Origin of the sequence: Micromonospora sp. NPDC049274 (assembly GCF_040678875.1) — a bacterium.
GTDB lineage: Bacteria > Actinomycetota > Actinomycetes > Mycobacteriales > Micromonosporaceae > Micromonospora.
In genome coordinates, this window is sequence record NZ_JBFAQS010000011.1 from 168,332 (window position 1) to 224,012 (window position 55,681).

The window sequence follows — 55,681 nt, forward strand, 5'->3', positions numbered from 1 at the left end:
CGGGTCACCGCAGGTGGCCTGGCCCGTCCCGTGCTGGTGGCGGCGAAGATGCGCCGGACCGACTCGTCCTCGGGATGCAGGCGCAGCAGGACGATATCGGCCGGCGTGCCACGCACGGCCAGGGCGGGCACGAGCGCGACGCCGAGCCCGGCCGCGACGCAGCCGAGCTTGCCGATCCACTCCGCGGCGACGATGTCGATCCGCGGTTGGAAGCCGCTCGGCAGGCTGGCGCGCAGCAGGGTGTCTTCGGCGTTCGCGGAGCCGACGATGAACGCGTCGTCGGCCAGGTCAGCTAGTCGCACCACGCGTCGGCGGGCCAGTCGGTGCTCGTGCGGCACCGCCACGAGCAGCTGTTCGTCGAGAAGGTGATGCAAATCGACATGGACGGTGTCGGTCGGTCCCGTCGGTGACGAGCTGACCACCACCACGTCGGCGTCTCCGGCGGCGAGGCGTTCCAGCAGTTCGGGTGTCAGTCCCTCGATCAGTGACAGCGCCACGTCGGGATGCGCGGCGCGAAACGCTGCCATCGCCCGGGGCACGAGTGCCGCGACGGCGGTCGGGAACGCGCCGACACGTAGCCGGCCGCTGTCGAGGCGGTGGAGATCGTCGAGATCTCGCCGGGCGGCGGCGAGCCGATCCAGGATTGCCTCCGCGTGCGGCAACAGGACGCGTCCTTGTTCGGTCAGTGCCACGCCGCGCGGCAGCCGGTCGAACACCTGGACCCCGAACTGCGCCTCCAACGCCGCGATCTGCCGCGAGACCGACGACTGGGTGAACTGCAGATGGTGGGCGGCGGCCGTGATCGAGCCGTGACGCGCGACCGTCCGGAACACCTCCAACAGCACGGTCTCCACCCTGACATCTTAATTTTGCATGGCACCCATGCCGGACATTCGTTGGTCGCATGTTTCGGCGATCTCTACCGTGGTGGCCGTGACGAGCATCGCGATCCTGGGAACAGGGCACATGGGTACGGCAATCACACGGCGACTGGTGGCGACCGGTCACCGAGTCACGGTCTGGAATCGCAGTCCGGCGCACGCCGCACCGCTGACCGCGCTCGGCGTCGAGATCGCGGCGACGCCTGCCGAGGCCGTGGCCGGGGCCGACCTGGTGATGACGATGCTGACCGACGCCGCCGCGGTCGAAGCCACGCTGTTCGGCACCGGACCCGGCGACTCCGACTCCGCGGTGACGGCCATGGCACCGGGGGTCGTGGTCGTACAGATGTCGACGATCGGGCCTGACGAGGTACGCGGCATCGCCGCCCGCCTGCCGCGGACGCTGTCGTTGCTCGACGCTCCCGTCGGCGGCAGCGTGGGCGCGGCCGAGGCGGGCACCCTCACCATCTTCGCCGCCGGTTCACCCGCCTCCCTGGATCTCGCCGAACCCGTGCTGCGCCACCTCGGCAGGGTCCGCCGCTGCGGCCCCGTCGGCGCCGGTGCGGCCCTGAAGCTCGTGGTCAACACGGCGCTGGTCACCGCGCTCGGCGCGCTGCACGACGCCCTCGCCGTCGCCGACGCGATAGGCGTCGATGCGGCGACCGCGCTCGACGCCCTCGCGGCGGGGCCGCTGAGCGGTGCGATCCAGCGGGCGACCGCGACTGGTGCGTCGTTCGCGATCTCCCTGGCCGCCAAGGACACGCGGCTCGCCCTGCGCGAGGTGCAGACCGCCCCCGTCGCGGCCGCCGCACTGCACCTGCTCGACTCCGCCGCCGACCCCACGGCGGACATCGCGTCGCTGCTCAACCTGGAGAACGGATGAACCTGAACCTGGACAACCCGGAGACAGTCGCCGCACCGTTCGGTGACCGGTTCGCCCACGTCGCTCGCCTGGACCTCGACGGCGGCGCCCTGCTCATGCTCGCCGGGCAGGTCGCCGTGGACGACGCCGGCGAGGTCGTCGCACCAGGCGACGCCGCCGCCCAGGCAGAACGTATCTTCGAGATCATCCACGGGCTCCTGGCGGCGCACGGGGCCACCTTCGCCGACGTGCTGCACATCCGCACCTTCATGACCAGCTTGCAGGACCTGCCCGCCTACGCCGCGGTACGCCGAGGCCTGTTCCCCGCACACCCCGCCACCAACCCGCCGGCCAGCACCACCGTAGAGGTCAGCCGCCTGTTCCTACCCGGAGCGGTACTGGAGGTGGAAGTCACCGCGGCGGTCCGATCCCGATGAGGCCCCACGCTCGGGAGTGTCTCGCTGACGGCACCTCTCCGCGTCAAGCCATCGGCCCCCCTCTTCGGTCTCGCAGACGCTGAACTTCGGCGCGGCAACCTTCAGGCCCTTCATCGGGTGACAGACCTGGGTGGAGTTGTCGGATCAAGCGGCGTGGTGCTGGCCGTTGACCGGCGGGATCACGGTGCACTGGCTGACGGTGGTCAAGCGGCCCGATTGCGGGCCTGTGCAGAGCCGCAGACCGCGTTCTTCACCTTCTTCATGCAGATCGTCTCGGACGTAGCGGGGAGGAAGGCTCTGACCGACGCTTTGCGAGGTGCGGGAGTGGACATCAAGGCGGAGCAGACAGACCAACGAGCACAGATGCGCGATTCGCTGGCTGACCTCCTGCACGGCTCCCAGCGCGCAGGTGCCGTCCGTCCCGACGTCGGCATGCCCGAGATGCTCGCCCTGCTACGAGGGGCCAGCATGGCGCCGGAGACCGGCAAGTACTCCGGGCCGTTGCTCGAGCGTGCGGTGGCCGTCCTGTTCGACGGCTTGCGGCCGTCGGTCGCTTCGCCGACGCCTTTGCCACCTGTCTGAGCCCGCCTTCCACCTGTCGATGCACGGGTGGTGACTTCCGTCGGCACGTGTCGAGCGACGAGTTCGATGCAAGACCTGCAACGTCGGGTTGCCGGGTGTGGGCGAGAGCCCGGGGGTGTTCGGCGACGGAGTATTGGGCAACACGGGTTCGCGGCGATCGACCGGGAGTGCGCCTAGGTGGATTGGCGTTACGCGGTCTGGGACCGTCTGGACACCATGCCTGACCTGTCAGTCTTCTGTGCCGTGGTGCGCAGATGCCACCATGTGGCCATGCCCACCCCGGTCGAGGGAATCATGAGTGACTATGGCGATGTCGTTGCCGCCTGGCTGGCGGGCAAGCCGACCAGCGGCCTTCGCCTGTGGGTACTCACGATGTTCTGGTGGGGGCGGGTGGGCAAGATCCTGCAGTTTGTGGCGGCGCTGGTCGCCATTGTCGATCTGTTGAGCCCCACCTGGTTGCGGGCCCGCCAGGACTCCGCGGAGATGCGGGCACGCCTTGCTCTTACCCGCGGCGGTCGGCGCCAACAACTCCGTCGAATCATGATCCGACGCGCCGCGATCCGCGACGACTTCTTCATCCATTGGGTTCACGCCCACGGACGGACGCACGCACACATGACGTTCAGCTTGGTACGGGAACCGCCGGCTCGGGTACCGCAAGGCCTCAATCTGTCGCTGGACGCGTACCAAGACCACCATCGGCGAATCATCGACCGGGTCGCGGACGAACACTCGTGTTCCGATCCACACAAGTCGCCCTGCTCGGAGCAGCAGAGGTACCTGAAGCATGCCATCGATGAGCTGTTGGCCGGACAGCTTCCACCATCCCAACGCCACCTGGTCGCGCACGCCGAGGTGACCGCAGCCGGCGGCAGCTTCGGCTGGATTGGCATCGGGTTTGCTCTCGCGGTGGTCGGCGGCCTGACACATTCTCTGCTGTTGGCTGTGGTCGGGATCGGCATCGTCCCGATCGGGTGGCTCCCCTTCCAGGTACGGCTGTGGGGAATCACCCAGTGGCACCGCCTGCGTGGCCGGCTGGAGCGAATCCTTGGGCAGGAGATGACCGCGTCCCCCGAATCTCAGCCGTTCCGGCGGCTAAGGCTGCTGGCGTTACTCCTGTTCATCGTCGGCGTTCACTTTGACCTGCTCGCATCGTGACAACCGCGCGGGCGACGCACCTGCGCCTGGGCTGCATGAACCGCAGACTCCGCAACAGGATCGGCGACGGCTGCACAAGCGCGGGACCCACTGCGGGTGGGGCGACCCATCCGGCCTGCTGGAAGCGTCCGACGACCCGTCATGGATCGCGCACCGATTGAGCCGGGTCAGGTTGCACCAGGCCGCAGCCAGCGATCGAACCAGGCGCGGGTCCGGCGCAGGACGTCGAGTTGGTGGTGACGTTCCCGGATCGTGTGACCCTCTCTCGGGTAGATCACGAACTCGTGCTCGACGTCGAAGTGACGCAGCGCCCGGTGCAGGTACACGGCCTGCCCGAGGGGGACGTTGGTGTCCTCGGCGCCGTGCAGGATGAGCACCGGAGTGCGGATGTGGCTGGCGAAGGAGATCGGGCTGACCGCGTCATGCGGGTGTGGGCCGATGCCGGACCAGCCGGTGCTGCCGCCGAGCGCGGCTTCGAACTGGCCGTTCTCCCCGGTCGCGGCGAGCATGCCCCAGTCGATGACGCCGGCGCCGACCAGCGCGGCACGGAAGCGATCGGTCTGCCCGACGGCCCAGGCGGACATGAAACCGCCGTGGCTCCAGCCAGCGATACCCAGCCGGTCGGGGTCGGCGATGCCGTCGGCCACGAGCAGGTCGATACCGGTCAGGATGTCGGTCCACTCCTCCTGTCCGACCCGGCCGGCGACACTGGCGGCGAACTGGTGGCCATGGCCCTGGCCGCCGCGCGGGTTGGGCAGCAACACCGCGTATCCGGCGGCGGCCAGCCACTGCGCGCTGGGGAACCAGAACAACTGGCAACGATCGGCGTAGCGCTCATACGGGCCGCCGTGCACGATCGTGACCAGCGGGAACGGGCCTTCCGACGCGGTTCGTCCGACCGGCAGCACGAGCAGGCCGTCCAGGTCGAGGCCGTCGGTGGCCCGGTAGGCCAGCGGTCGTTGCGTGCCGAAGGCGACGTCGTCCAGTTCCGGGCGGGTGTTGGTGATTCTGCGTAGCGGCCCGGCCGGCGGCCCGACGTGGACATTCGGGGGTTCATGGCGGGTGCCGGTGAGGACGGCCACCTGGCCGCCGGCAGGGGTGGTGGTGAGATTGTCGAGGCGTCCGGGGCGCTGCGCCAGGGCGGTGAGGTCGGTGGGACCGAGCCGGGCCAGCGTCGTGTTCAATCCGTCGGCGAACACCACCAGCGGGGCGGCATCGGTCTGGCAGAGTTCGGTGGGGCACATCGGTAGGCCAGCGGTGCGGTTGCGCAGGACGCGGCTCTCCACGGCCAGGTCGAACACCGCGGTGCCGGCGTGCAGGACCGGCGGGGTGAGCGCGAGGTAACCGAGGTGCCAGCCGTCCTCGCCCCGCCACCAGGCCAGGGATCGCGCGTCGGCCTCGACCGGCCCGAGATTCTCCACAGTCTCGGTCCCGAGGTCGAACAGGTGCAGTTGGCCGGTACGCGGACCGTGGTCGTTGTCGGCGCTGGCCCAGGTGAGCACGGCAACCGGGCCGCCGTCAGGACGTTGCCGCAGTTCCACGACGTGCCGGTCACCGAACACCGTCGGGGTGGTTACCCGGCCGGTGCGCAGGTCGAGCAGGCGCAGCCGGGCCCGCGGTTCGCGCTCGCCGACGACAATGGCGTCGTCGCGGTCCCGGGCACGGCGCGCATCCCGCTCGGTGGGTTCGTCCTCGGCGAGCAGGGCGACCCGGGTGGGGTCGGTGAGCGGCAGGTGATCGAGGACGCCGACGCCCCAGCGGGTCAACGCGGTGATCGTGCCGTCGGCGAGGGTGAGCCCGTGCAGCTGTGGGACACCGCGATCGGCGCGGTCGGACAGGAAGAACAGCGTCCGCGAGTCGGCCGACCAGCGTGGACGGGACTCGGTCGCGGTGTCACCTGTCGCCCGGCGCGACGCGAGGGCGCCATCGGGGTCGACGAGCCACAGTTCGGTGTCGAGGTGGTCACCGGTCCGGCTGAGGGGCGTCAGGACGTGGCAGAGCAGGCGGCCGTTCGGGGCGAGCACCGGGGACCGCGGATCACGACCATCGACCACGTGCTCGGCGCTGAGACCTGTCACGCGGGCAGTCTGCCAGCATCAGCCGGACCGGGGAGCGGACCGGGGCTCGTACGCCTGCCCGGTCCGCTCCCCCCGCCGTCAGTGGGTGGGCTCGCCGAACCAGCGGGAGAGGTGGCCGTCCAGGTCCCGCTGGTCGTCGCCGATCCAGGCGACGTGCCCGTCCGGGCGCAGCAGGACACAGGGGACGTCCAGCTCCGCGGTGGGATCCGCGAGGTGGTCGACCCGGTCCGACCAGCCGCCGACGGTCAGGCGTCCGGTGCGGTCCAGCAGCAGGCCGCGTCCGCGATGCAGCAGGCCGTAGAGGTGGCCCTGTCGCACCTCGATGTCGCTCAGGCGGCGGCCGAGCAGGTCGGGGCCCCCGCCCAGGTCGTAGCGGATGCCGGTCCCGGCGATCTTCTCGATCAGATGGCGGTTCACCTCGTCGAAGTCCATCAGTTCGGCGAACAGCCGGCGCAGCGCCCGCGCGCCCGGCTCGTCGGACAGCAGTACGGTCTGGGCGCGGGTGTTGTCCAGCACGTCCGCGGCGACCGGATGACGTTCGGCCTGGTAGGTGTCCAGCAGTGTCTCCGGCGCCCAACCGCGGACCTGCGCGGCCAGTTTCCAGCCGAGGTTGAACGCGTCCTGCACACCCAGGTTGAGGCCCTGCCCGCCGATGGGTGGATGGATGTGCGCCGCGTCGCCGGCCAGCAGCACCCGCCCGACCCGGTAGCGTTCCGCCAGCCGGGTGGCGTCGCCGAAGCGGGACATCCAGCGCGGGGAGTGCACGCCGAAGTCGGTCCCGGCGACGGCCCGCAACTGCTGCCGGAAATCATCGAGGGTGGGCGGTTCCGCGCGGTCGCTGACTCCGGCCGCCGGGACCACGACGCTGTAGACGCCACTGCCGAACGGCCGCATCCAGAACGGGTGCGGGGTTTCGCGGATCTCGGCCACCCGGACGGCGACCTCCTCGGGCGGCACACCCACTTCCATCTCGCCCATCAGCGTCTGCCTGCGCGTGGGCTCGCCGGGGAAGCCGACGCCCAGGAGCTTGCGTACCGTGCTGCGCCCGCCGTCACAGCCGACGAGGTAACGCGCCCGCAGCCGTTCCCCGTCGGCCAGCTCGACGGTCACCCCGTCCGCGTCCTGCTCTACGCCGACGACCGCGCAACCGCGGCGGACCTGCGCGCCCCGCTCGATCGCGTGGTCTTCGAGCAGGCGGACGATGACCGGCTGCGGGATGCCCAGCAGATAGGCGTACGCGGAGTCCAGGCCGTTGGGCGCGGGTTTGGCGATGGCGGCGAAGAATCCGGCGGCCGGACGTCGCCGACCGTGCGGGAGGATGCGATCCAGCAGCCCGCGCATCGCCAGGAGCTCGAGGCTGCGGATGTGCAGGCCGACGATCCGGACGAACGAGACGGGCTCGGTCTCCCTCTCCAGCACGAGGACGCGTACGTCGTGTAACCGCAGTTCGGCGGCCAGGATCGCGCCGGTCGGCCCGCAGCCGGCGATGATCACGTCGAACACGGGCGGCATGCCGTCGGCGATGCCGGTGGCCGGCGATGGGAGTTCCGCGACGTCGTTGGACGGCTGCGCGGTGGTGTGTCGTGGAGTGTGCACAGGTGTTGCCCTTCGGGAGTGCCACGGTGGCGAGGCGCTCCCGACGACACCTACGTCAGTCGCCCGGCCGTGACGGCAAGGGGGAGCACCCACTTCGATACGACGGTCATGGGTCTCACCTCCTCGGGCGGTGTCACGGTCAGCAGGACGCTACAAGCCCGCTCAGCGACCCGTCCACTGCTTATTCGCCCCGGTGCGGGGAGTGGGTCAACGAGCGGCGCAGCCATTCGCCCATCAGCGTGCGTTCGGCGTCGGTGAGCCCGGGAAGTTCGGGAAGGACCGTCGTGAAGGTCACCGTCACCGCGTTCGTGGCCGTGTCGGGTGTCGCCGGAGCATCCACGACGATGCCGCCGAGGACGGCGTCGAACATGGCGTCGGCCAGACCGGTGTCGCGCTCGTCGTCGGGTGTCCCCAGCAGGGCGAGAATGGTTCCGTTGCCCGCGGCGTGAATCATCATGAGCGCCCGCTGCTCGTCGACACGCAGCAGGCCGGCCGTGGCGAGCCGCCGCACCCGGGCACGCAGCACCTCGATCCCCGCGAGCGTCGCCGGTGAGGGCCTGCCGCGCCCACGCGTGGCCATGAGCGCGTACAGCTCGGGGTTCGCCAGGCCGAACCCGATGTGCGTCCGCCATCCGGAGCGCAGGTCCGCGATGGGGTCATCCGTCGCCTCGTGCGCGCTTGCCGACTTGTCGCTGACGTAGGTGGCCATGACGTGTTCGGCGACGGCGTCGATGAGGCCGTCCTTGTCACCGAACAGGCGGTAGATGGTGGGCGCCTGCACGCTGGCCGCCTGGGCGACGGCGCGCGTGGTCACCGCGTCCGCCCCGCTCTCGCGCAGCACCCGTGCGGCTGCCGCGATGATGCCGGCCCGGACGTCGTCCCGGGATGCCGCTTCCTGCGCTCCCACCATGAACCGATGCTAACAGCATCTTGTTATCTTCGTATTATCACTGCTAACGTCTCACCGATATCGTTGCTAACGAGGGAGTTTTCATGATCGTCGTAACCGGGGCCACCGGCCAGCTCGGCTCCCTGATCGTCGACCGGCTGCTCGAGCGGGTCCCCGCCAGCGGAGTGGCCGTGAGTGTGCGCGACGTCGACAAGGCCACCAGCCTTGCCCACCGTGGCGTCCGCGTCCGCGCCGGCGACTTCACCGACGCCGCGACGTTGGCGCACGCCTTCGAGGGCGCCGACACGATCCTCATCGTCTCCGCCGCCATCCGCGGCCCCGGGGCGGTCGTCGCCAACCGCGCCGCCATCGACGCCGCCCACGCCGCCGGGGCCACGCGCATCCTCTACACCAGCCACCAGGCCGCCTCCCGGCACTCGCTGTTCCCCGCCCAGCTCACGCACGCCGAGACCGAGGAGCACCTGGCCGGGCTGGGCGTGCCCTTCACCGCCCTGCGCAACGGCTTCTACGCGAGCACACTCAGCTACTCCATCGGAGCGGCGCTCGAGACCGGCCAGCTCGTCGCGCCCGCGGACGGCCCCGTGTCGTGGACCGCACACGTCGACCTGGCCGAGGCGGCGGCGATCGCCCTGACCGACGAGGGTGTCCTCGACGGCATCACGCCTGCCCTGACCGCATCCGAGGCCCTCGACCTCGAGGCGGTGGCCGCCCTGCTGACCGACATCACGGGCCGCGTGATCAAACGCGTCGTCGCCACCGACGAAGAGTGGCGGGCGGGCGCCATCGAAGGAGGCATGCCGGCCGCGGCCGCCGACTTCACCCTCGGCCTGTACCGCGCGGCGCGACGGGGAGAGTTCGCCGTCACCGACCCGACCCTGGAGGGCCTCCTCGGTCACCCCCCGACGTCCGCCCGCTCGGTGCTCGAGGCCATTGTCGCCCGCCGGTGACGAGCTAGAAGGCGAGATCCTCGTGCCGGACCAGTGTCGGGGCAGCGCGTCCTCGTCCCGGCGCCGGACCCGGACCCGGACCCGGACGAGTGTCGACTGTGGCGCGCGGGCGCGCGGGCGCGCGGACGGCGAGCACCCCCGGCAGGTTGACCCTCGACCGGGTCGAGGCCCGAGCATCTGCGCCATGAAAGACCAGCCGACACCCGACCCAACCATGATCCGCATCGGTGCGGCCGTGCAGCTCGGCCGATCGGGGCAGAAGGTCCACGCCCGCACCGCTCTCACCGCCCTGTGGGACGAGATCGGCGCGGGCGGCGACGCCTTCCACCGTTGCACTCTCGCCCACTACCTCGCCGATCTGCAGGACACTCTCGACGCGGAGCTGCGGTGGGACGAGCGCGCCCTGGCCGCCGTGTCCGATTTGACCGACGAGCGCGCCCAGCGGTACCTGGCCTCGCTCCAGGTCCAGGCGTTCCTGCCGTCGCTGCATCTCAATCTGGCCGACTGTCACCGGCGCCTGGGCAACGCCGCCCAGGCCCACAAGCACCTCGCCGAAGCCCGCCAGCACCTGACGCACCTGCCGGACGACGCGTACGGCGAGGCCATCCGCGCCGCCGTACGCGACGTCGCCGTGGACGACCCGACCGACTCACGGCCGTAGTGGGTCGCGGAAAGTGGCGGCGGCCGGACGGCGATCTCGGTTGCGCCGGCCGATCGGCACTGCGAGGGTCGAGCGATGTCAACGGTGACCGGCACCGACCTGCTCGATGCGGCCGACGAGACGACACGGGTGCTCCATCCGCACCGCGAGCGTGACTGGTCGGTGCCCGCCGGCACGCTCACCTGGAGCTGCTGGACGACCGCCGCGCACATCGCGCACGACCTTCTCGCGTACGCCGGGCAGGTCAGTGGCCTTCCGGGGGACGGCTACCTGCCGTACGACCTGCGGGTCTCCCCCACCGCGAGTCCGGCGCAGGCCCTCACCGTGGTGCGGGCCTGCGCCGGGCTGCTCGCCGTCGCGGTCGACGCGGCCGCGCCGGACGCGCGGGCATGGCACTTCGGGCCCTGCGACCCGGCCGGCTTCGCCGCCATGGGGGTGGCCGAGACGCTGCTGCACACCGACGACATCACCCGGGGGCTCGGCGTGCCGTGGCAGCCGCCGGTCCGGCTGAGCGCGTTGGTGCTGCGGCGTCTCTTCCCGGACGCCCCCTCCGGCCCCCCACCCGACGTGCTGCGGTGGATGACCGGTCGCGGCGACCTGCCCGGCCGGGAGCGGCGCACGTCCTGGCATTGGCGCGCCGCGGTCGACTGACCGCTAGGCGGCGGCGCGAGAGTGCCGGTGACCGTCGCGGGGAAAGGGCGGCCGGGCCGGCAGCACCTCCTGGAAGACGTAACCGCTCTTCTGCGCCACCCGGCAGGACGCCACATTGTCCACCTGGTGCAGCAGGTCGAGCCGGGTCAGTCCGGGAAACCGGTCGAAGGCCCACTCGCTGAGCGCGGTGACAGCCCGTGGGGCGACCCCTCGACCGCGCGCCCACGCCGCCGTCCAGTAGCCCACCTCGGCTGCCGGCTGCCCGGGCGCGACACCCTTGAGCGCCACGTTCGCCACCAGCCGCGGGCCGTCCACGTCGTCCTCGACGACGGCGAGGCTGTATCGGCGGCCGTCGTTCCAGTCCTGTCGCGCCCGGTCCAGCCACCGCCGGCCCTCGGCGGCGTCGGTCACCGGGACGCGGGTCCAGCGGCGCAGCACCGGATCCCGGTACGCGGCCAGCAGCGCGTCGAGGTCGTCCCCGCACCAGGGGCGCAGGACGAGTCCGGGGGCGATCTCCGACGTCGGTGCCACGATCAACATCCGTACAGTGTGCCGTCGCGGTAGCCGACCGTGGTGCCCCCGGCGGGCGGGGATCAGCGCCGGCGGAGCCACCGCGGCCACCAGCTACGTCGGGGCGGTGGGGCCGGGGCGACGACGGTCGCCGGCTCGGCCGCGGGTGTCGCGGCCTCGGCGGGGGCCCGCTCGGCACGCCAGCGACGGACCACCTCGTCCGCGTTCACCGGCCGGACGGCCACCCGGGGCCCCTCGGGGTTACGCAGCCAGGCGACGATCTGCGTGTTGAGCTGCCCCACGAAGTCCCGCACGGACTGCTCGGTGGGCAGGTCGCGGACCTCGTCGGGGACCTGCTCGATGCGCCGGCGCAGTTGCAGCGGGGTGGGCAGCATCAGGTCGCTGGGCAGCTTCTCGCGCTCCAGAAAACTCTTGATCCACCACGACTCGTCGTACGGCATTCCGCGCCCGGGGATCGGCTTGCCCATGCCGGGCAGGTTGTCGAACTCGCCGCGTTGCACGGCTCCCCGGATCTGCGCCTCCACGGCCGCGTCCCACGCCTCGGTCACCCTGCCGCACCTCCCCTGGCCACCGTAACGCGCCGCCTCCGCCGGGCGACACGCGCTCGCCACCGGTCAGCGCCTGCACGCCGCTGACCATTCCCGCGAGGCGGTTTCCGCCCGCCTGACCGAATTCCAGGCCACCATCGATCGGGTGGTCCTGGGTCGGGGCGGTCGGCCCGCCTAGGTTCGATCCAGGCGACGGCGAACGGGGGAAACGTCATGATCGACACGGGTGCGCTGCTGGGTGTCGCCCTGGTGGCGTTGGGGCTGGTGCTCACGCCCGGCCCGAACATGGTCTACCTGGTCTCCCGGTCGGTGGCGCAGGGCCGCCGCGCCGGGCTGATCTCACTGCTCGGGGTGGCCGCCGGGTTCGGCGTCTACCTGGCCACGGCGGTCGCCGGCCTGGCCGCGGTGTTCGTCCTGGTCCCGACGCTGTACGCGGTGGTGAAGCTGGCCGGCGCCGGTTACCTGCTGTGGTTGGCGTGGCGCACGTTGCGCCCGGGCGGCGGGTCACCGTTCACGCCCGCGCCGCTGCCACCTGACCCGCCACGGCGGCTGTTCACGATGGGCCTGGTCACCAACCTGCTCAACCCGAAGATCGCCGTCCTGTACGTGTCGCTGCTGCCGCAGTTCGTCGACCCGACGCGGGGGCACGTCGCCACGCAGAGCCTGCTGCTCGGCCTGACCCAGATCGCCGTCGCGCTGAGCGTCAACACGCTGATCGTGCTCAGCGCGGGGGCGCTGGCCGGGTTCTTCGCCCGCCGGCCGGTATGGCTGCGGGTACAGCGCTGGGTGACCGGGACGGCCCTGGCGGCGCTTGCCGTCCGCATCGCCACCGACCGGTCCCGCGCGGCGGTCGCCGCGCCCTGACCCGGCCGGTCACCGTCCCCGGTGGCGGCGGAGCATCGCCGCTGCCAGCGGCGCGGCGTCCAGGTCACCGGCGGCGAGTCGGGCGGCGAGGGTACGGCGTACCAGCCGGTCGGCCAGCGCGGGCGCGTGCCGGCCGACGGCCATCTCCAGCCGGCCGCGTCGGGTGGTTGCCACATCCCGGGGCGCCCGCCGGGCGGTGGCGGCGCGCAGGATCGCGGCGACGACACCCTCGACGGGCTCCGGGCGGGACACTCCGCGCAGGGACAGGCCGGCCTCGGCGGTGCTGTCGTGGATCGGCGAGGCCACCATGCTCGGGTAGACGACGCTCACCCCGACGTGGGTGCCCACCTCGTGGCGCAGCGCGTCGGCGTACGCGACGAGGGCACGCTTGCTGACCCCGTACGCGGCGGCGAGCGGCAGCGGCAGCACCGCCATCCGGCTGGCCACGAAGATCACCCGGCCGCGCGCGGTGAGCAGTGGGGGCAGCGCGGCGGCCGTGGTCCGCCACGCGGCGAGCAGGTTGACCTCCAACTGCTGGCGGACCACCTCGTCGGGCGGCAGCTCGGCCGGGGCGGGGCCACCGACACCGGCGTTGTTGATCAGCAGGTCGAGGCCGCCGAGGTGGTCGACGGCGGCGCGTACCGCCGTGGGTACGGCCGCGGGATCGGTCAGGTCGCAGGCGAGCACCGGCCTGTCGACGTCTCCTCGCGCGTGCAGGTCCAGCCCCACCACCCGGGCGCCCGCGGCGTGCAGCGCGGCGCCGAGATGCCGACCGAACGTGCCGCTGGCGCCCGTGACGAGGACCCGCCTGCCGATCAGGTGCGTCATCGGCCCGCTCCGGCCGTCGCGGCGCGGCGGGCGCCCGAGGTCAGTTCCCGGGTCAGCTCGGCCAGGTAGGCGTCGAAGTCCACACGCATCGCCGGGCGGCGTTGACCCCAGCGGGCCGTCGCCGCCCGCAGTTCGGCGCGGCAGGCGGCCCGCTGCCGGTCCGGGTCGGGCAGCGTGTACCGGCCGACGAGCTGCGCGGCGATCAGCTTGGCCTGCGCCTCGACCAGGGGGAACGCGGAGCCGGTGGACTGCATCAGCCCGACGAACGTCAGGCCGGGGGCCTCGGGGTGGAACACGTGCCGGTACAGCGGGAGGGTGTCGGCGCCGCCGCCGAGCAGTTCGGGGTCGAGGAAGCCGATCTCCACCCGGTACCCGGTGCACCAGACGATCAGGTCGACATGCTCGGCGCGACCGTCGGTGAACTCGACGCGGTCGCCGTCGAGGGCGGCGACGCCGGGGCGCGCCTCGATGTCGCCGTGGGTCAGTCGGGACAGCAGCCCGTCGGAGAGCGTCGGATGGTCCTGGAGAAAGCCGTGCGTCGGCGCGGGGAGCCCGTAGCGGGCGGGGCTGCCGACGGTGGCGGTGAGCATCGTCTGGCTGATGCGCTGGCGCAGCCGCCACGGCAGCCGGCGGGCCAGCGCGCCGTTGAGCGTGTCCGACGGGCGGCCCAGCAGATACTTGGGCACCACCCACACGCCCCGGCGCAGCGACAGCAGGGTGCGCTCTGCGGTGTACGAGGCGTCCACGGCGATGTCCATCGCGGAGTTGCCGCCCCCGACGACCAGGACGCGTTTGCCGGCCAACTGCTCGGGACCCCGGTAGTCGTGGCTGTGCAGTTGCTCGGCGGTGCTGGTGCCCGGGTACGGGGGGCTGGGCAGCCGGGGCACCCGGTTGTGGCCGTTGGCGACGACCACGGCCTCGACGGTGACCTCGACCAGCCCGTCCGGCCCGGTGGCGGCCACCGTCCAGGTGCCGTCGGGTTTGCGGGTGACCCGCTCGACCGTGTGCCGCAGGCGGATGTCGTCGCGCAGCCCGAACCGGTCGGCGTAGTCGGCCAGGTAGCCGGCGACGCGCGTGTGGTCCGGGTAGTCGGGCCAGTCGGCGGGCATCGGGTGGTCGGCGAACTCGGTGCGGCCCCGGCTGGTGTTCAGGTGCAGCGTGCGGTACGCGGGCGAGTCGGGCGCCCCGTACACCCAGAGGCCGCCGACCTGGTCGGCTGCCTCGAAGCAGACCACCGCGACGGCGGCGTCGCGCAGTGCCTTGACGGCGGCGAGTCCGGCCGCGCCGGCGCCGATCACCGCCACCCTGGGTCGTGCCCGCATCGCCGCCCCCCACCTAATCCAACGTCCGATGGATAATCGTCGGGCGAGGGCGGCTCGTCAAGGGGCCGCTGGTCCGTACAGCCCGTCGAGGAGGCGGTGCACGAACGCCCGGAACTCGCGCCGCTCCCGGGCGCCCGGCGCGCCCGCTGCCAACGCCACGACGTGCCCGTGTGTCGCCCAGACCAGGCTGCGCACGGTGATGTGCGGGGACGGCTCGGCGAGGGCGCCGGCCGCCGCTGCGGTGGTCAGCAGATCCGCCACCAGCCGGTAGAGCGGCTCGGCGTAGCGCTGGTCCAGCTCGGCGTGCCGCTGCGGCTCCAACCAGCGGCGCAGCCACAGCGCGGTGGTCTCGGGGTGGTCCTGCAGGAAGTCGACGAACACGTCGACCAGGTCGTGCAGGGCCCGCCGCGCCGCGTCCGGGCCGGCGTCGAGGGCGGCACGGGCCCGCTCGGCGGCGGCGGTGAGGACCTCCCGCTCGACGGCGAACACCCGCGCGAAGCACGCCTCGTAGAGCGCCGCCTTCGTACCCGTGTGGTGGGCGACCGTGGCGACGTCCACCCCGGCGGCGGCGGCGACCTCCCGCAGCCCGACGGCGTCGAAACCGCGCTCGGCGAACAGCGCGGTGGCGGCGGTGAGCACCACCTCGCGTGTCGGTCGGGTCTCGTCGCGCCGGGGCCGACCCGGGCGGCGTCGGGGCATGGTCATGGCCGCCATTGTGCCCCTAGAATCCAGCAACTGTTGGATTGCGGAGAGGATGCGGCGATGACCGGGCTCGACCGGCGGCCCGCGGCCGCCACCGACGCGACACTGCCCCGCGGTCCCCTGGCCGGTTTTGCGGCCGGCTCGCTCGGCATGGGTGTCTGGGTGACAGTGCCCGGCCTGCTGCTGCTCTACTTCCTCACCGACGTGCTGGCCGTCGGGCCGTGGCTGGCCGGTCTCGCCCTGCTGCTGCCGAAGGTCGCCGACGTGCTGCTGCACCCGTGGGTGGGGCACCGCGCAGACGTCGAGCAGGCCCGCCGCGGCGACAGGCGTCGGCTGCTGCTGCTGGGCTGCGCCCTGCCGGTGGCGTTCGCCGCGCTCTTCGCGGTGCCCGGTTCTCTGACCGGCGCGCCTGCCGCCGCGTGGGTGGCGGTGTTCTTCGTCGCCGGCAACCTGCTGTTCGCCGCCTACCAGGTCCCCTACCTGGCCACCCCGGCCGACCTGCGCATCGGCTACGACGAACGCACCCGGCTGATGGCGTTCCGGATGGTCGTGCTGACCCTCGGCATCCTGGCCTCCGGGCTGGTAGCCCCGCTGCTGACCGGCGGCGACGCGGCGAGCCGCGGCGGCTACCAGCGGATGGGCGCGGTCCTGGCCGTCGGGATGCTGGCCGCCATGCTCGTCGGCGTCGCCGGCACCGCAAGGCTGCGCGGCGCCGCGCCGGGCGCCACGACGGCGGGGCACGGCGGGTGGCGGACGCTGCGCACCGCCCTGCGTGACAGGCAGTTCCGCTGGCTGGTCGCCGCGTACCTGGCCATGTCCACGACCACCCACCTCGTCCTCGCCGGGGTGCCCTACTACGCCGAGTACGAACTGCGCGCCGCCGGCCTGACCACGGTGCTGGTGGCCGCGTTCGTCGCTCCGGCGCTGCTGGTCACGCCCGGGTGGTTGCTGCTGGCCCGCCGCGTCGGCAAGCAACGGGCGCTGCTCGGCGCGCAGGGCGCGTTCGCGCTCGGGTCGCTGGTGCTGGCGGTGGGCCGCCCGGCCGGTCTGCCGGTGCTGGTGGCCGCGGTGGCGGTGCTCGGGGTGGCGTTCGCCGGCATGCAGCTGTTGCCGTTCTCGATGCTGCCCGACGTCATCCGCGCGTCCGCCGCGACCGGCGCCGGCACCTACACCGGTGTGTGGACGGCCACCGAGGCCCTCGGTGCGGCCCTGGGCCCGTACGTGTACGCCCTGTGCCTGGCCGTGGGCGGTTTCGTGGCGTCGACGGCGGGTGAGTCGCCGACGCAGCCCGACGCGGCGCTCGCGGCGGTCCGCTACGGCTTCGGGCTGCTGCCGGCGGCGGCGATGCTCGCGGCGCTGCTGCTGCAGCGCCGCTACACCCTGGACACGACCGCCCGGGCCGCGAGCTGAGCGGCCGGCACTAGACTTCGCCCTCGATGGACGCCCCGCTCACCCCCACCGAAACCCGCCCGTGCGCCCACTGTGGATCACCGGTGCCGCAGCGTGTCGGCGCGGGCCGCCCGTTTCGTTACTGCCGCGACAACGACGGCGCCTGCCAGCGCGCCTCGCGCAACAGTCGGATGCGCCACCGCAACGCTCCCGGCCTGCCCGGTCAGGTGGCCCGGACCTGGGAGGCGGTGGACCGTCTCGACCAGATCGTCGAGACGTTGACCGAGGCGTTGCACGCCGAACTGTCGCCGGTGGGTGTGCAGCGGCAGGTCGCCCAGGTTCGCGCGGAGACCGCCGCCGAGATCGCGGCGGCGCAGACCGAACGCGACGAGGCCCGCGACGACGCCGAGACCGCGGTCGCCGAGGCGACGCGCGCCCGTGAGCAGGCGCGCGGCGCGCGCGTCGAGGCCGACGACGCCCGCCAGCGCGCCGAGCAGGCGGCACGTCAGGCCGCGGCGGCCGACGAGCGGGCGCAGCGCGCCGAGACCGCCCGCGATCAGGCGCGCCACGACGTCAGCGCCGCCGAGGCGCTGCGCGCCCAGGCCGAACGCGACCGGGACCAGGCCCGCGCCGAGGTGCGTGACCTGCGCTCGGAGCGCGACACCGAGCGGCAGCGCGCGGTCGACCTGAGCGTCGAGCGGGACGCGGCGCGCGCCGACGCCGAGCGGGCCAGCCGGGCCGCCGCCGAGGCGACCGAGCGGGCCGGCCGGTGGCAGGCCGAGGTGCAGGACGTGCGCCGCCAGATCGACCAGGCCCGCGCCGACGCCGCGCGGGCCCGCGCCGAGGCCGCCGACGCCGCCCGGGCCCGGGAACAGGCCGACCGGGCCCGCGACCGCGCCCAGGTCGCCGCCGTCGAAGCCGACGACGCGCGGCAGGAGGCCGCCGAGCTGGCCGTCCGGCTGCGCGCCGAGCTGACCGCCGCGGCCGCGCAGCGCGACGCCCTCGCCGCCGACCTGACCACCGCCCGGCAGGCCGCGGCCACCGCCGAGGGCCGGCTCACCGCCCTGACGGTACGTCTCGACGCCGCCGAGACCGACCGTGACCTGGCGCAGCGGCGGGTGGCGCAGCTCGGCGACCAGGTCAGCGACCTGGCGTTGGCGCTGGCTCGGCTGGGCGCCGCTGCCCCTGCCGCGGCGGGCGCCTCCGAACCGGGTGCGACGCCGGCGCAACCTTGACCGCGCCGGGGCGGTTAACATCCCCGGTGGCAGTCGCAACACGCCACCGACGTGGCGTCACCGTTTCGGCCGGCTACCCTTGGGTCCGGCTCACCCGTGGACGCCTCACGCCCTCGGGCGGGAATGGGGCGACGGGAACCCACCGTTACACCCAGAAGACCAGCACCACGAACGAGGGGAAGTCGATCATGGGCGAGCGTATGCTGCGCGGAAGCCGACTCGGCGCGGTCAGCTACGAATCCGACCGCAACACGGAGCTCGCGCCGCGTCAGACCCGCGAGTACCTCTGCGCCAAGGGCCACCAGTTCGAGGTGCCGTTCGCCGTCGACGCCGAGGTCCCGACGACCTGGGAATGCAAGTTCGACGGCAGCGTCGCCCGACTCGTCGACGGCAGCGAGCCGGAGCAGAAGAAGGCCAAGCCGCCGCGTACCCACTGGGACATGCTGCTGGAGCGGCGCTCGATCGCCGAGCTCGAGGACATCCTCGCCGAACGCCTCCAGGAGGTTCGGACCCGCCGCGGCCGCGCCTGAGCCGCACCCGCACGACACGGCGCCCCTGGGGAGACCCGGGGGCGCCGTCGTGTGTGCGTGGCGTCAGTTGCGGCCGGGCTCCACGATCTCACCCTCGATGGCCCGGCCACCGTCGACGACCACCGGCTGCTCCGGCTCCGGACGCGGCGGCGGCTGCGGCGCGCCCTGGCGCACCCGCACCGTACGTGGGCCGAACAGGTCACCGGCGACCATCGACGACACCCGCCGCTCGGCGGCGCGTTGCACCCCGGAGCGGGCCAGTCGACGCACCGGCGGCACCATCAGCGACAACCCGACCAGGCCGCTGACCAGACCGGGCGCCGCCAGCAACAGGGCACCGGCCAACCCGACGAGCCCGTCGGTCACCTGCGGCCCCGGTGGCTGCCCGGCCCGCGCGGCGGTGCGGAACCCCCGCCAGGCCCGCATTCCCTCGCGGCGCAGCAGCACCAGCCCCAGCAGGGACGCGGCGAACACCAGCAGCACCGCCGCGCCGAACCCCACGGCCCGACCCACAGCGACGAACACCGCCAACTCCAGCAGCACCGCCAGCAGCAGGGCGACCGGCACGAACCTCAGTCCTCGGCGCATCTCACCTCATCGCCAATCCCGCGGCACGCCGACACGTACCGCACATCCAGCATGACACGGCCGCGCTCACGGCCACCGCACCTGACCGGTGGGGGTGCCGTGCAGACCCCGGCGTACGGCTTGGCGCCGGTCCTGCACACCCCAGCGGGTGATCCGCCACAGCGCCTCGGCGACGATGCGAGGGCTCATCTTGCTGTCGCCGTGTTCCCGCTCGGCGAACGTGATCGGCACCTCCACGATCCGCACCCCCGCCCGGTGGGCGAGACGCGACAGCTCCACCTGGAACGAGTACCCCTGCGAGCACACCGAGCCCAGGTCGATGGCGTCCAGGGCGCTGATCCGGTACACCCGGTACCCGCCGGTGGCGTCCGACACGGGCATCCCCAGCGCCAGACGGGCGTACAGGTTGCCGCAGCGCGACAGCAGCAGCCGCCGCAGCGGCCAGTTCACGACCCGCGCGCCGCTGGTCCACCGCGACCCGATCACCACGTCGGCGTCGCGGGCGGCGCTCAGCAGCGCCGGCAGGTCCTCCGGGGCGTGTGAGCCGTCGGCGTCCATCTCCACCACCGCGTGGTAGCCACGCTCACGTGCCCACCCGAACCCGGCCAGGTACGCCGCGCCGAGGCCCTGTTTGCCCTCGCGGTGCAGCACCCGCACGTGCGCGTCGCCGTCGGCGAGGGCGTCGGCGATCGCGCCGGTGCCGTCGGGGCTGTTGTCGTCGGCGACGAGGATCCGCACGGCGGGGGCGGCCCGGCGGACCCGGCCGACGATCGCCGCGATGTTGTCGGCCTCGTTGTAGGTGGGGATCACCACCAGCACCCGGCCCACGCCGGGCACCTCGTCCGGACGCCGGATCGTATCGGTCGCCTGGATCACGGTTCCTCCGCTCCCGCCGGCGTACCGGCTGCTGCTATCCGGGCACCACCCGCTGGCGGCGGCGCAGCACGCCGGCGCCGGCCAGGGCGGCCACGGCCAGCCCGGCGAGGGCGACCTCCGGCCACCAGCCGAGGCGGGTGGCGAGGGTGCGCCCGCTGTCGAGCCGGAGCTGCCGCACCACGACCTCCCGGGTGTTGAACCCGGTGGCGTCGCTTACCCGCCCGTCGGGGGCGACGAACCCGGACACCCCGACCGTGGAGGCCATCAACGCCGGCCGGCCGTGCTCCACGGCCCGCAGCCGCACCATGGCCAACTGCTGGCGGGCCTCGGCCGCGTTGAAGGTGGCGTTGTTGGTCTGCACCACGAGCAGTTGCGCGCCGCCGGTGACGGTGTCGCGGACCACCTCGTCGTAGGCGACCTCGAAGCAGATGACGTCGCCGAGCACGGCCGGGCCGGCGCGTACCACGCCCGGGGTGCTGCCGGGCACGAAGTCGTTGCGGATCAGGTCGACCTGGTCGCTGACCATGCGGGCGATGTCGCGCAGCGGCACGTACTCGGCGAACGGCACCGGGTGGCGTTTGATGTAGAGCTGCGCCATGTCCGCGCCGGTGTCGGGTCGCCACAGGATGCCCGCGTTGCGGACCTGCCCCGGGCCGGGGCCGAGCAGCACCGCGCCGACCAGGATCGGCGCGCGGATCGCGTCGGCGGCCTGTGAGATGCGGGCGCCGGCGGTGGGGTTGCGCAGCGGGTCGATGTCGCTGGAGTTCTCCGGCCACACCACCAGGTCGGGTTGGCGTTGCGCGCCGGAGGCGACCCGCGTGGCCAGCTCCAGGGTGGCGTCGACGTGGTTGTTGAGCACCGCCTGTCGTTGGGCGTTGAAGTCCAGCCCGAGGCGCGGCACGTTGCCCTGCACGATCGCGACGGTGACGGCGTTGCCGCCGCCGGCGCTGGCCACGGGCGTCAGGACGCTCAGCGCGCCCACCGCCACGACCGCGGCGGCCGGTGCGGCCGCCGCCAGCCACCAGTCGGGCCGGGCGGCGCGGCGGGCCGTCCAGCCCCGCCAGACGGCGGTGACGAGCAGGCCACCGGCGAGGGCCACGGCGAAGGTGACGAGCGGGGCGCCGCCGAGCGCGGCCAGGCGCAGCAGCGGCGAGTCGTCCTGGGTGAACGCGAGCCGGCCCCACGGGAACCCGCCGAAGGGGGTGCGGTCGCGCAGCGCCTCCTGCCCGACCCACAGCAGGCCGGTCAGCGCCGGCCACTGCCAGCGGCCACGGTCGGCCAGCGGGGACGCCCAGGCGGTGGCGGCGCCGAGCAGCGCCAGGTAGCCGGCCTGTAGCAGCGACAGCAGCACCCACGGCAGGTAGCCGGTGTGCAGGTTCGTCCAGGCCAGCAGCGGCGCGAACAGGGCCACCCCGGTGAGGAAGCCCACGCCGGCGCCGGCGCGTAACCGTCGCCGGTGCGCGGCGGCGGCCAGCAGCGCCACGCCGACGGGCGCGAGCGGCCACACCCCGTACGGCGGGAACGCCAGCAGCAGGGCCAGCCCGGCGGCGACGGCCATCGGCGCGGCGACCTTCAGCGGCAGCGGACGACCCACGGGCACCGGGTTCGGTGGGGCCGCCGGAGCGTGGGTCTCGTCCCGGTCCAGCGTCGTCACCGCAGTGTTTCCTCGATCACCTGGCGAAGGCTACCTGGCCGGCGGGCACGTCGACCGTGTCGGGCTGCCGGGGACGCACCACCCGGCGGGCATGAAATCGGGGCGCGGCTCGCGCCGCGCCCCGATGCTCCCAGGCCCTCCCCGGCCGGTGCGGCGAGGATGCGGCACGCCGACCTTCGGACCGACCAGGCGGTGGACTGGCTGCCCCCGCCGGGCCGTTGTCTACTGGCCGTGCACCTCACCCTGCCCGTACACCGGTAACCGCGACCGGTTCGCGCCGCCCCGCCGACCCCCGCCCGCTGGACCTGGCCGCCGCGACGATGACGCTCAAAAATGTCGCTCGGCCAGCGGACGAAGGGACGAAGCGAACAACAGCCGCTTCCCGTGGTAGGACTCAAAGACGGTACGTGCTGCACCCCGTCTCCTGTCAACCCACCCCCGGCCTGTCGTGTGTTGCGCCACGGCGTGTCGGGTCGGCGTGTCTCACTGCGTGCCCAGGTGGTGGCGCAGCAGCGCCCCCGCGGCCGTCCGGTGCTCGTCGGCGAGCAACCCACCGGCGGCCAGCACGTAGTCGACGTCGACGACCGCGCGGGCGGCACGCGGCAGCGCCCACCCGCCCGCGTGATCGGCCAGGACCGCCGCCAGAACCTGCCCGGACGCGGGGCGTGGAGCGTGCCGCAGCACCCCACCGGAGCCCACCAGCAGCCGTACGTCGCGCAGGTCCCGTCCGGCCCGCTCGCCGGTGGCGGCGCCCCGGGCGTGCCGGCGCAGCGCGACCGTCGCGGCGAGGGTGGCGATGCGTCGGTCCACGGCCCGCTCGGCGTCGTCGCCGGCCAAAAACGCCGGGTCGGCGGCGCGCCGGTCGGCGGCGGCGGTCAGGTCGTCGGCCTCGCCGGCGGTGAGCAGCCGCTCCTCGACGGCGGCGCGCACCACGCCGGGGGCGCTCCACCGCATGCCCAGGTCACCCTCGACGGTACGGGCCCGCCACAGGCTGCCGGCGACCTCCCGACCCGGCCCGGTGGCCCGCTCGTCGGGTGTGAGCACGGAGTACACGTCGGTGGTGGCCCCGCCCACGTCGACGACGGCGAGGTCCCCGCCGAGGGTGTCGGCGAGCACCTCGACGCCGGTGAGGACCGCGTCGGGCGTGGCGGCTCGCACCAGCCGCGCGAAACGGGTGCCCTTCGACAGTCGTTTGCCGCCGATGACATGGCGCAGGAACACCGCGCGGATGGCCGCGCGCGCCGATGCCGGGGCGAGCACCCCGATGCGCGGCAGCACGTTGTCCGCCCCGGTGACCGGCACCCCGGCGGCGTCCAGCAACCCGGTCAGGGCCGCGCGCACGTCGGCGTTGCCCGCGTACACCACCGGCACCCGCCAGCGGGCGCGGGCCAGGCGGGTCGCGTTGTGGGTGATCGTGTCGGCGTCGCCGCCGTCGGTGCCGCCGACGAGCAGCACCACGTCCGGCCGGGCCGCCCGCAACGCCGTCAGGTCGGCCGCGCCGAGCCGCCCGGCGGCGACGTGCACCACGTGCGCGCCGGCGGACAACCCGACCCGCCGGCCCGCCTGCGCGGTGACGAGGGCCTCGTAGCCGAGCACGGCCAGTCGCAGCCCACCACCGGCCGACGAGCAGACGTACCACGGCACGTCGCGGACCCCGAGCCCGGCGGTGGCCGCCGCGACGGCGGCGTCCAGGCCGTGCAGCACGTCGCTGCCCACCGTGGTGGGCGCGGCCGCCGCGCCGACCAGCACACCGGCGGCCAAATCCACCACGGCTGCCTTGGTGTACGTGGACCCGACGTCCGCGCAGACCGCCAGGGTCACGACGTCGCGGGGACGACCACGGTGCCGGTCGCGGTGACCGCCACGATCGGCGGGTCGAGGACCTCGGCGGCGGACGCGGAGCGGTCGGGGCGGCCCCGGCACACCACCGCGCAGCTCAACTCCAGGGTGCGGCTGCGACTGCCGACCCGCGACACCTGGGCGGTCACCTCCACCACGTCGCCGGCGTGGATCGGCGCGGTGAACCGCACGTCGGAGTAGCCGGCGAACAGGCCCTCGTCGCCGTCGGTGCGGATGCACACCTCGGTGGCGACGTCGCCGAACAGTCCCAGGGCGTACGCCCCGTCGACGAGGTTGCCGGCGTAGTGGGCGTGCGAGTACGGCACGTACCGCCGGTGCGTCACCGTCAACCCGAGCCTGGTGTCGGTCATGCGTTCGCCTTCCGCTGCGTGATCAGGGCGTGCACGAGGTAGCTGGCCACCTCGCCGGGCGTGGTCCCGCGACCGAAGATCCGGTCCACGCCCAACTCGTCGGTCATCGACTCGTCGAAGCGGGGACCGCCGACGATCAACAGGGGTCGGCGTCCCGCCGGCATCGCCTCCCGGAACGCCGCGGACATCTCCCGCGTGTTGTGCAGGTGCGCGTCACGTTGGGTGACGACCTGCGACACGAGCACCGCGTCGGCCTTCTCCACCCTCGCCGCCTCCACCAGCTCGGGCACGCTCACCTGCGCACCCAGGTTGGTGACCTTCAACTCCCGGTAGTACTCCAGGCCCTTCTCCCCCGCGATGCCCTTGACGTTGAGGATCGCGTCGATGCCCACGGTGTGCGCGTCGGTGCCGATGCACGCCCCGACCACCGACAGCTTGCGCCGCAGCCGCTGCTTGACCACCGTGTTGACCTCCTTGGCGCTCAGCAGCGCGAAGTCACGTTCCACCACCTGCACCGCGCCCACGTCGACCAGGTGGTTGACCCGCCCGTAGACGACGAAGAACGTGAACCCGTCGCCCATGCCTTTGGCGTGCACAACCATCGCCGGGTCGATGCCCATCTTGTTGGCCAACTGCACCGCCGCGCCCTCGGCACGCTTGTCGTGCGCCACCGGCAGGGTGAACGACACCTGCACCATCCCGTCGCCGGTGGTGTCCCCGTACGGCCGCACGATCTTCTCCTCGGCGCCGGTGGCGCCGGTCTCGACGGCGCTCATGCGGCCGGCCCTTCCAGGATGTCGGTGGCCGGGTTGCAGTAGTCGGCCTCGTGCGCGGCGACCCCGGACAGGCCCTTGCCGCGGTCCGCGGGCCGCTTCATGATCCCGAACGTGCCCTGCGCGATGGCCGTGAGCAGCGTCTGCTCGCCGATGCGCTCCAACAGGTCCAGGGCCTCACCGAGGACCTGGTTGGCGCGGCGGCGGATGAGCCCGCCCGGCGCGGGCACGAAGTCCTCGTGCAGCCCACCGGCCGCGCCCAGGACGTAGCGCACGTTCTGCAGCGCGATGTCGCGGTCCGACAGCCACGGCGTCACCACCGCCTCGGTCATCATCCCCACCAGCAGGATGCCCTGACCGGTCAGCGCGCCCGCCAGGTTGAAGAACCCGTCGAGCAGGTTGCCCCGGAACACGTCACCGGTCATGTGTTTCGTCGGCGGCATCCACTTCAGTGGCGCGTCGGGGAACAGCTCCCGGGCCAGCAGCGCGTGGGCCAACTCCAGCCGGAACGACTCCGGCACCTCCGGGTTGATCTCGAACGCGTGCCCCAGGCCCAGCTGCCAGTCCGCGAGGCCCGCCTCGTGCGCGAAGAACTCGTTGAGCAGCTGCGACACCGTCACCGTGTGCGCCTCGTCGACCGCGTCGGCGGTGGTCAGGTAGTTGTCCTCACCGGTGTTGATGATGATCCCCGCGCGGGCGTGGACCTGCCGCGAGAACCGCTGGTCGACGAACGTACGGATCGGGTTGATGTCGCGGAACAGGATCCCGTACATCGAGTCGTTGAGCATCATGTCGAGCCGTTCCAGCCCGGCCAGGGTCGCCATCTCCGGCATGCACAGGCCCGACGCGTAGTTCGTCAGCCGCACGTAGCGGCCCAACTCCTTCGACGAGTCGTCGAGGGCCGCCCGCATCAGCCGGAAGTTCTCCTGCGTGGCGTACGTGCCGGCGAACCCCTCGCGGGTCGCGCCCTCGGGCACGTAGTCCAGCAGCGACTGCCCGGTGGAGCGGATCACCGCGATGACGTCCGCGCCGGCCCGGGCGGCGGCCTGCGCCTGCGGGATGTCCTCGTAGATGTCACCCGTCGCCACGATCAGGTAGATCCACGGCCGCTGCAACGGGTCACCGTGCCGTTTGATGAGCCGGTCGCGCTCCGCGCGCCGCCTGTCGATGCGCCGGATCCCCGCGCCGACGGCCTTGCGCGCCGCCGACCGGGCGGCCGTCGCGGCCCGGCCGGTGGGCAGCGCGAACCGCACCGACCCGGCGGCGGCCTTCTGCGCCAGCAACGTCACATCGGTGATCCCCTCGCGGGCCAGGGCGTCGAACACCGGCACCGCCACCCCGTGCCCCAACCCGACGTCCGCGACGACCGCGTCGACGAGCCGGTTCACCCACGGAATGCCGTCCGGGTCGGCGCCGCTCACCCCGGCCAGCCGCAGCACCGCCCGCTCCACCGACACCGTCGTGTGGCTGCGCGCCAGGTCGACCACCGGCTGCCCGGCCCGGCGCGCCAGCTCCCGCGCCCGCGCCACCAACACCGGATCAAGATCAAGCTTGCCGGTCACGCCGTCGCCCCCGCCACATCGTTCACACGCTCGCTCACGGCGACCCTTCCTCGTAGATGACCTCACCGCGCAGCACCAACCGCCGGCACACCGGCAGCGGCGTCGGGTCCTGCGGACCGCGCAGCTCCGGGTCCTCGGCCAGCAGCACCGGCAGGCCCCGCTCCACCCCGGCCGGCGTGGACCACACCGCGAACGTCGCCGGCGCACCCAGCGCCAGGACGCCCTCGACGTCCAGGTGCACCGCCCGCCACCCACCCCGGGTGTGCGCCGCGAATGCCGAACGCACACCCATCCGCTGCGTCGGGTTGTGGTGCGACGCCGCCGCCCGTACCGACCCCCACGGGTCCAGCGCCGTCACCGGCGAATCCGACCCGAACGCCAACGCCACACCCACCGAGTGCATCGCGCCCATCGGATTCGACTCCAACGACCGCTGCAACCCCAGCCGCGCCTCATACATCCGGCCCGCGCCGCCCCACAACCTGTCGAACGCCGGCTGCATGCTCGCCACGATCCCGTACTCCACGAACCGCGCGATCATCGACTTGTTCATGATCTCCGCGTGCTCGATGCGGTGCCGTGCCGCGCGTAGCCGCTCCACGCCCAGCGTCGCCGCCGCCGCCGCGAACCCGTCCAGCACGGTGCCGATCGCCGCGTCCCCGATCGCGTGGAACCCGCCCTGCAGGCCGTGCGCCGCGCAGTCCAGCAGGTGATCGCGCACCTGCTCCGCCGACAGGTACCCGTGCCCGCAGCCGTCACCGTCGCCGTCGCCGTACGGCTGCGACACGTGGGCCGTACGCGACCCCAACGCCCCGTCGGCGAACAGGTCCCCGCCGGCGCCCACCGCGCCCAACTCCCGGGCACGCGCCGCACCACCGAGCTCACCCCAGTACCCGTACACCTCCGGCAACCCCGCCCCGGAGATGCGCAGCAGCCCGGTGAAGTCCTCCTCGTCGGAGATCTCCGGGCCGCCGCACTCGTGCACCGCCGCGATACCCAACGACGCCGCGTGCGCGAGAGCGACCCGCTGCGCGGCGACCCGCTGCGCCCGCGTCACCGACCCCTGCGCCGCCGCTCGCACCACGTGGTGCGCGTCGCGCCGCAACCAGCCCGACGCGTCATACCCGGCGGCCCGCGCCACCTGCGGGGACGCCGCCAGCAACGCCGACGACACCAACGCCGAGTGGATCGACGCCTGCGACAGGTACGCCCGCCGGCCACCCGCGGCCCGGTCCAACGCCGTCGCGTCCGGCAACGTCGCATCCGACCAACCCGACTCGTCCCAGCCGTGCCCCAGCACCACCGCGTCCGCCGGCAGCCCCGCCGCGAACCCGGCCACCGCGTCGAGCAACTGCCCCGCCGAGCGCACCCCGGACAGGTCCAGCCCGGACAACGCCAACCCGGTGTCGGTGGCGTGCACGTGCGCGTCGACGAACGCCGGCGTCACCAGCGCCCCACCCAGGTCCACCACCCGGTCGGCCGGCGGCGCGTCACCGTCGACGCCCAACCAGGTGATCCGCCCACCGGACACCAGCAGCGCGGTGGCGCTCGGGTCGGCGGGGCAGTGCAGCACGCCGCCGCGGTACAACGTCGAGGGGTTCGTCATGACTCTCAGTCTGCCGCGACCCGCGCCGCGAACAGCTGACGCACTCCCGGTTCGGCCCGCAGCAGCCCCAACGCCAACTCCGCGTGCCCCGGCACGTACCCGTTGCCCACCAGCATCGTCACGTCCGCCGCCAACCCCTCCGCGCCCAACGCCGCCGCGGAGAAGCTCGTCGCCATCGAGAAGAAGATGACCGTGCCGCCGTCCGCGGTGGCCAGCACCGCGCCGTGCTCACACCCCGGCACGTCCACGCACACCACAGTCACGTCCGCCGGGGCGCCCAGCGCGGTGGTCACCGCCGTGGACAACCCGACCGGGTCACGCGCGTCGGCCAACGCCACCACCGACGCCAGCCCGGCGGCCGTCAGCGCGTCGCGCTCCGCCGCCACCGGCACCACCCCGACGGTACGCGCGGCGCCCGCCCGCCGCGCCGCGGCGAGGGACAGCGACCCGCTCTTGCCGGCCCCGCCGATCACCGCGACCCGCACCGGCGTCGGATCACCGGTACGCCGGCGCTCCTCGACGTAGCGCGACACCACCCGCGTCGTCAGCGCCGGCGCCCCGCACACGTCCAGCACGGCGAGGGACAACTGCGGATCCTCGTCGTCGGGCAGCACCGCGGCGATGGACCGCGCGAACAGGATCGCCCACCCGTCGCACGGCACCTGCTCGCTGCGCCCGTCCCACCGGGCCAACCCATCGGTGATCACCAGCGGCGTCAACGTCAACGACACAAGAGTGGCGACCCGCTCCCCCGCCCTGAGCCCGAGCGGGGACCGCCGACCGGCCTCCTCGACAGTGCCGATCAGCATCCCGCCGGAGCCGGTCACCGGGTTCTGCATCTTCCCCCGCGTGGAGATGATCTCCAGCACCTCGGCGCGTACGACGTCCCCGTCGCCACGGTGCTTCTCCGACAACTGCCGGAAACTCGCCGCGTCCAGGTTCAGCCGCTGCACCCGGATGCGCACCTCGTTCGTCGCGATCGCGGCGGACGCGTCCAGCCGCCACGCCGCCTGCGGCAGCACCCCCGCCGGTTGCACGACGCGATGCAGTCCCACCGGTGACGTCACGCCGACCTCCCCTGTCCAGCCGCTCGAAGCCCCGGCCAGGGCTCGCGTAACGGGAAAACTTACGGCAGACTAGTTTCTGTACCGAATATTTTCCAGTAGCCTTCGGGCTTCGATGATCAGCAGCAGCACCGAGGAGGGGCCGTGACCCAGACCCAACCGGTGGAGACCATCCCTCCACCCCGTCACGCCCCGACCGCCGGGCAGCCCTACGAATACCACCGCCGCCCCCTGGTCGAACCCGACTGGACCCGCTTCCCCGGCTGGCGCCACGTCACCCGCGACCAGTGGGAATCCGCCCAGTGGCAGCGCGTCAACTGCGTCAAGAACACCAAGCAGCTCCGCGCCGTCTTCGGCGACCTCATCGACGACACCTTCTACGCCGACCTCGAGGCCGACCAGGCGGCCCTGGCCACCATGTCCATGCTGGTGCCACCACAAATGATCAACACGATGGTGCCGTTCGCGACCCTCACCACCGAGGCGCTGCTCGCCGACCCCATCCGCCGCTACATGATCCCGGTCGCCTCCGACCGACGCACCGACTGGCCCTCACACCCCTACGCCAGCCGCGACAGCCTCCACGAGCACGACATGTGGGTCGCCGAAGGCCTCACCCACCGCTACCCCACAAAGGTCCTCGCCGAACTGCTCTCCACCTGCCCCCAGTACTGCGGCCACTGCACCCGCATGGACCTGGTCGGCAACTCCACCCCCGCCGTCGACAAGCTCAAGCTCACCCTCAAGCCCGTCGACCGCTACGACGCCCACATCGCCTACCTCAAGGCCCACCCCGGCGTCCGCGACGTCGTCGTCTCCGGCGGCGACGTGGCAAACGTCCCGTGGCGCAACCTCGAGTCGTACCTCATGCGCCTGCTGGAACTGGAGACGGTCCGCGACATCCGCCTCGCCACCAAGGCCCTCATGGGCCTCCCCCAGCACTGGCTGCAACCCGACGTCGTCGAGGGCCTGGAACGCGTCGCCCGCACCGCCGGACGCCGAGGCGTCAACCTCGCCATCCACACCCACGTCAACCACGCCCAGTCGCTCACCCCACTGGTCGCCAAGGCCGCCCAGACCGCCCTCGACGTCGGCGTCCGCGACGTCCGCAACCAGGGCGTCCTCATGCGCGGCGTCAACGCCACCACCCCGGAACTGCTCGACCTCTGCTTCGCGCTGCAGGGCGAAGCCGGAATCCTGCCGTACTACTTCTACATGTGCGACATGATCCCCAACGCCGAACACTGGCGCGTCCCGGTCTGGCACGCCCAGCAGCTCCAGCACGACATCATGGGCTACCTGCCCGGCTACGCCACCCCACGGATCGTCTGCGACGTGCCCTTCGTCGGCAAGCGCTGGGTGCACATGCTCACCGACTACGACCGTGACCGCGGCATCTCCTACTGGACCAAGAACTACCGCACCTCCATCGAGTCCGCCGACCTGGAGGCGCTCAACAAGCGCTACGCCTACTACGACCCGATCGACACCCTGCCCGCCGACGGCCAGCAGTGGTGGAACGACCACCGCGACGACTGACCCGGGCGCTCTTCCTCCCGCCAGTCAGGATCGCTGGACCTCGTCGAACAGGGCGACGGCGTCGGCGGGGTCCGGGCTCACGAGGCGTTCCAGACCGGCCGTCGTGATCCTCGCCCACCTGCCGGCCCGCGCCGACATCCGCTCCTCGAAGGCGCCCACGGCCCCGTCCAGATCGTCCGGGTCGGCGGCGATGGACTCCGCGAGCTCCGCACCGTCGAGCATCGCGAGGTTCGCGCCCGCCCCCAACGGTGGCATCAGGTGGGCGGCGTCGCCCAGCAGCGTCACCCCGCGGACGTGGGCCCAGGTGTGGGACTCGGGCAGGACAAAGATGGGCCGGTGCACGAAGGCGCCGCCGTGGCCGAGCAGGTCGAGGACCGGAGCCGCCCAGCCGTCGAACAGCGCCAGAAGACTCGATCGCGCGGCCTCCACGTCCGCCAGGTCCACATCCGCGTGCCAATCCAGCGGCGCGCGGAACTTGACGTACACCTTGACGTGACCGCCGCTGTTGCGCTGGGCCACCAGAGACCGGTTCACGCCGTACACGGCCACCGAACCGTCGCCGATCAGCCGGGCGAGGTCGGGGTGGCGGGTGTCGACGTCGTCGAGGGAGGTCTCGACCGAGGTCACGCCTGTGTACTGCGGCGTCACCGGCGAGACCGCCGGGCGGACCCGGGACCAGGCCCCGTCCGCGCCCACCACGAGATCGAACGTCTCCTGCCGCCCGTCCGCGAAGTGAACCACCACCCCGTCCCCCGCCTCCGGCACCACCCGCGCCACCTCCCGCCCCCACCGCACGTCGAGAGAGCCGAGCAGCAGGTCCCGTAGCTGCCCGCGGTCGATCTCCGGATTGGCCCGCTCATCCGGACCGGGCCGCCAGTCCCGCAGAACGGTCCCCGCGGTGTCCAGGATCCGCATGGCCTGCCCCTCGGGACGAGACAGCGCCTGGAACTCCGCCACCAGCCCCGCCTTCTCCAGTGCCAGCTGGCCCAGCCCCTCGTGCAGGTCCAGCGTGCCGCCCGGAGGACGGGAGTCGGGCGCGGAGTCCCGCTCAAGGACGGCGACGGGGTAGCCGTGACGGTGCAGGACACGGGCGAAGGTGAGGCCGCCAGGGCCACCCCCCACCACAGCGATACGGTGTCTCATAGCGATACACCGTATCGCCGCCGTACAATGCATCGCAACAGCAGGGAGAAACCATGACCGTGTGGGACCGGCCCACGCCGCCGACTCCCCCCGTGCCACTCGACCGGAAGCAGATCATCGCCGCCGCCATCGCGCTCGCCGACGAAGGCGGCCTGGAAGCGGTGTCGTTGCGTAAGGTCGCCGCCCGGCTCAAGGCAGGCCCGATGCGGCTGTACGGATACATCACCACCAAGGACGAACTGTTCGACCTCATGATCGACGAGGTCAACGCCGAAATCCTCCCCCCGGAGCAACCCACCGACTGGCGGGAGGCGCTGCGCATCCTCGCCCACCGCACCAGGCAGGCCGCTCTGCGCCACGTCTGGCTGGCCGACCTGCTCGGCGGCCGCCCGACCCTGGGCCCACACGGCCTCGCCGTCACCGAGGCCACGCTGGCCGCCCTCGACGGCCTCGCCGATATCGACACCATCATGCGCGCCGCGGAAACCGTCAGCGCCTACGTCACCGGCGCCATCAGACGCGAAATCGCCAACCTACGGGCCGAACGCGCCACCGGCCAGTCCAAGCGCGACTGGCAGCGCGCCAACGGCCCACACGTGACGACAATGCTGGCCACCGGCCGCTTCCCGACGCTGACCAAGGCCGTACACGACGCCCTTGAGATAACCGCCGAGGCATCCTTCGCAACCGGCCTGGACTGGGTCCTCGACGCCGTGGCCGCCAAACTCACCCGACCACCGACGTAACACTCCACAGCCGCTCGACCAGCCGGTGCACCGCCCCAACCGGAACAGGCCGCACCGGTCACGCACGGATACCGGCGAGCACGAGACCCGCGACCCTACCGATCACCCGGGCACTCGTCTCCGCCGGCAACCGCCGCAGCGACGCGATGGCCAGCAGCCCAGCCCGGACATCGTCCACGTCCACACCATCGCGCAGCACACCCGCCGCCCGAGCCCGGGCAACCAACACGTCCAACGCCCGCGCGTGCTCCCGGCGCTCCACCTGGAACGCCGCAGCGAACTCACTCGGCCCCAACAACGCCTCGTTGAGCACCCGATCATGCACCTGCCGATCGGCGAACTCGCGCACCGTGCCGGACAACGCCCGCCACGCATCCGGGTCGTCGAGCGCGCGGCGCATCCGCACACCACACTCCTCGACGCGCTCGACGAGCACCGTGGCGACCAACTCCGTACGCGTCGGAAAATGCCGATACAGGGTCGCCACACCAACCCCCGCGCGTCGCGCCACCTCCCGCATGGGCACCTCAAGCCCCGCCGACGCGAATGCCTCCCGAGCCGCCGCCACCAGCCGATCGCGGTTCGACCGGGCATCAGCCCGCCGCATCCGAGACATCTCCACCCGGCCCTCCTCTCACTTGACCCCACAGCGGAACGGCTGCTCCGTTTCCGACCTACGGTACGACCATCACCACGTCACCCAGGCACAGGAGCGCCCCGATGTTCGCCATGCAGTACGACCGCTTCGGCGGTCCCGACGTCCTCCACCTCGGCACCACCGACGCGCCACAACCCCGAGCCGGCCAGATCCGCATCCGCGTCCACGCCGCCGGCGTCTCCCCCGTCGACGTCGGCCTCCGCTCCGGCCGCACCCCGATGAGCGCCCGACTGCCATTGCCACACATCCCCGGCGTCGACGCGGCCGGCACCGTCGACAAGATCGGCGACGACGTCCACGATGTCACCCTCGGCGACCACGTCTTCGGCATCGTCGAACTGGCCAGACTCGGCGGCGCGAGCGCACAGTTCGCCGTACTACAGCACTGGGCGCACAAACCCACCACCATGCCGTGGACCCAGGCGGGCGCGGCCGGCACCAGCATCGAAACCGCCACCCGGGCCCTCGACCTGCTGGACCCACGCCCCGGCATGACCATCCTCGTCGACGGCGCCGCCGGCGGGGTCGGCAGCATCGCCGTCCAACTCGCCACCGCCCGCGGCATCCACGTCATCGGCACCGCCCGCGCCGACAACCACGACCTCCTCCGCCAGCTCGGAGCGACACCTGTCACCTACGGCCCCGACCTCACGAACCGCCTCGACGCCCTGGGCGTCACCCGGATCGACCGCGCCCTCGACGTCGCCGGCGCCGGATCCCTGACCGAACTGCTCCACCTCACCGGCGACCCCACAGCGGTCGTCACCCTCGCCGACTTCACCGCCCCCACCCACGGCGTCCGCCTCTCCATGGGACAACTGGCCGGCGAACCCGACGGCCGCCACGGCCTGCCCGCCGCAGCCCAACTGTTCACCAAGGGCCGGTTCAGGGTGCCGATCGACGCGGTCTTCCCCCTCACGAAGGCGGCCGACGCACACCGGACATCCGAGCACGGATCCCGGCGCGGCAAGATCGTCCTGACCGTCGACGACGAGCCGGAAGGCTGAGCCTCAGCCGCCGGTCAGCACCTCGGACAGCGGCGCCGGCACCAACCCCCGCGCGCGCAGCCCGCCAGGATGTGCGGCAACGCCTCATCGGTCATCGCCGCGTTCGCCTCGGTCACGTGCATGATCACCACCGACCCCGGGCGTGCGTGGTCCAGCACCGCGCGCACCCAGGGACCTCCACGCCTTCGCGATGCCGGTCAGGAAGAACGTCGTCGCCGGCACCCGCTCCCGCTCCAGCAGGTCCAGGATGCGCAGGTTCGCGTACAACGCCTCCCCGGGGTGTCGCCGCCCCCGTCACCGGCAGTCCCAGCCCTGGACATAACCCGCCGGCAACGTCCCCGCCGCGACCTCGTCGGCGTACTCCCAGAACACCTCCGGCCAGTCACCGGCCGCGTCCATGTCCCGCAGCACCCGCCACCCATGGCTCCCGTGCAGCGCGTCAGCCGCCCGCCGCACCGCAGCCTCGTCCCCGCTCGCCCTCGCCCGCTGCCACTCCGCGATCCACCCGCACCCCACCCGGGACGTCACACCCACACCGAAGTGGTACCCGTCACGCACACTGATGTCGTCCAGCGCGGCCACATCGAACCCGGGCGGCAGCGGCACACCGACGAGCACCTCCGCTGCCCGCTCCCCCACCGGCCTCATCATCTCTGCCGGAAGCGCGGCCAACCACGTCCGCGCATCTACCCGAACGATGTCCGCGAGAACCCGATCCAGGTCCTTACGCGACCAGCCCTCGGAGGTACGCATCTCCACGAACATCCCGTCACGAGGACGCGACAGGACCGAGAAATCGCCGCTGAGATACTGGAAAACCTCAGCCGGCCAGTCGTCGACCCGCACCGACTTCGCGGGACCAACGTGCCGCCGGTCGGCGTACCGGTCCGCGTAACCGGTAGCCGGATACCAGGTCATCTCCAGCTCACGCCCACCCCTGCGGAACGCGATGCTGCCGTGGTCCTCCTCGAACTCCGAAACCGTGCTCACCACCCAACCCGGGCGGTCGATGAGCAGCCGCGGGTTCCTCTCCGCAACCGCCATCGCCACCGGCGGATAGACCACCTGAGCGTCGGCGCTGACGATGGGAGAGACCCCACCGCCCTCCGAAGACCCCCGCAGCACGATGGACGCCGGCACCACACTGACCAGGACAGCGGCCGCCGTCACGACACCGGCGAAGCGACGCACCCGCAACCGCCGCCGGGGAACCTCGACGACACGCTCCACCATCGGCTCAGACATGATCTCCTCCAGGAGGCTCTGCTTCACCCCGCCGAGTGACCCGATCACCTCGGGCCGGGCCGGGTCGGCAGCGCGAACCAGCCGGTCCACGCGCTCTGCACTCGTCACCTGTCCTCCTTCCGGGTGGATGCGGTCAGCACATCGAGCACATGTCCGGGCGGCCCCGGATCGTCACCGACCAGCCCTCGTAACCGCGCCCGCGCCCGCGCCAGCCGAGTCCGGACCACCGCAGGCCCCACCCCCAGCACCGCAGCCGCCTCATGCGGCCGCAGCCCCTCCCAGACGGTGAGCATCAGCACCTCCCGGTCCACCTCAGCCAGACCAGCCAACGCCACCCGAACGGCAAGCCGCTCCGGCACCTCACTCCCCGGATCGGCGACCGACGCGACGATCTGCTGACGCAACCGCTCACCAAGACGCTGCCGGCGAACACCACCACGGTGCTGGTTGGCCAACACCCGCCGGGCCACCCCGTACAGCCACAACCGCGCCTCCCCGCCGGCCGGAAGGTCCCGACGGCGCCGCCACGCCACCAGGAAGGTCTCCGCGACGACGTCCGCCGCGTCCTCCGGGTGCGCGACCCGCCGCAGCGCGTACGCCAACAGCGAATCGAAGTCCTCGGCGTAGACCCGCCGGAAGCGGTCCTCGTCATGCTCTGTCCCTGAGCTCACGTCCAGTCCATGTCCACCGCGACGACAACCGTGACAACCCGCGCAGTCAGGCGCGGATGCCGGCGAGCGGGAGAACTGAGCCTCAGCCCTCGGCCAGCACCTCGGACAACGGCGCCGGCACCAACCCCCGCGCCCGCAGCCCAGCCAGGATGTGCGGCAACGCCTCATCGGTCATCGCCGCGTTCGCCTCGGTCACGTGCATGATCACCACCGACCCCGGGCGTGCGTGGTCCAGCACCGCGCGCACCAGGGGCTTCCACGCCTTCGCGAACGGATCGCCGCTCACCACGTCACCGTCGACGACAGTCACACCCAGTGGCGCCAGCGCGTCCAGCGCCGCCGCGTCGTGGCAGAGCCCCGGAAAGCGGAAGTACCGGGTCTGCCGACCCCCGTACGGCGCGATCACCTCGAACGTCTTCGCCACATCACCGGCCAACTCGTCGACTGGCAACCGCGGCAGGTCGTAACAGTCGGCGGTGAACGCCGCGTGCCCGTACGTGTGGTTGGCCAACTCGAAGCGCGGATTACCGGCGATCCGCCGGGTCACGTCCGGGTACCGCTGCACCCACTTGCCGGTCAGGAAGAACGTCGCCGGCACCCGCTCCCGCTCCAGCAGGTCCAGGATGCGCAGGTTCGCGTACGACGTCACCCGGCCGGCGCGCAGATTGGCCAGCATTCCGTCGGTCATGTCCGCGTCGAACGTCAACGCGACCTTGTCACCCGTACGCGGCCCGTGATCGACCACCGGCGCCCTGGTCCCCACCCGCGACGCACCGGGGACGGTCGGAACCACAGGCGTCGGGACAACCGGCGGCGCACCAGGACCCGTCGACGTCGGAGCGCCCTGCGGCCGGCCGGAAACGCTCGGCGTCGGCGAGGCGGTGGCGGTGGCGCTGCCCGATGGCATGGCCGACGAGCCGACGAAGATCGGCTGATCCGGCGGTGGCACTCGGGACGCCGTGCACCCGACACCGCCGAAAACGGCCGCCGCGACCAGTACGCCACACCACAACGGACGAAGCCGGGGTCGGATCACGCCGCGAATCATCGCAGACGCGAAGAACGCTCACTGCCCCGCGATTGCGGCGGCCGTCGGGGGCGCACGTGGAAGAGCGGAGCAGGTGCCGGGTCAGGCAGAACCACCGCGCGGGGCGTACATGATGACCGCGACGCCGAGCAGGCACAGCCCGGCACCTGTCAGGTCCCAGCGGTCCGGGCGGAACCCGTCCACCACCATCGCCCAGCCCAACGAGCCCGCCACGAACACCCCGCCGTACGCGGCCAGGATCCGGCCGAAGTTCGCGTCCGGCTGGAACGTCGCCACGAAGCCGTAACAGCCCAACGCGACCACTCCCGCGGCGATCCACCACAGGCCACGCTGCTCCCGCCACCCCTGCCAGACCAGCCACGCGCCACCGATCTCGGCCAGGGCGGCCAGCACGAACAACACCAGGGAACGAAGCACTGTCACGCCGTGACCCTAACCGCCGCACACGACGGGTCCCCGGGTGAATGCTCACCCGGGGACCCGCGGACCGCTCAGGTCACTTCGTGAAGGAGTCCTTCACGTTGCGGCCCGCGTCCTTCATGTTCTGACCGGCCTGCTTGGCGCGCGCGTCACCCTGCTCGCTGGCGCCCTCGCCACGCATCCGCTCGTTGTCGGTCACGTCACCGACCCGCTCCTTCGCGGCGCCGGCCATCTGCTCGACCTTGTTCTTTGCCTTCTCGGTGAAGCTCATCGCGCCTCCTCGGTCTGGCGGTTGTCGCCGCTCGCTTGCCCACTGTTCCGGTGCTGAAACCGGTGGTGTCGGGTGGCCCACACCCCCTAAAGCATCCTAGGAAGATAGGTTGAGGGAGGGCGGCACGAACGGCCCCGCCACGATGGTTAACTGACCGCATGGGAGAGCTCCTGCTGATCCGGCACGGCGAGACGACCTGGAGCGCCAGCCTGCGGCACACCTCGTACACCGACCTGGAGCTGACCCCCGACGGCGAGCGACAGGCCCGCACCCTCGCCGCGTTCCTGGCCGGCCGGCGCTTCGTCACCGTGCTGGCCAGCCCCCGCTCCCGGGCGCTGCGCACCGCGCAGCTCGCCGGGCTCACCGTCGACGGGGTCGACGAGGACCTCAGCGAGTGGAACTACGGCGAGTACGAGGGCCGCACCACAGTCGACATCCACGACGACGACCCGCACTGGAACATCTGGACCGACGGCTGCCCCGGCGGGGAGTCACCCGCGCAGGTGGGCGACCGGCTCGACCGCGTGCTGGCCCGCGTCACCCCACTGCTCGACCGGGGCAGCGTGGCGCTTGTCGGCCACGCGCACAGCCTGCGGGTGCTCGGCGCCCGCTGGATCGGGCTGCCCCCGTCCGCCGGTGGACGGCTGCGCCTGGACACCGCCACGGTCAGCGCGCTCGGTCACGAGCACGGCCGACAGGTCATCCTGCGGTGGAACCAGCCGGCTCCTCCGGCGCCCGGGACCGCGACCGACTCGGCGCCCCGGCACTGATCTTCGGCGGACGGTTCTCGTACGGCGTGGACAGCACCACAGTCGTCCGGGTCGTCACGTTCGCCGAGGTGCGGATCTCCTGCAGCACCCGCTCCAGGTCCGCCGGGCTGGCCACCCGCACCAGCAGCAGGTAGAAGTCCTCCCCCGCCACTGAGTAGCACGAGTCGATCTCCGGTAGGTGGGCCAGCCGCTCCGGCGCGTCGTCCGGCTGCGACGGATCGAACGGCCGGATCGCCACGAACGCCGTCAACGGCAGGTCCAGCGCCTCGAACGACACCCGGGCGGCGTACCCCTTGAGCACTCCGCGTTGCTCCAGCCGGCGCACCCGCTGGTGCACGGCGGACACCGACAGCCCCACCTTCTCGGCCAGGTCGGTGTACGACAGACGGCCGTCAGCGGTCAGCGCGGCGACGATGGCGCGGTCGATCTCCTCCACGGCGTGCAACCTACCGGGAAATCGGCGCGACGGCGACGACGAACGCCGCGCTGGCCCGCCGTCTCAACTTCCGGCGAGCGCCCGGGAGATCACCAACCGCTGGATCTGGTTGGTGCCCTCCACGATCTGCAGCACCTTCGCCTCCCGCATGTACCGCTCGACCGGGTGGTCGCTGACGTAGCCCGCGCCGCCGAGCACCTGCACGGCGTCGGTGGTCACCCGCATCGCCATGTCGGTGGCGAAGAGCTTCGCCTTCGCCGCCTCGATCGAGTACGGCCGCCCGGCGTCGCGCAGCCGGGCCGCCGCGAGCGTCAGCGCGCGGGCGGCGGAGATCTGGGTGGCCGCGTCGGCGAGCAGGAAACCGAGGCCCTGGAAGTCGATGATGGACCGGCCGAACTGCTGTCGCTCCCGGGCGTAGCCGACCGCGTAGTCGAGCGCGGCCTGGGCGAGCCCGACCGCGCACGCCGCGATGCCCAGTCGACCCGAGTCCAGCGCGGACATCGCGATGCTAAAACCCGCCCCCTCGCCGCCGACCAGACGGTCGGCCGGCACCCGCGCCTCCTCGAAGGCGATCTGCGCCACCGGCGAGGACCGCAGCCCCATGGTCCGCTCGGCGGCCTGCGGCGCGATGCCGGGGGTGCCCGCGTCCGCGACCAGGCAGGAGATGCCCTTCGGGCCGGGCCCGCCGGTACGACAGAAGACGTTGTAGAAGTCCGCCACCTGGGCGTGGGTGATCCACGCCTTGGTCCCGGAGACCACGTACGCGTCGCCGTCGCGGACCGCGCGGGTGCTCAGCGCAGCCGCGTCGGAGCCGCCCTGCGGCTCGGAGAGGCAGTACGCGCCGAGCAGCTCCCCGCCGAGCATGTCCGGCAGGAGCTTGCGCTGCTCGGCGGTGCCGAACGCGGCGACCGGATAGCAGCTCAGGGTGTGCACGCTTACCGCCTCGGCGACCGCGAGCCACCGGCTGGCCAGGATCTCCAGCACCTGCAGGTACACCTCGTACGGCTGCGCCGCGCCGCCGTGTTCCTCGGCGTAGGGCAGGCCGAGCAGGCCGGCGCGGCCGATGGTGCGCAGCACCTCGCGGGGGAACTCGCCGCGTTCCTCGAAGCCGGCGGCCTTCGGCGCGAGCTCGCGGTCGGCCAGCTCGGTGGCGAGGTCCAGCAGGTCGTGGGCCTCATCGGTGGGGAGGATCCGGTCGACAGTCATAGCGCGATGAGCTCCGTGGGGGTGGTGTTGAGCCGCTGCACGCCGTCCGTCGTGCAGACGACGATGTCCTCGATGCGGGCGCCATGTCGGCCCGCCAGGTAGATGCCCGGTTCGATGGAGAACGCCATGCCGGCCTCCAGGGGCCGGTCGTTGCCCGCCACCAGGTAGGGCTCCTCGTGACCGTCCAGGCCGATGCCGTGCCCGGTGCGGTGCAGGAACGCGTCGCCGTAGCCGGCTGCGGCGATCGGCTCCCGGGCCGCCGCGTCGGCCGCCGCGCCCGTGATGCCGGGGCGTACCGCCGCCACCGCCGCGCCCTGGGCGGCGTGCAGCACCGCGTAGTAGTCGACGAAGTCGGCAGGCGCCGGCCCGCCCGCCACGTAGGTGCGGGTGCAGTCCGAGCGGTAGCCCGACGGCATCGTGCCGCCGATGTCGACCACCACCGGCTCGCCGGCGCCGATCGGCCGGTCCGAGGTGCCGTGGTGCGGGCTGGCCCCGTTGGGGCCGGCGGCCACGATGACGAAGTCGACGCTGACGTGTCCGGCGTCGCGGATCGCCGCCGCGATGTCGGCGGCCACCTCGGCCTCGGTGCGGCCGGGACGCAGCCACCGGCCCATCCGCCGGTGCACCTCGTCGATGGCCGCGCCGGCCTCGGCCAGCGCCGCCACCTCCGCCGGGGACTTGCGGATCCGCAGCTCGCGCAGCACCTCGCCGGCGAGCCGCTGCGCGGCGCCGGGCAGCGCCGCGCGCAGGGCGAGGACCTGCTCGGCCCACATCCGGTCGGCGAGCCCGACCGCCGCCGGCGGACCGTCGAGGGCGGCGACGACCAGGGGGTACGGATCGACGCCGTCGGGGTGGTCGACGATGCGCACGCCGGTGTTCGGCGCCGCCTCCGCGGCGGGACGCTCCAGTCTGGGCACGATGAGCGTCGGCGCACCCTCGGCGGGCAGCACCAGGCAGGTCAGCCGCTCCCCCACGTGGGCGTCGTACCCGGTCAGGTAGCGCAGGTCGGAGCCGGGCGTGAGCAGCAGCGCGTCCAGGCCGGCGGCGGCGGTGGCGCGCTGCGCGGCGATCAGCCGGTCCGGCGGGTACAACTCATCGGTTCCCACCCCGTCAGCTTAACGGTCGTTTGGGCGTCCCCAGAAGCCCGCATCCACCCCGGGGAGGAAATCTACGGGCGTTGATTGACGCCGACAGTTAACACTCTTTAAGATTTGGCTGCCTCGAGGCCCACCCGTACCTGCGTCCCCCATCTCCCGCCCGCGACAACCCTGCGCGGGCGGCGTCGTCCCCCGCCCACGGGAAGGCCCCCGATGTCCTCACCACTGCGCCGCGCCCTCGCCGCCGGTCTGCTCGCCCTGGCCACCGCCGCCGCCACCGTCACCCTCGTCCCCACCGCCGCGCAGGCCGTGGTGCTGCCGAACAACTTCAAGAGCGTCGGCTACATGCCCTCGTGGGCTGGCAACGTCAACACCATCCAGTACAACAAGCTCACCCACATCAACTACGCCTTCGTACTGCCCAACAACGACGGCAGCCTGCGCGCGGTGGAGAACCCGAGCAAGCTCTCCTCGCTGGTCTCCCAGGCGCACGCCAACAACGTCAAGGTCTCGATCGCCGTCGGCGGCTGGAACGACGGCAACGACTCGGCCTTCGAGGCCCTCGCCGGCAACTCCGGAAGCCGGAGCGCCTTCGTCAACAACCTGGTCAACTTCGTCAACCAGTACAACCTCGACGGAGTCGACATCGACTGGGAGTACCCGGACCCGGGCGCCTCGGCGAACAACTACAGCCAGCTCATGACGCAGCTCGGCAGCGCCCTGCACAGCCGCGGCAAGCTCCTCACCGCGGCGGTCGTCTCCGAGGGCTACTACCTCGACGGTGTGCCGACGGCCGTGTTCGGCCAGGTCGACTGGCTCAACATCATGGCGTACGACGGCGGCAGCCCGCACTCCAACTACGACTGGTCGATCACCAGCATCAACCTGTGGAAGTCCCGCGGCCTGCCGGCCAGCAAGGCCGTCCTCGGCATCCCGTTCTACAGCCGCCCCGGCTACTACACGTACTCGGCGCTCGTCGCGCTGGACGCGGCCAACGCCAACCGCGACTGCACCACGGTCAGCGGCGTGCAGCAGTGCTACAACGGCGTCCCGACCGTCAAGCGCAAGACGCAGTGGGCGCTGGCAAACGCCGGCGGCGTCATGAACTGGGAGCTGTCGCAGGACACCACCGGCTCCACCTCGCTGGTCAGCGCCATGTACGACACCATCATGGGCGGCACCACCCCGCCGCCGTCCGGTCGTACCGGCCAGATCACCGGCCTCGGCGGCAAGTGCGTCGACGTGGCCTCCGCGAGCACCGCCAACGGCGCCGCCATCCAGCTCTGGGGCTGCAACGGCACCAACGCGCAGACCTGGACCGTCGCCAGCGACGGCACGCTGCGCGCCCTCGGCAAGTGCGCCGACATCGCCAGCGGCTCCACCGCCAACGGCGCCAAGGTGCAGCTGTACGACTGCAACGGCAGCGGCGCCCAGGTCTGGCAGGCGCAGTCCAACGGCACGCTGCGCAACCCGCAGTCCAACAAGTGCCTGGACGTCACCGACAACAGCTCGGCCGACGGCGCCCGACTCCAGATCTGGGACTGCTTCGCCGGCGCCAACCAGCGCTGGACCCTCCCCGCCTGACCCCGACCGCGGAGGCCGGTCGCCCGACGCGGGTCGCCATGCAGATCTTGGACAGTTTCCGTCAGCCGAGGACGGAAACTGTCCAAGATCTGCGGCTGTGGGTCAGGCGTCAGCGGTGTCCTCGGCGCCGGACCACAGGCCGTCGGCCACTCGGCGAGCCCGGGTTGCGTCGGTGAGCACGTCGACGCTGTGCACGTACTGGTCGACCGGCCCAGCAGCGGTCGGTGGCGCAGCGCCGTTCCACGGCCTGCCCGCACGGTGGTTTTCCGGTAGGACCGGGGTGGGGGTCATAGCCTGGGATCGGGCCGCCCGCGCGGGTGTCCGACCGGGAGGCCTACGTGACAGCGAACGACGCGAACCGGGCGGCGACCCGCCGCCGTCGGCAACTGTGGGCCGGGGTCCTCGCGCTCGGCGGCCTGGTCCTGCTGGTCATCGGGCTCACCGTCGCCGACGGCGTCGCGGCCTGGGTCGAGGTGCTGGTGGCGATCCTGCTGCTGGTGACCAGCTACGTCGTGCAGCACCTCGCCCGACGGGCCACCGTCTACCGCCACGACGAGCGGCGCTGACGCCGCCGGCCGGCCGGGCGTACCACTGATCGTCGGAGGGCTGTGCCAGGCTGTCGGGCGTGGCACACCGATCCCCGATCCTGCTGATCGACGCACCCAGCCTCTACTTCCGGGCCTACTTCGGCATCCCCGAGTCCGCCGCGCGTACCGAGGACGGCCAGCCCGTCAACGCGGTGCGTGGCTTCCTCGACATGCTCGCCACGCTGATCCGCGGTCGCGGCGCCGACCGGATGGTGTGCGCTCTGGACTACGACTGGCGGCCGGCGTGGCGCGTCGACCTGCTGCCGTCGTACAAGGCGCACCGGGTGGCCCCGCAGGGGGGCGAGGTCGTGCCCGACACACTCTCCCCGCAGGTGCCGATGATCCTGGAGGTCCTCGACGCCGTCGGCATCCCCGCCGTCGGCGCGACCGGTTACGAGGCCGACGACGTGCTCGGCACGCTCTCGGTGACCCAGCCAGGCCCGGTCGAGGTGGTCTCCGGCGACCGGGACCTGTTCCAGCTCATCGACGACACCCGGGACGTCCGGCTGCTCTACGTCGGGCGCGGCGTGGCCAAGCTCGACGACTGCGACGACGCGGCGGTGCGCGCCCGCTACGGCGTGCCGGCCGACAGGTACGCCGACTTCGCCGCCTTGCGCGGCGACCCCAGCGACGGCCTGCCCGGAGTGCCGGGGGTCGGCGAGAAGACGGCCGCGCGGCTCATCGAGCGGTACGGCAGCATCGACGGCATCCTTGCCGCGCTCGACGACTCCGACTCGTCCTTCGCGCCGGGGCTGCGCACCAAGCTGGCCGGCGCTCGCGACTACCTGGCCGTCGCGCCGACAGTGGTCCGGGTCGCCCTGGACGTGGCGCTGCCGGAGCTGCCCACCGCCCTGCCGACCGCCCCCGCCGACCCGGAACGGCTGCTCGAGCTGGCCGGCCAGTGGAACCTGGCCGGCTCCGCCCGCCGCCTCGTCGACGCCCTGGCCGCCCGCGCCGACGCCTGACCGCCGGCGCGCGGCGCGCTCGCGTGGGCGCGCACGCCTCGGTGCGCGGCCGACAACACCTCAGGCGCGGCGACCAAGAGGCCAGGCGCGCAGGTCCGTCGCGGCCTCAGGCGCGCAGGACGGCCGCGGCCTCAGGCGCGCAGGTCGGCCGCCAGGTCGCCGATCGCGCCCATCGCGTACCGCTGCATGCCCGGACCGAACGTGATGCGGGTGGCGCCGTGGCGGGCCAGCTCGACCACGGACTCCCGGCTCGGGCCGGCGGCCATGTTGAGGGGGCCGGTGATGCCCTCGCGCAACGTCGGGAGGACCTCGGTCGGCGCCCGGAGCGGGTACACGCAGTCGGCGCCCGCCGCGACGTACAGCGTCGCCCGGGCGATGGCGTCGGCCGGGTCACCCGACCCGAACAGGAAGGTGTCCACGCGCGCGTTGATGACCAGCGCGTCACCGGCCGCCGCTCGCACCTCGGCCAGCCAGTCCGCGTGCCGCTGCGGGTCCTTGAGCGTGGCCTGCCCCTCGGAGTCCTCCAGGTTGCAGCCGACGACGCCGGCTTCCAGGAGCCGATCGACCAGCTCGCTGGGTGCGAGCCCGTAGCCGTCCTCCACGTCGGCGGACACCGGCACGGAGACGGCCCGGACGATCCGCGCCACCGCGGCGAACATCTCGGCGGGCGGGGTGGCGCCGTCCTGGTAACCGAGGGAGGCGGCGATGCCGGCGCTCGGCGTGGCGAGCGCCGGGAAGCCGGCGTCGGCGAAGACCTGGGCGCTGCCCGCGTCCCAGGGCCCCGGCAGAACGAGCGGGTCACCGGGGGCGCGGTCGTGGTGCAGGGCACGGAAGGAGGCGGCTGTCATCGTTCGAATCTCCCAGGGAAATGGCGGGCCGGACAGGCTACCCAGCATGGACCGTACCGTGATCGCACTTCCTGTGCGCCGTTCCCGAAAGCGCAACAAAGGGTTGCGCGAGCGGTCGGGGTGTCATAACCTTACGCAACCAAAGGTTGCGAAAGGGTGTTAGGCATGGAGTACGGAGTCATCGAACGCAATATCGACGTGGACGCCGCACCCGAGGTGGTCTTCGAGGTGATCAGCCAGCCCGAGCACGTGCGGGAGTGGTGGCCTGACGACGCACGGTTCGAACCGGTCGAGGGCGCGCCCGGCGAGTTGGTGTGGCGCGACGCGCAGACCGGCGAGACGACGACGGTCGACCTCGCCGTCGTGGGCGTCGACCCGCCGAGGCGGTTCTCCTTCCGGTGGTGCTTCACCGGGCCCGACCGGGGCGGGCAGTCGCTGTTCGTCACGTTCGACCTGGTCCCGACCGGAGCGGGGACCCGCATCCGCATGACGGAGACCGGTTTCCGCGAGATGGGCTGGGAGGTCGCCGTCCTGGAGAAGCAGTACCAGGACCATGTCAGCGGGTGGGACCACTACATCCCCGCCCTCGGCATGTACGTCGCGAAGCTGGTCGCCGCGTCATGACCACGGCAGTCGACGACGCCCTGTGGTCGGCGATCGGCGACCCGATCCGGCGCAGCATGATCGACCTGCTGCTCGCCGGCGGGCCCGGCACCGCCACGTCGCTGAGCGAGCGGCTGCCCGTCACCCGCCAGGCCGTCTCGAAGCACCTGGCCGTCCTGGACCGGGTCGGCCTGATCCACTCCGCGCCGGCCGGCCGTGAGCGTCACTTCCGGGTCGACGAGGCGCAGCTCGCCCGCGCGGTCGCCCAACTGGCCGCCGTCGGCGACGCCTGGGACGCCCGACTCCGCCGGATCAAGCGGATCGCCGAGACGATCGAACGCCACCGCACCGACAACTGAGCCGCAAGGAGTTGCGGGAGGCGCTGAGCCCGGCGCTACTTCACCTTTCGGGTGGACCGCACGACGATGTCCTCGTACTCCGGGTGCTTGACCAGCCACTCCGCGAGGAACGGGCAGATCGGCACCACTGTGCGTCCCCTGGCCCGGGCGTCGTCCATGACGGCGCGGGCCAGGGTCGACCCGACGCCGCGGCCCTCGTACGCGGGATCGACCTCGGTGTGGGTGTAGGCGATGATGGCGCCGGTCAGCTGGTAGGTGACGACCCCGGCGACCGCGCCCGTCTCGTCGCGCGCCTCGAACCGCTCCCGCGTCGGCGCCTCTGTCACGGTGAACTGCACCGGTCCATCCAAGCACAGCGCCCGTGGCGACCACCTGCGGTCACCATGGTGCGCGGGCGGGTCCGCTCCCGCGCCGGGCGGAGCGGACCGGCCCGGGGACGTCAGAGGCGGTGACGGCCGTACGCGGCGGCGGTGACGGCCACGCCGATCGCGGCGAACACGACCAGCAGGAGCAGCTCGATCCAGTCGATGCCGGCGGTCTCGCCGACGCCCAGCCCACCGGCCACGAAACCAGAGCGGGACGCGCGCTGGTCCCGGTCGGAGGCGACCGGGACCAGCGGTGTGCCGACCGTCAGGAGGCGGCGATGCCCTCCATGCCGATGCCGTCGGCGAACTTCGGCAGGCCCTCGACGGTGGTGACGAGGCTCAGGGAGCCGTCGTCGTGCACCTCGTAGCCCTGCACGTTGCCGGCGGTGGCGTTCTGCACGTAGAGGAAGCCGTCGCTGGTGGTCATGTCGATCGACCCGCCACCGGTGTCGGCGGCCACCTCCTTGACGACTTGGAGTTTGCCGTCGTCGTCGACCCGGTAGGAGCTGATGGTGGAGCTACCGGCGTTGGCGACGAAGAAGTAGTCGCCGACGCGCTGGATCCAGCACGGCGCCTGCTGACCGTTGGGCACCGACGGTCCGACCTGGTCGAGCGCGCCGTCGTCGTCGAGCTCGAACCGGCTGACCGCGTTCGCACCCGACTCGGTGACCAGCACCGAGTCCTCGCTGTCGAAGGTGAAGCCGAACGGGGTGTTCCCCGCGTCGCTGACGACGGGGTTGCGGGCCAACTCGCCGTCACGACCGATCTCGAAGCTGAACATGACGTTGGCGCCCTTGGTCGACACCAGGACGAACTCGCTGTCCGGGTCGATCTTCACCTGGGCCGGGGCTGTCCCGAACGCGGGCGGGTTGCCGTTGTGCAGGCCGAGCGACCGGTTGGCGTCCTCGACGCGCGACAGGCGCCCCTTGTGCAGCTCGAAGCCCTGCACCGAGCCCTCGCCGCCGGCGTTGAGGACGTAGACGAGGTCACCGCGGGCCGCGATGCTGACCGGCAGCAGGCCGCCGGACCAGATGACCTGGAGCTTGTGCAGCCGGGTGCCGTCGACGCGGAAGACGGTCACGGTGTTGCTGCCGGCGTTGACGGCGAAGAGCAGCCCGTGGTGGTAGACGAGGGAGCCCTGCGAGGCCAGCGCGTCCAGCGGCGCGCCGATGGTGAAGCCGCCCAGCCCGCCGGTCTCGTACTCGCCCGCCTTGCTGAGGCGGCCGTCCTCGTCCCGGTCGTACACCTTGATGGTGTTGCCCTCGGCCTTGTTGGTCTGGACGAAGACCGCGCCCTCGGTGTCGTGGTGGTTTCCACCTCCCCCGCGCTCGTCGTGGTTGCCCGCCGGGCCGCCGCCGTCGGCGAAGGCAGCTCCGGGGAGCGTTCCGGCACTGGTCAGACCCACCAGGAGGGCCGCCGCTAGCGCTACGCTGCGCTTCATCACTGACTCCTTAGCCGCTTTGGGGAAGAAATACGAGGTTTCCTCTCATTGGTAAGCTATCGGAGGATGACTCCGGTTAGACGTCGTTTACCCGTAAGTGGCATCTCCGGGCGCAACGGCGGATTCGTGGTAGGGCGGCACCCGCCGGCCCAGGACGCACCCATCGGCCCTCGCGGCCCCGGTGACCAGGCGTTGTCGGTGCGGTAACGGGAATCGCAGGGGTCGCCACGCAGCTCTGGGAGGAGACGCCATGACGAACCCGTCGCCCCACGGGTCGGACCCTGCCCGTTCGTCGGATCGGCCACCCTCGGCGACGGGAGGCGTCGCGGTCGTGGAGCTGTTCACCTCGCAGGGCTGCAACAGCTGCCCTCCGGCCGAGGAACTGCTGACCGAGATCGACCACGACGCCCGTACACGGGGCGACCCCGTCTTCGCCCTCGGCTTCCACGTCGACTACTGGGACGGCCTGGGCTGGCCCGACCAGTTCGCGGATGCGGCGTACACCGCGCGGCAGGAGGCGTACGCGCGCGGCTTCGGCACCGGAGGGCTCTACACCCCGCAGATGATCGTCAACGGCACCGTGGAGTTCGTCGGCTCCGACCGTCGCCGGGCGGCGAGCGCCATCGCGTCCGCCCTGACGTCGGCCGTCACCGCGCCCCTCGAGCTGTCCGTGTCGGACGTCGCGGACGGCGGACAGATGACGCTGGACTATCGCGCGCAGCGGCTGCCGCAGCGCGCCGTGGTGAACGTGGCGGTCGTGCAGCGCGGGCTGGACAGCGAGATCGCCCGCGGCGAGAACGCCGGCCGGACGCTGCGGCAGGACAACGTGGTGCGCGCCTTCGCGTCGCTGCCCCTGGACGCCGAGCAGGGCCGGGTGGAGCTGGCCACACCGCCGGATCTCGACCCTCGTCGTGCCACGGTGATCGGCTACGTCCAGCGCGAGGGCGACCGGGCGGTCCTCGGCGCGACGGCCGTCGACCTGGCCGTAGCGGCCGGCTGACACCGCCGTCGGCGGCCCGCCCGACGGCTGTCGGTCCCGATGCGTAACCTCGGCACATGCTGATGGCACGCGCGGTGCGGGGTCTGGGTGGCTGACGCCGACGACGTACGCCGCCTGGCCCTGGCCCTGCCCCACACTGTCGAGATCGACAGCGACGGCTTCGACTTCCGGGTGGCCGACAAGGGTTTCGTCTGGTCCTATCCCGAGCGCCGGCCGGGCAGGCCGCGGGTGATCCGGCGCGACATCGCGGTGCTGTTCGTCGGGGACGAGGCCGAGAAGCAGGCCCTCCTGCTCGGCGAGCCCGAGGTCTTCTTCACGACCTCCGGGTACGACGGACTGCCGCTGGTGATGCTGCGCCTGGCGGCCGTCGACGTCGACCGCCTGAACGAGCTCGTGACCGACGCGTGGCGGATGCGCGCGCCGGACGCGCTGCACACCGAGCTGGACGGGGCCGGCGCGGCGGAAGGCTAGCCGACACGGCGGGCGATCAGTTTGCGACATCAGCACGCAACCGGACCGACACATTGACGGGCATCTCGACGATCCATTACCGTGCCGACTGAGAGAGCGCTCTCTCAATCGACGTTTTCCGCAATTCAGACGCTACGCGCCCGGGTCGACACGGTCCGTACCGGGACGCGCGATGGAGGCACCATGAAACCTCCCGTCCCCCACCGCCGCTGGGCTCTGGCAGCCGCCACCGCCCTGGCCCTGGTCGTCGGTGGCCTCACGATCCCCGTCACCCGCGCCGCCGAGGCCGCGCCCGTGGGCGCCGGCAGCTACACCACCACCGGAGTCGGCGCGCTCCCCACCGGCTGCGGCGCGATGTCGGCCAACCCACGGCAGTACGCCACCGCCAACGCGCCCACCGGTGCCGTGCCCACCAACGACTGGTGGTCCTCGCTGCTGTGGAAGCGCACCGACTGCGCCTTCAGCGAGCCCCTGCACGCCCACCCGACCTCGTACGACACGTTCACCGACGGTCTCGGTTTCTCGGCCAACTCCACGCCCGCCATCAGCGGCACGGCGACAGGCGTCGGCGAGTACCACTACCCGTACGTGCAGGACATCCGCGTCGGCGTGGCCGGGCTGGCGGCCCCCCGGGTGACTGTGGACGGCTGGACCGACTGGACGGTCAGCCCGTACTGGAGCGACGGGACCCGCACCCTTCGCGCCACCATCGGCCACGGCCTGCCGTTCGCGTACTTCCAGGCCAGCGGCGGCGACGCGGTGATCAACACGTCCGGTACCGCCGACGTCTGGTCCACCAGCGGTACCACCGTCGGCTTCCGGGTCAACGGCCACGACTACGTGGCGTACGCACCCAGCGGCGCGACCTGGACGGTCAGCGGCGGCCGCATCTCCTCCACCCTCGCCGGTCGCGGCTACTTCTCCGTCGCCCTGCTGCCCCCGACGGCGAACGCCACCGAGCGCGCCGACCTGGCCACCACCTACGGCCGGTACGCGCACGCCCACGTCACCGGCACCCGGGTCTCCTACACCTACGACCCGACGACAAACGGCCTGAGCACGACGTACGCGTTCACCACCACCGCCCGGGAGGGGACCGCCACGCAGACAGTGGTCAGCCTCTACCCGCACCAGTGGAAGTCGCTGGCCGGCTCGACGCCGATCACGCCCACCTACCCGTCGGCGCGGGGCCGGATGAAGGTCCTCACCGGCGTCACCCAGTTCCGGACCGCCATGGCGTTCCAGGGGGTCCTGCCCGAACTGCCTGCCGTCGGCGACGGCAGCGGCGCGGACCTGGCCACGCTCACCAGTCACCTGGCCGCCGCCCGGGGCAACCCGATGGACCAGCGGGGCAACGACACGTACTGGACCGGCAAGGGGCTGGGCCGGGCCGCCCGGCTCGCCGAGGTCGCCGACCTGGTCAACGACACGGCCACCCGCGACAGCGCGCTCAACGCGATCCGCAGCACCCTCACCGACTGGTTCACCGCGTCCAGCGGCAAGACCCAGAGGCTCTTCTACTACGACGCCAACTGGGGAACCCTGATCGGCTACCCGGCTTCGTACGGCTCCGACCAGGAACTCAACGACCACCACTTCCACTACGGCTACTTCATCGCCGCCGCCGCGACGCTCGCCAAGTTCGACAGGTCGTGGGCGGCGACCAGCCGCTACGGCGGCATGGTGGACCTGCTGATCCGCGACGCCAACAACTACCGCCGCGACGACACCCGCTTTCCGTACCTGCGGGACTTCGACATCTACGCCGGCCACGACTGGGCGTCCGGGCACGGCTCGTTCGGCTCCGGCAACAACCAGGAGTCGTCCTCCGAGGGGATGAACTTCGCCAACGCCCTCATCCAGTGGGGGCAGGTCACCGGCGACACCGCCGTGCGCGACGCCGGCATCTTCCTCTACACGACGCAGGCCGCCGCGATTCAGGAGTACTGGTTCGACACCAGCGACCAGAACTTCCCCGCCGCCTTCGGGCACTCGACTGTCGGCATGGTCTGGGGCGACGGCGGCGCGTACGCCACCTGGTTCAGCGGCGAGCCGGAGATGATCCAGGGCATCAACCTGCTGCCGGTCACCGGCGGGCACCTCTACCTGGGCAACAACCCGGCGTACGTACGCACCAACTACGCCGAACTGGTCCGCAACAACGGCGGGCCGCCGACCGTGTGGCAGGACATCCTCTGGCAGTTCCAGGCCCTCGGCGATCCGGACGCGGCCCTGGCGAACCTGCGCGCCAACCCCGGCTACACGCCCGAGGAGGGGGAGAGCCGCGCGCACACCTTCCACTGGATCCGCAACCTGGCGGCGCTGGGCACCGTCGACACGACTGTCACCGCCAACCACCCGCTGAGCGCGGTCTTCTCCCGCAACGGGGCACGCACCTACGTGGCGTCGAACCCGACGGCGAACCCGATCACCGTCACGTTCTCCACCGGCACCCGGCTCACCGTGGCGGCCGGACGGACGGCCACCACCGGGGCGTACACCTGGAGCGGTGGCAACGCCTCGGGCGGCGTGCCGCCGAGCACGACCCCGCCGACCACCGCGCCGCCCACCACCGCGCCGCCGACGACCGCCGCACCGACCACGCCGCCACCGAGCTCGGGCTCACCGACGCGCTATCTGCTGCCCGGTGGCGGGCTGGGCGCCGCCGGCAGCGCGGCCACGACCACTGTCGCGGCCGCCAACGGAAACCACGACGGTACGCCGACCAACCCGCAGGTCTTCATGGCGACCGGCCTCAACCTCGCCTACTCCGGGGCGCAGACCACGTTCGACCTGTTCCTCGACGCCGGCACGGCCGTCGGCAACGGCGTGCAGGTGCGCGTGTCCTACGACCTGACCGGCAACGGCAGCTGGGACCGGACGGAGACGTGGCGCTACTTCGCCACCGACCCGGTCGCCGGTTACGAGCACTACACGCAGGCCGCCGGCCTGGCCTCGGCGACCGGTTCGTTGGGAACGCTGAGCAACGGCACGGTACGGGTGGAGGTCTGGTCGGCCATCGGCAACAACCCCACCACAGTGGGCGTGGGTAACCAGTCCGTACTGCGCCTCCCGTACTCCTGATCCGTACCCCCTCGCTCGCCGCCGGCCGCACCTCGGCCGGCGGCGAGCACTCGTACCGACTGGTGCGCGGGTGCGAGGCTGGCGGCATGTCGTCCGTACACGAACCGCAGCCCTCCCCGCCGCGGGGCGGAACCGGGCGATGGCGGCTGCGGCTGGTCGGGTGGCTGGGCCCGGCGGGCTCGGCCGTGGCCCTGAACCAGCTGGCCACCGTCCTCCCACCGGTCGCCGTCGGCGCGGTGCTCCTGGTGGTGGCGGTGGTGTACGGCCACCATCGACTCGACGAGCGCGCCCCGCTGGCCGAGGCGCTGCCCCGGATCACGCTCTCCGTCGCGGTCGCCGGTGTCGCGCTGGCCGTGACGACGCCGGCGTCGTGGGCCGGGCCGCTCACACTGGTGGCGGTCATGGCGATCGCCTGTGCCGCGCTTGTCGCCCGGGAGCGGGCAACAGCCCTGACCTCGTTGGCGGGGATCAGCGTCTGCACCGCCGGTCTGTTCGTCGTCACCGACGCCGTGCACGTCGAGCGGACCGGCGGCCGGTTCGTCGGGGTGACCCTGGGGACCCTCGCCGTGCTGGTGGGCCTCCTCGTCCTCGTTCACCGCCGGGACCTCTTCGGTGCGGACAGCGCCGGCCTCGAGCTGCTGCGCCAGGCCCGCGTGTTCTGGTCCCGAGCCGGCGCGCTGGGCGTGCTCAGCGTTCCGGCCAGCGTCAGCCTGGCCCGCGAGGGGTCCGTGGTGACCGCCGTCGTGGTCGCGGTGGCCGGCCTGTGCTGGTTGGGTGTGACGCTCGTCTTCGTATTCGCCGAGCAGCGGGACTCCCTCGCCGGGGCCCTGCTGGCACTCAGCGGAGCGGCGGTCACCGTACTGGGCCTGCTGGCGTTCCAGGCGCGGGAATACCCGGTCGGAATGGTCGCCGGCACGGCGGGCGTGGCGATGGTGGGCGGCGGGCTGTCGTTGCTCGAATCGGCGGGCACGCTGGGCCGCCTACGCGACTGGGTGGCCCACCTGACCACGCCCGCGGGCCAGCGCGCCGACGGATGAACGCCCCCAGGATCGTGCCCCCTCGCGGCGCCCCGTCGGCGCTACCATGGGCCCGCTCGGTGCGGCGCTCATAGCGCTGACCCCGCCGCACCCACGCGAGGAGGGGATCGTCCGTGTTCACACCTCTGACCAGCGACGATCCCCGCCAGATCAGTGGCTATCCGCTGCGCGCGCGACTGGGCGCCGGCGGGATGGGCCAGGTGTACCTGTCGTTCACCCCCGGAGGCCGGGCCGTCGCGCTGAAGGTCGTGCGTCGGGAATACGCCGAGGACGCCGCCTTCCGGCAGCGCTTCGCCCAGGAGGTCCAGGCCGCGCAGCGTGTTCACGGTGTCCATACCGCCCAGGTGGTCGATGCCGGCACCGACGCCGGGACACCCTGGCTGGCCACCGCGTACGTGCCCGGGCCCACGCTGCTCGCGGCCGTCCGGGACGACGGTCCGCTGCCGGTCGACACGGTACGGGTGATGCTCGCCGGCGTAGCGCAGTCACTGCAGGCGATCCACGCCGCCGACGTGGTGCACCGGGACCTGTCCCCCCGCAACATCCTGCTCGCCGCCGACGGGCCACGGGTCATCGATTTCGGTATCGCCCGCGCCGTCGACGCGACCCACCTCACGATGAGCCAGACGCCCATCGGCACGCCCTCCTTCATGTCACCCGAGCAGGCGAACGGCACGCCGGTGACGCCGGCCTCCGACGTCTTCACGCTCGCCGCGGTCGGCTTCTTCGCCGCGACCGGGCGGACCGCCTTCGGCGACGGCAACTATCTGAGCGTGCTACGGCGCGTCGCCGAGGCCCAGGCGGACCTGACCGGCTGCCCGCCGGAGCTGCGGACGCTGTTCGAAGCCTGCCTGGTGCGAGACGCCGCGGCCCGGCCGACCACGGCCCACATCATCGAGGCGTGCGGCGGTGTCCCCCGCTTCGGCGCGGACTGGCTGCCGAAGCCGGTCGCCGCGACGGTCGCGGCCCACGGCGCGGCGCTGGCCTCGATCATCGCCGAGCCCGCGGGCAGCCGCCCGGAGGTGACCACCGCCCCGCCGTCGGCCGCCGTGCCCGGCCCGTCCCGGCCACGAAACGCACGGCGCGTCCTGCTCGCCACGACGCTCGGCGTCGTCCTGCTCGCCGGCGGAGTGGGGATCGGCATCGCGATGCGGCCCGACTCGACCGGGGACCGCACCGGCTCGGCGGACACCGGCGGGTCCACCACCGCCGCGGCCGCCGGTCCGTCGGCCAGCGCCCCCACCACACCGGCCTCGCCGACGCCGACCGCCTCGGCGGCCGCCACACCGCGAACGCCTGCGGTCCAGTGGACGGGTCCCGTCCGGATCGGTGGGCGTGGTATCGACCTGGATCCGGTGCCGCCGGCGGTCGATCCGGAAGTGGCCGAGATGGACGCCGGGATGCCACTGCCCGGTCCGGTGATCCGCTACGGCGACGCGAGCACCATGGCGATGTGGTCCGGCGGGGCGAAGCCGACCTTCCAGCAGTGCCGGGAGCTGGTCTCGACCCAGGGCACGACCGAGCTGCGAGTGGCCAGGAAGGACGTCGTCTGCCTCAAGACCGACCAGGCCCGGATCGTGCTGCTCGTCATCGACTCGGTCACCAGCGACGGAGCCGTCGGGATCGGCGCCACGGCGACCGTGTGGGACCGCGCTAGCGACTCTTGACGTCCAGGTAGGCGTGAATCTGCCGGACCAACGGATGGTCGTCGCCCAGCGCGGCCCGGGCGCGGGCCGCGAGCCGGACCAGCCGCAGCGACGCGACGGCCTCCTCGCCGAGGCCGAACCTGCTGCGTACCCGACCGAACTCGGCGGCGACACGCGCCACCGGATCGACGTCGCCGACGTCGCGCAGCCGGTGGGCCAGGTCGGTGAAGTGCCGGGCGGCCTCCGCGTACCGGCCCTCGGCGAGCAGCAGGTCACCCTCCTGCACGGCGGGGTCGACGTCGCCGGCCGGAGACCGGGCCGCGTCGGCGGTCGCGGTCGCACGCAGGGCGTCGCGCACGGCTCGCGCGGTGGGCCGAGCGGCGGCTGAC

At 72.6% G+C, this 55,681-nt stretch carries 59 protein-coding genes (2 of these 59 cut by a window edge); 25 read left to right on the forward strand and 34 right to left on the reverse strand.

What is annotated here, in order from left to right; translation table 11 throughout:
* Positions 1-854: the 5' portion of a LysR substrate-binding domain-containing protein gene (locus AB0K10_RS21660; RefSeq protein WP_363686043.1), read on the reverse strand. It extends 52 nt beyond the left edge of the window; the window shows 854 of its 906 coding nt (coding positions 1-854); its start codon is at positions 852-854; its stop codon lies beyond the left edge, outside the window.
* Positions 855-933: 79 nt separating this feature from the next.
* On the opposite strand from AB0K10_RS21660, the gene AB0K10_RS21665 reads away from it, so the two are divergent.
* The 4 genes from AB0K10_RS21665 (at position 934) to AB0K10_RS21680 (ending at position 3,920) form a co-directional block, all read left to right on the forward strand.
* Entirely contained in the window at positions 934-1,764 is an 831-nt protein-coding gene (locus AB0K10_RS21665; protein ID WP_363686045.1) for an NAD(P)-dependent oxidoreductase, read from the forward strand.
* Positions 1,761-2,180 (forward strand): RidA family protein, encoded by a 420-nt coding sequence (locus AB0K10_RS21670; RefSeq protein WP_363686047.1) that lies wholly within the window; start codon positions 1,761-1,763, stop codon positions 2,178-2,180. The genes AB0K10_RS21665 and AB0K10_RS21670 overlap by 4 nt, the downstream gene beginning before the upstream one ends.
* 153 nt (positions 2,181-2,333) lie before the next feature.
* Positions 2,334-2,762 (forward strand): hypothetical protein, encoded by a 429-nt coding sequence (locus AB0K10_RS21675; RefSeq protein WP_363686049.1) that lies wholly within the window; start codon positions 2,334-2,336, stop codon positions 2,760-2,762.
* A 270-nt stretch (positions 2,763-3,032) separates the two neighbouring features.
* Entirely contained in the window at positions 3,033-3,920 is an 888-nt protein-coding gene (locus tag AB0K10_RS21680) for a hypothetical protein (RefSeq protein ID WP_363686051.1), read from the forward strand.
* Positions 3,921-4,087: 167 nt separating this feature from the next.
* On the opposite strand, the gene AB0K10_RS21685 is transcribed toward AB0K10_RS21680, so the two are convergent.
* The 3 genes from AB0K10_RS21685 to AB0K10_RS21695 all read right to left on the reverse strand — a co-directional run bounded on the left by AB0K10_RS21685 (position 4,088) and on the right by AB0K10_RS21695 (position 8,504).
* Positions 4,088-5,998, reverse strand: coding sequence for a prolyl oligopeptidase family serine peptidase (locus AB0K10_RS21685; RefSeq protein ID WP_363686053.1), 1,911 nt, complete (start codon positions 5,996-5,998; stop codon positions 4,088-4,090).
* 78 nt (positions 5,999-6,076) lie between these two features.
* Positions 6,077-7,501 (reverse strand): rifampin monooxygenase, encoded by a 1,425-nt coding sequence (gene rox, locus AB0K10_RS21690; protein WP_363686182.1) that lies wholly within the window; start codon positions 7,499-7,501, stop codon positions 6,077-6,079.
* 274 nt (positions 7,502-7,775) lie between these two features.
* Complete coding sequence (locus AB0K10_RS21695; protein ID WP_363686055.1) at positions 7,776-8,504, reverse strand: TetR/AcrR family transcriptional regulator; 729 nt, start codon at positions 8,502-8,504, stop codon at positions 7,776-7,778.
* A gap of 83 nt (positions 8,505-8,587) precedes the next feature.
* On the opposite strand from AB0K10_RS21695, the gene AB0K10_RS21700 reads away from it, so the two are divergent.
* From AB0K10_RS21700 to AB0K10_RS21710, 3 genes are all read left to right on the forward strand, one after another.
* Positions 8,588-9,451 (forward strand): NmrA family NAD(P)-binding protein, encoded by an 864-nt coding sequence (locus tag AB0K10_RS21700; protein ID WP_363686057.1) that lies wholly within the window; start codon positions 8,588-8,590, stop codon positions 9,449-9,451.
* Positions 9,452-9,635: 184 nt separating this feature from the next.
* Entirely contained in the window at positions 9,636-10,112 is a 477-nt protein-coding gene (locus AB0K10_RS21705; RefSeq protein ID WP_363686058.1) for a hypothetical protein, read from the forward strand.
* A gap of 75 nt (positions 10,113-10,187) precedes the next feature.
* On the forward strand, positions 10,188-10,763 hold the full coding sequence (locus AB0K10_RS21710) for a maleylpyruvate isomerase N-terminal domain-containing protein (RefSeq protein ID WP_363686060.1): 576 nt from the start codon (positions 10,188-10,190) through the stop codon (positions 10,761-10,763).
* A gap of 3 nt (positions 10,764-10,766) precedes the next feature.
* Here the strand turns inward: AB0K10_RS21710 and AB0K10_RS21715 are convergent, their stop codons facing one another.
* A complete protein-coding gene (locus tag AB0K10_RS21715) occupies positions 10,767-11,303 on the reverse strand; it encodes a GNAT family N-acetyltransferase (protein WP_363686062.1) in 537 nt (178 codons plus the stop codon).
* Between the two features lie 53 nt (positions 11,304-11,356).
* Positions 11,357-11,842, reverse strand: coding sequence for a DUF1992 domain-containing protein (locus AB0K10_RS21720; protein ID WP_363686066.1), 486 nt, complete (start codon positions 11,840-11,842; stop codon positions 11,357-11,359).
* Positions 11,843-12,055: 213 nt separating this feature from the next.
* Here AB0K10_RS21720 and AB0K10_RS21725 point away from each other — a divergent pair, with 213 nt between their 5' ends.
* Positions 12,056-12,706: a LysE family translocator gene (locus tag AB0K10_RS21725; RefSeq protein WP_363686068.1), complete on the forward strand. Its 651-nt coding sequence runs from the start codon at positions 12,056-12,058 to the stop codon at positions 12,704-12,706.
* Between the two features lie 9 nt (positions 12,707-12,715).
* Here the strand turns inward: AB0K10_RS21725 and AB0K10_RS21730 are convergent, their stop codons facing one another.
* The 3 genes from AB0K10_RS21730 to AB0K10_RS21740 are packed head-to-tail and all read right to left on the reverse strand — an operon-like array spanning position 12,716 to position 15,561.
* Complete coding sequence (locus AB0K10_RS21730; protein ID WP_363686070.1) at positions 12,716-13,534, reverse strand: SDR family NAD(P)-dependent oxidoreductase; 819 nt, start codon at positions 13,532-13,534, stop codon at positions 12,716-12,718.
* The gene (locus tag AB0K10_RS21735) at positions 13,531-14,856 is read right to left on the reverse strand and encodes an NAD(P)-binding domain-containing protein (RefSeq protein WP_363686072.1); all 1,326 of its coding nucleotides are present in this window, start codon (positions 14,854-14,856) and stop codon (positions 13,531-13,533) included. The genes AB0K10_RS21730 and AB0K10_RS21735 overlap by 4 nt, the downstream gene beginning before the upstream one ends.
* Positions 14,857-14,913: 57 nt before the next feature.
* On the reverse strand, positions 14,914-15,561 hold the full coding sequence (locus tag AB0K10_RS21740) for a TetR/AcrR family transcriptional regulator (RefSeq protein WP_363686074.1): 648 nt from the start codon (positions 15,559-15,561) through the stop codon (positions 14,914-14,916).
* A 57-nt stretch (positions 15,562-15,618) separates the two neighbouring features.
* Here AB0K10_RS21740 and AB0K10_RS21745 point away from each other — a divergent pair, with 57 nt between their 5' ends.
* From AB0K10_RS21745 to AB0K10_RS21755, 3 genes are all read left to right on the forward strand, one after another.
* Positions 15,619-16,968, forward strand: a complete 1,350-nt coding sequence (locus tag AB0K10_RS21745) for an MFS transporter (RefSeq protein ID WP_363686076.1) — start codon at positions 15,619-15,621, stop codon at positions 16,966-16,968.
* A 26-nt stretch (positions 16,969-16,994) separates the two neighbouring features.
* Entirely contained in the window at positions 16,995-18,182 is a 1,188-nt protein-coding gene (locus AB0K10_RS21750) for a hypothetical protein (protein ID WP_363686078.1), read from the forward strand.
* A 188-nt stretch (positions 18,183-18,370) separates the two neighbouring features.
* On the forward strand, positions 18,371-18,712 hold the full coding sequence (locus AB0K10_RS21755; RefSeq protein WP_046564157.1) for an RNA polymerase-binding protein RbpA: 342 nt from the start codon (positions 18,371-18,373) through the stop codon (positions 18,710-18,712).
* 63 nt (positions 18,713-18,775) lie between these two features.
* Here AB0K10_RS21755 and AB0K10_RS21760 read toward each other — a convergent pair whose 3' ends face one another.
* The 9 genes from AB0K10_RS21760 to AB0K10_RS21800 all read right to left on the reverse strand — a co-directional run bounded on the left by AB0K10_RS21760 (position 18,776) and on the right by AB0K10_RS21800 (position 29,036).
* Entirely contained in the window at positions 18,776-19,300 is a 525-nt protein-coding gene (locus AB0K10_RS21760) for an FxsA family protein (RefSeq protein ID WP_363686080.1), read from the reverse strand.
* Between the two features lie 66 nt (positions 19,301-19,366).
* Positions 19,367-20,176, reverse strand: coding sequence for a polyprenol monophosphomannose synthase (locus AB0K10_RS21765; protein ID WP_363686082.1), 810 nt, complete (start codon positions 20,174-20,176; stop codon positions 19,367-19,369).
* Between the two features lie 34 nt (positions 20,177-20,210).
* A complete protein-coding gene (gene lnt, locus AB0K10_RS21770; RefSeq protein ID WP_363686184.1) occupies positions 20,211-21,776 on the reverse strand; it encodes an apolipoprotein N-acyltransferase in 1,566 nt (521 codons plus the stop codon).
* A gap of 537 nt (positions 21,777-22,313) precedes the next feature.
* Positions 22,314-23,651, reverse strand: coding sequence for a glutamate mutase L (locus tag AB0K10_RS21775; protein ID WP_363686084.1), 1,338 nt, complete (start codon positions 23,649-23,651; stop codon positions 22,314-22,316).
* Positions 23,648-24,040, reverse strand: coding sequence for a hotdog domain-containing protein (locus tag AB0K10_RS21780; RefSeq protein WP_363686086.1), 393 nt, complete (start codon positions 24,038-24,040; stop codon positions 23,648-23,650). The genes AB0K10_RS21775 and AB0K10_RS21780 overlap by 4 nt, the downstream gene beginning before the upstream one ends.
* Positions 24,037-24,816: an OAM dimerization domain-containing protein gene (locus tag AB0K10_RS21785; RefSeq protein ID WP_363686088.1), complete on the reverse strand. Its 780-nt coding sequence runs from the start codon at positions 24,814-24,816 to the stop codon at positions 24,037-24,039. Before AB0K10_RS21785 ends, AB0K10_RS21780 begins: the two co-directional genes overlap by 4 nt.
* On the reverse strand, positions 24,813-26,375 hold the full coding sequence (locus AB0K10_RS21790; RefSeq protein WP_363686090.1) for a lysine 5,6-aminomutase subunit alpha: 1,563 nt from the start codon (positions 26,373-26,375) through the stop codon (positions 24,813-24,815). Before AB0K10_RS21790 ends, AB0K10_RS21785 begins: the two co-directional genes overlap by 4 nt.
* A 34-nt stretch (positions 26,376-26,409) precedes the next feature.
* Entirely contained in the window at positions 26,410-27,981 is a 1,572-nt protein-coding gene (locus tag AB0K10_RS21795) for an amidohydrolase family protein (RefSeq protein ID WP_363686092.1), read from the reverse strand.
* 5 nt (positions 27,982-27,986) lie between these two features.
* The gene (locus AB0K10_RS21800; protein WP_363686186.1) at positions 27,987-29,036 is read right to left on the reverse strand and encodes a zinc-binding alcohol dehydrogenase; all 1,050 of its coding nucleotides are present in this window, start codon (positions 29,034-29,036) and stop codon (positions 27,987-27,989) included.
* A gap of 153 nt (positions 29,037-29,189) precedes the next feature.
* Here AB0K10_RS21800 and AB0K10_RS21805 point away from each other — a divergent pair, with 153 nt between their 5' ends.
* A complete protein-coding gene (locus AB0K10_RS21805; RefSeq protein WP_363686094.1) occupies positions 29,190-30,584 on the forward strand; it encodes a lysine 2,3-aminomutase in 1,395 nt (464 codons plus the stop codon).
* A gap of 24 nt (positions 30,585-30,608) precedes the next feature.
* Here AB0K10_RS21805 and AB0K10_RS21810 read toward each other — a convergent pair whose 3' ends face one another.
* Positions 30,609-31,727 (reverse strand): NAD(P)/FAD-dependent oxidoreductase, encoded by a 1,119-nt coding sequence (locus AB0K10_RS21810; protein ID WP_363686096.1) that lies wholly within the window; start codon positions 31,725-31,727, stop codon positions 30,609-30,611.
* 53 nt (positions 31,728-31,780) lie between these two features.
* Between AB0K10_RS21810 and AB0K10_RS21815 the strand changes: the two genes are divergently transcribed.
* A complete protein-coding gene (locus AB0K10_RS21815) occupies positions 31,781-32,473 on the forward strand; it encodes a TetR/AcrR family transcriptional regulator C-terminal domain-containing protein (RefSeq protein WP_363686098.1) in 693 nt (230 codons plus the stop codon).
* Between the two features lie 58 nt (positions 32,474-32,531).
* Here AB0K10_RS21815 and AB0K10_RS21820 read toward each other — a convergent pair whose 3' ends face one another.
* Positions 32,532-33,089 (reverse strand): helix-turn-helix domain-containing protein, encoded by a 558-nt coding sequence (locus AB0K10_RS21820; RefSeq protein ID WP_363686187.1) that lies wholly within the window; start codon positions 33,087-33,089, stop codon positions 32,532-32,534.
* A 104-nt stretch (positions 33,090-33,193) separates the two neighbouring features.
* Between AB0K10_RS21820 and AB0K10_RS21825 the strand changes: the two genes are divergently transcribed.
* Positions 33,194-34,138: an NADP-dependent oxidoreductase gene (locus tag AB0K10_RS21825; RefSeq protein ID WP_363686100.1), complete on the forward strand. Its 945-nt coding sequence runs from the start codon at positions 33,194-33,196 to the stop codon at positions 34,136-34,138.
* 294 nt (positions 34,139-34,432) lie between these two features.
* Here AB0K10_RS21825 and AB0K10_RS21830 read toward each other — a convergent pair whose 3' ends face one another.
* From AB0K10_RS21830 to AB0K10_RS21850, 5 genes are all read right to left on the reverse strand, one after another.
* Positions 34,433-35,491 carry a hypothetical protein gene (locus AB0K10_RS21830; protein WP_363686102.1) on the reverse strand — a complete coding sequence of 353 codons (1,059 nt, stop codon included), beginning with the start codon at positions 35,489-35,491 and terminating at the stop codon, positions 34,433-34,435.
* Positions 35,488-36,054 carry an RNA polymerase sigma factor gene (locus tag AB0K10_RS21835; RefSeq protein WP_363686104.1) on the reverse strand — a complete coding sequence of 189 codons (567 nt, stop codon included), beginning with the start codon at positions 36,052-36,054 and terminating at the stop codon, positions 35,488-35,490. Before AB0K10_RS21835 ends, AB0K10_RS21830 begins: the two co-directional genes overlap by 4 nt.
* A gap of 82 nt (positions 36,055-36,136) precedes the next feature.
* Positions 36,137-36,799: a polysaccharide deacetylase family protein gene (locus AB0K10_RS21840; protein WP_363686106.1), complete on the reverse strand. Its 663-nt coding sequence runs from the start codon at positions 36,797-36,799 to the stop codon at positions 36,137-36,139.
* 384 nt (positions 36,800-37,183) lie between these two features.
* Positions 37,184-37,525: a YnfA family protein gene (locus AB0K10_RS21845; protein ID WP_363686108.1), complete on the reverse strand. Its 342-nt coding sequence runs from the start codon at positions 37,523-37,525 to the stop codon at positions 37,184-37,186.
* Positions 37,526-37,598: 73 nt separating this feature from the next.
* The gene (locus AB0K10_RS21850) at positions 37,599-37,793 is read right to left on the reverse strand and encodes a CsbD family protein (protein ID WP_363686110.1); all 195 of its coding nucleotides are present in this window, start codon (positions 37,791-37,793) and stop codon (positions 37,599-37,601) included.
* Positions 37,794-37,951: 158 nt separating this feature from the next.
* Here AB0K10_RS21850 and AB0K10_RS21855 point away from each other — a divergent pair, with 158 nt between their 5' ends.
* Positions 37,952-38,563 (forward strand): histidine phosphatase family protein, encoded by a 612-nt coding sequence (locus tag AB0K10_RS21855; RefSeq protein ID WP_363686112.1) that lies wholly within the window; start codon positions 37,952-37,954, stop codon positions 38,561-38,563.
* Here AB0K10_RS21855 and AB0K10_RS21860 read toward each other — a convergent pair.
* The 3 genes from AB0K10_RS21860 to AB0K10_RS21870 all read right to left on the reverse strand — a co-directional run bounded on the left by AB0K10_RS21860 (position 38,493) and on the right by AB0K10_RS21870 (position 41,311).
* Entirely contained in the window at positions 38,493-38,999 is a 507-nt protein-coding gene (locus AB0K10_RS21860) for an Lrp/AsnC family transcriptional regulator (RefSeq protein WP_007460055.1), read from the reverse strand. The two genes, AB0K10_RS21855 and AB0K10_RS21860, sit on opposite strands and share 71 nt — an antisense overlap.
* Positions 39,000-39,062: 63 nt before the next feature.
* Positions 39,063-40,205 carry an acyl-CoA dehydrogenase family protein gene (locus tag AB0K10_RS21865; RefSeq protein WP_363686114.1) on the reverse strand — a complete coding sequence of 381 codons (1,143 nt, stop codon included), beginning with the start codon at positions 40,203-40,205 and terminating at the stop codon, positions 39,063-39,065.
* A complete protein-coding gene (locus tag AB0K10_RS21870) occupies positions 40,202-41,311 on the reverse strand; it encodes a Xaa-Pro peptidase family protein (RefSeq protein ID WP_363686116.1) in 1,110 nt (369 codons plus the stop codon). Before AB0K10_RS21870 ends, AB0K10_RS21865 begins: the two co-directional genes overlap by 4 nt.
* Positions 41,312-41,515: 204 nt before the next feature.
* Here AB0K10_RS21870 and AB0K10_RS21875 point away from each other — a divergent pair, with 204 nt between their 5' ends.
* Positions 41,516-42,886, forward strand: a complete 1,371-nt coding sequence (locus AB0K10_RS21875) for a glycosyl hydrolase family 18 protein (protein WP_363686118.1) — start codon at positions 41,516-41,518, stop codon at positions 42,884-42,886.
* A 102-nt stretch (positions 42,887-42,988) separates the two neighbouring features.
* On the opposite strand, the gene AB0K10_RS21880 is transcribed toward AB0K10_RS21875, so the two are convergent.
* The gene (locus AB0K10_RS21880) at positions 42,989-43,177 is read right to left on the reverse strand and encodes a hypothetical protein (RefSeq protein WP_363686120.1); all 189 of its coding nucleotides are present in this window, start codon (positions 43,175-43,177) and stop codon (positions 42,989-42,991) included.
* Between the two features lie 47 nt (positions 43,178-43,224).
* Here AB0K10_RS21880 and AB0K10_RS21885 point away from each other — a divergent pair, with 47 nt between their 5' ends.
* Positions 43,225-43,452 carry a hypothetical protein gene (locus AB0K10_RS21885; RefSeq protein ID WP_363686122.1) on the forward strand — a complete coding sequence of 76 codons (228 nt, stop codon included), beginning with the start codon at positions 43,225-43,227 and terminating at the stop codon, positions 43,450-43,452.
* Positions 43,453-43,511: 59 nt separating this feature from the next.
* Positions 43,512-44,438, forward strand: coding sequence for a 5'-3' exonuclease (locus tag AB0K10_RS21890; RefSeq protein WP_363686124.1), 927 nt, complete (start codon positions 43,512-43,514; stop codon positions 44,436-44,438).
* 131 nt (positions 44,439-44,569) lie between these two features.
* Here the strand turns inward: AB0K10_RS21890 and AB0K10_RS21895 are convergent, their stop codons facing one another.
* Positions 44,570-45,286: an isocitrate lyase/phosphoenolpyruvate mutase family protein gene (locus AB0K10_RS21895; protein ID WP_363686126.1), complete on the reverse strand. Its 717-nt coding sequence runs from the start codon at positions 45,284-45,286 to the stop codon at positions 44,570-44,572.
* A 165-nt stretch (positions 45,287-45,451) separates the two neighbouring features.
* On the opposite strand from AB0K10_RS21895, the gene AB0K10_RS21900 reads away from it, so the two are divergent.
* Positions 45,452-45,910 (forward strand): SRPBCC domain-containing protein, encoded by a 459-nt coding sequence (locus tag AB0K10_RS21900; protein WP_363686128.1) that lies wholly within the window; start codon positions 45,452-45,454, stop codon positions 45,908-45,910.
* Positions 45,907-46,248 (forward strand): metalloregulator ArsR/SmtB family transcription factor, encoded by a 342-nt coding sequence (locus AB0K10_RS21905; RefSeq protein WP_363686130.1) that lies wholly within the window; start codon positions 45,907-45,909, stop codon positions 46,246-46,248. Before AB0K10_RS21900 ends, AB0K10_RS21905 begins: the two co-directional genes overlap by 4 nt.
* A gap of 35 nt (positions 46,249-46,283) precedes the next feature.
* Here the strand turns inward: AB0K10_RS21905 and AB0K10_RS21910 are convergent, their stop codons facing one another.
* The 3 genes from AB0K10_RS21910 to AB0K10_RS21920 all read right to left on the reverse strand — a co-directional run bounded on the left by AB0K10_RS21910 (position 46,284) and on the right by AB0K10_RS21920 (position 48,054).
* Positions 46,284-46,586, reverse strand: a complete 303-nt coding sequence (locus AB0K10_RS21910; protein ID WP_266242155.1) for a GNAT family N-acetyltransferase — start codon at positions 46,584-46,586, stop codon at positions 46,284-46,286.
* A 101-nt stretch (positions 46,587-46,687) separates the two neighbouring features.
* Positions 46,688-46,813: a hypothetical protein gene (locus AB0K10_RS21915; protein WP_363686132.1), complete on the reverse strand. Its 126-nt coding sequence runs from the start codon at positions 46,811-46,813 to the stop codon at positions 46,688-46,690.
* 65 nt (positions 46,814-46,878) lie between these two features.
* Positions 46,879-48,054, reverse strand: a complete 1,176-nt coding sequence (locus AB0K10_RS21920) for a beta-propeller fold lactonase family protein (protein ID WP_363686134.1) — start codon at positions 48,052-48,054, stop codon at positions 46,879-46,881.
* Between the two features lie 250 nt (positions 48,055-48,304).
* Between AB0K10_RS21920 and AB0K10_RS21925 the strand changes: the two genes are divergently transcribed.
* From AB0K10_RS21925 to AB0K10_RS21945, 5 genes are all read left to right on the forward strand, one after another.
* Positions 48,305-49,054 carry a DUF1223 domain-containing protein gene (locus AB0K10_RS21925; protein WP_363686136.1) on the forward strand — a complete coding sequence of 250 codons (750 nt, stop codon included), beginning with the start codon at positions 48,305-48,307 and terminating at the stop codon, positions 49,052-49,054.
* 87 nt (positions 49,055-49,141) lie between these two features.
* Positions 49,142-49,525: a hypothetical protein gene (locus AB0K10_RS21930; RefSeq protein WP_363686138.1), complete on the forward strand. Its 384-nt coding sequence runs from the start codon at positions 49,142-49,144 to the stop codon at positions 49,523-49,525.
* Between the two features lie 183 nt (positions 49,526-49,708).
* Entirely contained in the window at positions 49,709-52,609 is a 2,901-nt protein-coding gene (locus AB0K10_RS21935) for a glycosyl hydrolase (RefSeq protein WP_363686140.1), read from the forward strand.
* 86 nt (positions 52,610-52,695) lie between these two features.
* On the forward strand, positions 52,696-53,646 hold the full coding sequence (locus AB0K10_RS21940) for a hypothetical protein (protein ID WP_363686142.1): 951 nt from the start codon (positions 52,696-52,698) through the stop codon (positions 53,644-53,646).
* A 113-nt stretch (positions 53,647-53,759) separates the two neighbouring features.
* Complete coding sequence (locus AB0K10_RS21945; protein WP_363686144.1) at positions 53,760-55,313, forward strand: serine/threonine-protein kinase; 1,554 nt, start codon at positions 53,760-53,762, stop codon at positions 55,311-55,313.
* On the opposite strand, the gene AB0K10_RS21950 is transcribed toward AB0K10_RS21945, so the two are convergent.
* Positions 55,300-55,681: the end of a serine/threonine-protein kinase gene (locus AB0K10_RS21950; RefSeq protein WP_363686146.1), read on the reverse strand. Its footprint extends 767 nt past the window's final position; only the last 382 of its 1,149 coding nucleotides appear in the window; the start codon falls outside the window, past its right edge; the stop codon is at positions 55,300-55,302. The genes AB0K10_RS21945 and AB0K10_RS21950 overlap by 14 nt on opposite strands.

Excerpts from the sequence above, each read along its gene's own strand:
- AB0K10_RS21670 (WP_363686047.1), top strand. The coding sequence starts at position 1,761 with ATGAACCTGAACCTGGACAACCCGGAGACAGTCGCCGCACCGTTCGGT.
- AB0K10_RS21680 (WP_363686051.1), top strand. The coding sequence starts at position 3,033 with ATGCCCACCCCGGTCGAGGGAATCATGAGTGACTATGGCGATGTCGTT.
- AB0K10_RS21695 (WP_363686055.1), bottom strand. The coding sequence starts at position 8,504 with ATGGTGGGAGCGCAGGAAGCGGCATCCCGGGACGACGTCCGGGCCGGC.
- AB0K10_RS21700 (WP_363686057.1), top strand. The coding sequence starts at position 8,588 with ATGATCGTCGTAACCGGGGCCACCGGCCAGCTCGGCTCCCTGATCGTC.
- AB0K10_RS21705 (WP_363686058.1), top strand. The coding sequence starts at position 9,636 with ATGAAAGACCAGCCGACACCCGACCCAACCATGATCCGCATCGGTGCG.
- AB0K10_RS21710 (WP_363686060.1), top strand. The coding sequence starts at position 10,188 with ATGTCAACGGTGACCGGCACCGACCTGCTCGATGCGGCCGACGAGACG.
- AB0K10_RS21715 (WP_363686062.1), bottom strand. The coding sequence starts at position 11,303 with ATGTTGATCGTGGCACCGACGTCGGAGATCGCCCCCGGACTCGTCCTG.
- AB0K10_RS21725 (WP_363686068.1), top strand. The coding sequence starts at position 12,056 with ATGATCGACACGGGTGCGCTGCTGGGTGTCGCCCTGGTGGCGTTGGGG.
- AB0K10_RS21730 (WP_363686070.1), bottom strand. The coding sequence starts at position 13,534 with ATGACGCACCTGATCGGCAGGCGGGTCCTCGTCACGGGCGCCAGCGGC.
- AB0K10_RS21735 (WP_363686072.1), bottom strand. The coding sequence starts at position 14,856 with ATGCGGGCACGACCCAGGGTGGCGGTGATCGGCGCCGGCGCGGCCGGA.
- AB0K10_RS21740 (WP_363686074.1), bottom strand. The coding sequence starts at position 15,561 with ATGACCATGCCCCGACGCCGCCCGGGTCGGCCCCGGCGCGACGAGACC.
- AB0K10_RS21745 (WP_363686076.1), top strand. The coding sequence starts at position 15,619 with ATGACCGGGCTCGACCGGCGGCCCGCGGCCGCCACCGACGCGACACTG.
- AB0K10_RS21750 (WP_363686078.1), top strand. The coding sequence starts at position 16,995 with ATGGACGCCCCGCTCACCCCCACCGAAACCCGCCCGTGCGCCCACTGT.
- AB0K10_RS21755 (WP_046564157.1), top strand. The coding sequence starts at position 18,371 with ATGGGCGAGCGTATGCTGCGCGGAAGCCGACTCGGCGCGGTCAGCTAC.
- AB0K10_RS21760 (WP_363686080.1), bottom strand. The coding sequence starts at position 19,300 with ATGCGCCGAGGACTGAGGTTCGTGCCGGTCGCCCTGCTGCTGGCGGTG.
- AB0K10_RS21780 (WP_363686086.1), bottom strand. The coding sequence starts at position 24,040 with ATGACCGACACCAGGCTCGGGTTGACGGTGACGCACCGGCGGTACGTG.
- AB0K10_RS21785 (WP_363686088.1), bottom strand. The coding sequence starts at position 24,816 with ATGAGCGCCGTCGAGACCGGCGCCACCGGCGCCGAGGAGAAGATCGTG.
- AB0K10_RS21795 (WP_363686092.1), bottom strand. The coding sequence starts at position 27,981 with ATGACGAACCCCTCGACGTTGTACCGCGGCGGCGTGCTGCACTGCCCC.
- AB0K10_RS21810 (WP_363686096.1), bottom strand. The coding sequence starts at position 31,727 with ATGAGACACCGTATCGCTGTGGTGGGGGGTGGCCCTGGCGGCCTCACC.
- AB0K10_RS21815 (WP_363686098.1), top strand. The coding sequence starts at position 31,781 with ATGACCGTGTGGGACCGGCCCACGCCGCCGACTCCCCCCGTGCCACTC.
- AB0K10_RS21820 (WP_363686187.1), bottom strand. The coding sequence starts at position 33,089 with ATGTCTCGGATGCGGCGGGCTGATGCCCGGTCGAACCGCGATCGGCTG.
- AB0K10_RS21825 (WP_363686100.1), top strand. The coding sequence starts at position 33,194 with ATGTTCGCCATGCAGTACGACCGCTTCGGCGGTCCCGACGTCCTCCAC.
- AB0K10_RS21850 (WP_363686110.1), bottom strand. The coding sequence starts at position 37,793 with ATGAGCTTCACCGAGAAGGCAAAGAACAAGGTCGAGCAGATGGCCGGC.
- AB0K10_RS21855 (WP_363686112.1), top strand. The coding sequence starts at position 37,952 with ATGGGAGAGCTCCTGCTGATCCGGCACGGCGAGACGACCTGGAGCGCC.
- AB0K10_RS21865 (WP_363686114.1), bottom strand. The coding sequence starts at position 40,205 with ATGACTGTCGACCGGATCCTCCCCACCGATGAGGCCCACGACCTGCTG.
- AB0K10_RS21875 (WP_363686118.1), top strand. The coding sequence starts at position 41,516 with ATGTCCTCACCACTGCGCCGCGCCCTCGCCGCCGGTCTGCTCGCCCTG.
- AB0K10_RS21880 (WP_363686120.1), bottom strand. The coding sequence starts at position 43,177 with ATGACCCCCACCCCGGTCCTACCGGAAAACCACCGTGCGGGCAGGCCG.
- AB0K10_RS21895 (WP_363686126.1), bottom strand. The coding sequence starts at position 45,286 with ATGACAGCCGCCTCCTTCCGTGCCCTGCACCACGACCGCGCCCCCGGT.
- AB0K10_RS21900 (WP_363686128.1), top strand. The coding sequence starts at position 45,452 with ATGGAGTACGGAGTCATCGAACGCAATATCGACGTGGACGCCGCACCC.
- AB0K10_RS21905 (WP_363686130.1), top strand. The coding sequence starts at position 45,907 with ATGACCACGGCAGTCGACGACGCCCTGTGGTCGGCGATCGGCGACCCG.
- AB0K10_RS21920 (WP_363686134.1), bottom strand. The coding sequence starts at position 48,054 with ATGAAGCGCAGCGTAGCGCTAGCGGCGGCCCTCCTGGTGGGTCTGACC.
- AB0K10_RS21925 (WP_363686136.1), top strand. The coding sequence starts at position 48,305 with ATGACGAACCCGTCGCCCCACGGGTCGGACCCTGCCCGTTCGTCGGAT.
- AB0K10_RS21935 (WP_363686140.1), top strand. The coding sequence starts at position 49,709 with ATGAAACCTCCCGTCCCCCACCGCCGCTGGGCTCTGGCAGCCGCCACC.
- AB0K10_RS21940 (WP_363686142.1), top strand. The coding sequence starts at position 52,696 with ATGTCGTCCGTACACGAACCGCAGCCCTCCCCGCCGCGGGGCGGAACC.